Source organism: Elusimicrobiota bacterium, assembly GCA_016218575.1.
Taxonomy (GTDB): Bacteria; Elusimicrobiota; Elusimicrobia; order UBA1565; family UBA9628; genus JACRDN01.
Genome location: JACRDN010000023.1, coordinates 112822 through 164928 on the forward strand (window position 1 = coordinate 112822; position 52107 = coordinate 164928).

Below are 52107 nucleotides of genomic sequence, written 5' to 3' on the forward strand. Positions count from 1 at the left end.
CTTTGAGGCCCCTGCGCCGGTTTATGCTGAGGACGGGGGGGAAACTTCGCTTCACCGAGTCGGAGGTGAAAGTGAACGGCCAGGCCCTGCGCCTCCACACCCCTAACGAGCTCTCCCTATTTCGGGCGGAGACCTACTTCACCAAGGAGCCGGAGACCTTGGAATGGATTGATTCCTTCGAGGGGGAGGGCGTCTTGTTCGACATCGGGGCCAATGTCGGGACCTATTCCCTTTACGCTGCGAAGAAGGGCCTGGAGGTGCTCGCCTTCGAGCCGGAGGCCCAGAACTTCGCGGGGCTCAACCGGAATATCGCCGTGAACGGGCTGGACGATAAGATCACGGCCTTGAACGTGGCGCTTTCCGACCGCACGGCGGTGGACCGCCTGCACTTGTCCGCTCTGTCCTTCGCGGCTGCCAACCATTCTCTGGGAGCTTCCGTGGATTTTAATGGGAACCCGAGGTCGGCGGGTTTCCGGCAAGGCATTCTTTCCTATTCTTTGGATGGATTTCTGGAAGCCTTTCCCGTGCCATTCCCAAATTACATCAAGCTGGACGTGGACGGGCTGGAATCGAAAATCGTGGCCGGGGCCCAAAAGACTCTCGCCGATCCGAGACTGCGCTCACTTCTCATCGAGATCAACGAGGCCCTGCCCAAGGATCTGGCGATAGTGGAGACTTTGCGTGGGCTTGGATTCTTAGCTGAGAAGAAGCCGCGCGCCCCCATGCCTGACAGCCAGATCTACGAAAAATTGTTTAATTATGTCTTCCGGCGTAACCGATAATGCCCAATCCCTCAGGCCCTAGAATCGTGGTGGCCACCACTCCCATCCGCCCTTTGCCCACGGACTACGCCCCGGTGGGAAGCCTCTCGGTCTTGAGCGCCTTGAACCGCGCAGGCTACAAGAATACCCATTTCTACAATATAGACCTCCTGCGCCCCTCGTATGAGCAGGCGGTCCGGGACATTGCAGCACTCAAGCCGGACGTCTTCGCGATCTCCGCGGTGGTCTCGACCGCCTACGAATACACCAAGAAGCTCTCCTTGGACGTCAAGCGCGCCCTGCCGGGGACGACAGTCATCATGGGCGGAAACCTCGGCACTTCCGCGGAGATACTCCTGCGCAAGACCGGAATAGACTTCATCGTCACCGGCGAGGGCGAGCGGGCGGCCGTGGACTTCATGCGCCTGTGGGAGACGGCCCCCAAGAGCCGCGAGGAGTACAGACAGGTCAAAGGGCTGGCCTTTGTCGACGGCAAGGGCGAGCTCGCGGTGACTCCCTACGCCGAGCCCCTGAAGCCCGAGGAGCTCTACGACATAGACTGGGGAATCCTCGAGGACCTCGGCCAGCTCGACTATTTCATAGTGCCCGCCGCCAATTCCGGCAAGCTCGCCGTGACCGACCGCGAGGATCCCAAGATCATCAAGGTCAAGCGCGACGGGAAAACCGTGGCCATGATCAACACCTGCAAGGGGTGCGTGGCCCGCTGCACCTTCTGCCACCGCTGGGACAAGGGCATACGCTACATCCCGGTGCCGGTCCTCATGAGGCGCATGGACGAGATGATGCGTCGGCACAACGTGGGATTTTTCCGCATGGGCGACGAGAACTTCGGCTCGGACAAGCGCTGGCTCTCGGAGTTTCTCGCCGAGATCAAGAAGCGGGACGTGCTCTGGCGCGTGGGCGGCATGCGCGTCAACTCCATCACCCCCGAGTACATAGACCTCATGAAGGCCGCGGGCTGCGTCACCATCTTCTACGGCATGGAAAGCGGCAGCCAGAAGATGATCGACGTCATGGAGAAGAAGACCACGGTTGAGCAGAACAAGAGGGTCATGAAGTGGATGGTGGAAAAAGACGTGAGCACCATCATCCAACTCATCGTGGGCATGCCCGGCGAGGACACCGGGACCGTGGCCGAGACCTGCGATTTTTTGCGCTACTCGGCCACCCTCACTCCGGATTGGGACCCTAACAACGTGAGCGTGAACTTCGCCCAGGCTTTGCCCGGAACTCCCCTCTACGAGGTCGGGCGCCGGCGCGGCCTCATCGGCCAGAGCCTGGACGACGAGGAAGAGTACCTCCTCAAGATATCCGACCGAGACGCCCGAGACGGGGAGACCGCGATCAATTTCACCGAGTTTCCGCGCCTGCTCCTGGAGCGCTGGCATTACGATCTGCAGAGCGCCGGGCGCTTCGCCTTCATCGAGAAATTCGGCATGGAGGCCTACAAGCGGATACTCGCCAAGTCCGCCCTGTTCGAGGAGGAGCCCGACTCCGGCTACTTCGCCTCCCCGGCCCGCGACCGGGTGCTCGAGTCGAGCGCTTCCACCGACAAGCTCCACCAGCAGGCAGACCGCTCCAAGTTCAGCATGAGCCGCTATCCCTCGATTCTCGCCTTGATCCGGATGCGCAAGTTCAACATGCTTCCCATCCTCCATCCGCGGCTTTTCATGAGGCTCGGGTTCATCAGCACCTGGATCGTGTTCATCAACGCGGCGCGCAAGTACGGGGTCGCCCAGATCCCGCACATGGTCGGGGAATATCTCTCCTGGCGGGTCACGGGGCTCTTCGTGCGGCGGCAAGGCTTTCCGCGACTTTCCCTGCGCAAGATGGTGAATGAGAACCACCTGCCCCCTATCCCGGCCGACAGCCCGGCCATGGAGTCCCTGAGGGCGGGGCGCTGACCTCGGACGGCGTGGGGAAAACACTAGCCTTCGTCGAAACCGGCGCGCAGGTCCAGGACGGGATCTCCCTGGCCCGGAAGACGAGCCGGGCCTTGACTTGGATCGCCTTGGCGCCGCGGGCCTCCTGGGAGCTCGAGCGTTTGGGCGAGCCCTTCCACGACTTGGACGAGTTCGCCGATCTTCCGGCCTTGGCCGAGCTCGACACGCTCTCCATCGAGCGCACCGAATCCTTCTGCCGCTTCATTGACGAGCGCCTGGCGGCCTTCGCCCCGGGCCTCCAAAGCGGGCTTTCCTGCTACTACAATTTACGGCATGTCTTCAACGCCCCGGCCTTGTGCGACGCCTATTATCGGCGCATCCGGGCGGCCTTCCCGGAGGCCGGGGAAATTTGGTTCTGGGAGAGCCCGGCGGAGGCTCCGGGCCCGGAGCTGCGACTCAAGCGCGAGTCCATGTGGTCCCGCTACCTGGCCTTGAGGCTCAAGAGGGACAATATCCCCTTCAAGGCTTTTCCTGCAGTTGGGGACGAGCCGGCTCTGGCTCGTCCCAGGCCTAGGGCCTGGTTTAAAGCTTTCCAATGCCTGGTCGAGACCGTCCGCGCGCTTTTTTACCCCCCCGCGCGGCGCCTGGCCGTGCTCGATGAAAGCTATAGCCTGGGGCTCATGCTCGAGCGCAATCGCGCAAGGGGGGACTTCACGGTTTTCAACTTGAGCCGCCTGCTCCAGATCTTAGCACCCCTTTTGCGCCTGCGGCCGGGCCGCGGCCGGGCCGCGCGCGAGGCTTCGCTTTTGTGGAGCAGTCTTTGCCGGGAGCCGGAATTTAAGCGGCGCTTCGTTTGGGACGGCCTTGACGTATTCCCTTTGGTCGAGGGCCAGTTGAGCTATTTTTTTCGGGACCTCGTCCCGGAAATGATGGGGCTCGACGGGCTCGCCTTCCGGATGCTCGCCCTTATGCGCCCCAAGGCCGTTCTAGCCTCGGCCATGGGGCTTTTCCGCGAGAAGATCATAGCTCTGGCCGCGCGGCGCGCGCGAGTCCCCTTCGTCGTTTACCAGCACGGGGAAATCGGCCTTCGGACCATGGGGCCGAGGAGCCCGAACTTCTGGTACTATAACGACGTGTACTTTTCCGACCTCTTCCTGGTCTTCGGCCGCGGCCAGGAGGCTTTCTGCCGGGAAAAATACGGGGACCGGGCCAAAACCGCCTGCGTGGGCTCGGCCGCCCTCGACCGCTTGACCGAGCGGGCGCGAAAGGCGGACCGTAAGCGCGTGAAGGAGTCCCTGGGGTTTTCCCCCGACCGGCCCCTCGTGGCCTATCCCCTGGGCCAATTCGGCATGGGGATCAAGGTCCCGCCCACATATCGCACCGACTGCGCCGCGGTCAAGCTCGAGCGCCGCGTTGTGGATCTTTTCGCCGAGTTTCCAGGGGCGGATCTTGTCGTAATCCCCAAGCTGGGGGAGTTCTGGGCGCAGAACCCCTTGCCTGAATATCTGGCCTCGCGGAAATATCCCAATGTCTTCCTCCATACCACCGGATTTGGGAAATTACTCCAGGCCGCCGACGCCTTCATCATGGACTGGCCGAGCACCGCCTTTCTCGAGGCTCTGACCACGGACCGCCCCATCTTGATCACGGACTGCGGGCTCAACTGGCAGTGGCAGGAGAGCGCCCGCGCGCATTTCGGCAAGCGCGTGCTCTACGCTCGCGAGCTTGAGGATTTCCTGGCTCTGGTCCGGAAAACCTTAAAGGAACGGGACTTCGGGCCCCGGCCCGACCGGGGCTTCATATCGGAGTACGGGACTTTCCTTGATGACGGACGAAGTGCTGAGCGCGCCTTGGAGAGGCTCGCGGCCCTATGAGCAGGCTCGACCTCCTGGTTCTCACCGCGGACCGGCCGCGCCACCGCTATTTCGCGGCGGAGTTGTCGAGGGCCTTTCCCAACTCCCGGTGGCTGTCCGAGGCGTCCGCGGCGCCGAGCCCGGGAGGGGCGGAGGGCCTTTCCCGGCATTTCCAGCGCTTCGAGGAGGCCGAGGCGCGTTTTTTCGAAGAATCCGAGCGCCAAAATCAGGCGCTGCTCTTGGAGCGCCTGGCGCGGCAAATCCCGCGGGGTGGTCTTAATCAAGCCGAGACGGTTGAGTTCATTAAGGGCTTAAATCCTCGCTTCATCGCGGTCCACGGCACTGGAATCATCCGCGAGGACTTGATCCGCGCCTTTCCGGGCCGGCTCGTGAACCTCCACGCGGGGCTCTCGCCTTACTACCGAGGCACCGGGACCAATGTCTGGCCCTTCTACAACCGGGAGCTCGAGTACGTGGGCATGACCGTGCACTACATCGACGCCGGGATAGACTCGGGAGACATCATCCTGCAGGGGCGGCCGGTTTTCAAGGCCGAGGACGACACCCACACCATCGGCTGCAAGAACGTGGTCCTGGGGACCGGGCTCATGGGCCGCGTGATCGAGCGTTGTCTGGCCGGGGGCTCGCCCCCGGCCGTAAGGCAAGACAAAAGTCAGGGGCGTCTTTATTTGAAAAAACAGTTCACCGAAGAGATCGTGGTCGAGATCGAGCGCTTCATCGCCTCGGGCGGGGTCCGCGAGTACGCCAAGGCGCCCCGACAGGCCCGCATCGTTTCTTGGTAAAATGAAAACCAATATGGCTTGGAAAGGGGTCACAGTCGCGGTGACGGGCGCGGGGGGCTTTATCGGAAGTCATTTGACCGAGGCCCTTTTAAAGGAAGGGGCCGAGGTCCGGGCCTTGGTGCGCTACAACTCGAGGGGCACGCGGGGCTTCTTGGACCGCGTCCCTCCGGAGCTTTCCAGGAAGCTCGATGTTTGGGCCGGCGACGTCACGGACTGCGCTTTCGTGGACAAACTGGTCAAAGGCCGCGAGGTCGTCTTCCACCTGGCCGCCCTCATCGCCATTCCCTACTCCTACGAGGCCCCCCGCAGCTTCGTCTCGGTCAACGTCGAGGGGACGTTGAACGTTTTAGAGGCCTGCCTGCGCTCGGGCGTCAAAAAGCTCGTGCAGACTTCCACCTCCGAGGTGTACGGCACCGCGCTTTACGCGCCCATGGACGAGAAGCACCCCCTGCAGGGGCAATCCCCGTACTCGGCCTCCAAGATCGGGGCCGACCAACTCGCCGAGAGCTTCCACCGCTCCTTCGGGCTTCCGGTGGCGATCGTGCGCCCCTTCAACACCTACGGCCCGCGGCAGTCGGCGCGCGCGGTCCTGCCCGCGGCCATTTGCCAGGCTCTCTCCGGGAAATCCCGCGTCGAGCTCGGGAGCCTCTCCCCGGTGCGAGACTTCAATTTCGTGGAGGATACGGTGGCGGGATTCCTGGCGGCGGCGGCGAGCCCGCGCTCGGTGGGCGAGACCATCAATATCGGTTCCGGCCAGGGGGTTTCCATAGGCGAGGCCGCGAGGCTCATCTTGAAGCTTTCCCGAAGCTCGGCGCGACTGTCCCAGGATCAGAAACGCGTCCGCCCGGCCAAGAGCGAGGTGGGGCGGCTTATCTGCGACAACCGCAAGGCCAGGCGCCTGCTCGGCTGGAGGCCTAAGGTTAGTCTTGAGGAAGGCCTGCGCCGGACCATCGCCTACGTCGGCGGGCACGGCTCCGAGTACGATCCGCGGACTTACGCGGTTTAATTCCCGGTGGCCTCTTTCGACGCCGACGCCTGCCCCTTTTGCGGGCCTGGTTCCGCGGGGATTTTCCGCAAGGACAATCCCCGCGATCTTTGGCGCTGCGGCGTTTGCGGCACCATATTCCCCAGGCCGCGCCTGGGGTTTGAGGGCTGCGCTGAGGCCCTTCAGTCTCTGGACCGGCGCCCGCGGCCCTTGGACCCCCCGGTTTCGGCCTCGGATCCCCTGTGCCGGCTTATAGTCCGTCATATCTCTCGCCGGGGCCTCGCCCTGGACGTGGGCTCGGCCACCGGAGGCTTTTGCGCGGCCTTGGACGCCCTCGGCTTCGAGGCCCATGGCTTGGAGCCCCAGGCCTCGGCCCGGCTGTCGGCCGGCCAGCGTGGTACGAGAACTCATCCTGGGTTTTTTCCGGAGCAGATTCCGGAGGCGCTGGCCCAACGGCGCTTCACTCTTATATCCATACTTGAGTCGATCTATTATTTTCACGACCTTCGCCGGGCCCTGCGCATGGCGCAGGCCCTACTAGAGCCCTCTGGATATCTCTTACTTAAGGCCCATCACGCCGAGTCCCCGGTCTACGCGGACGGCCAGCTCTCCCTATTCCGCCGCTTCGGAGACCATGTCCAAGGCATTCCCACGGCGGCCTCTCTCAGGCATTGTCTGGAGGCTTCTGGCTTTGGAATCGTGCACCTGCGGGGGCTCGCGCCCATATCAGGCCTTCTTTCCCGCTTGCGGGCTGGGGTGCTTCCTTGGACCGAGCCTGGGAAAGCTGACCGGCTGGTAATCCTGGCCCGCAGGCCCTAGCGAAACACGAGTGCTGCCAGAAGGGCGTCCCGATTTTCCCCCCAAATGAGGTCTTTGTCGAATGACCGGGGCAGCTCCAAGGTGACCGTCGGGATGCCTCCCTCGATGCCCGCGTAGGTTCCGAACGAGCCCGGGGTGGCGTACCCGATGTTCGGCTCGAGCCTATAGCCGTTGGCGCGGGCCATGGCCGCGGCCAGGACTTTGGCTTTCGGGGGGTCATAGTTCACGCTGCGATAGGGAGAGTGGATTGAAACGATGCGGGCGGGCCGATAGTCCCGAAGCAGCCGGATCACCATCCGCGTTTCAGGTTCCGATTGCGGCTTCGAGCCTCCCCATTCCCGGCCTCCCGGCGGCTTCCTTTCCCAGTTCTTGGCCGGGAAATTCCGGTTGATATCCACCCCCGCCGCGTTCATCCTCCTCTTCATGTGCAAGCCGTCCGGGTTGACTCGCGGGACGATGATCGCGGCGCGGCCCTGCAAGTACCGCGGATTATTCGCCAGGAACGCGCCGAAGCGCTCCAACGCGAACTTTCGCTGTCGCGCGATAGGCCGGGGCTGTTAATTGCAGGCCCCGAGTCAAAAAGATAAAATAGCTGCATGTTGCGCGCTCCCACGGCTCGGGCAAAGCTCGCCCTATTCGGGGGAACGCCCGTCCGCAAGAAGCCCTTTTCCGGTCCCGCCGTGTTCGACGCCTCCGAGCGCAAAAACGTCCTCGAGGTCCTGCAGGACAAGGCCCTCTCGCGCTTCATGGGCAGCCCCTCGGCTGACATCGACAAGCAGCTCGCCATACCGAGTGCTGCGGCCGCGAGGTACAATCCCCAGCACTTCATGTTCATCGGAGGGCGCAAGGTGCGGGCCCTCGAGGCGGAGTTCGCCGCGCGCTTCGGGGCGAAGTACGCCGTCGCCGTCAACTCGGCGACCTCGGGTCTCATGACGGCCTTGGGGGCCTGCCGCCTCGGCCCCGGCGACGAGGTGATCACGACCTGCCTCTCCTTCAACGCGACGGCCGTCAGCATTTTGGCTTTTAACTCCATCCCGGTTTTCGCGGACGTGGACCCCGAGACTTTCTGCATGGACCCGGAGGATGTCCGCCGCAAGATCACGCCTCATACCAAGGCCATTTTGGTGGTGCATTTGTTGGGCCGCGCGGCGAATATGGACGCCATCCTCGGGATTGCGCGAGAGCGCGGGCTTATGGTGATCGAAGATTGTTCTCAATCGCCGGGCACTCTTTACCACGGAAAGCCAGTAGGAACGCTCTCTCCCATAGGAGTGTTCAGTCTACAGGACACGAAAAATATCGTTTCTGGCGAAGGCGGAGTTATCATCACAAGCGATCCGGATCTCGCCCGGCGCTGCCGCCTCATCCGCAACCACGGGGAGTCCATCCCCGGGCCCGAGGCCGGCCCCGAGGAGCTCTGCAATTTGGTGGGCTTCAATTTCCGCATGACCGAGCTGACAGCCGCCGTGGCCTTGGCCCAGGTCAAAAAGCTCAAGGCCAACAACCAGCAGCGCAACGTCAACGCCCGCTACCTGGCACAGAGGCTCGCCAAGCTCCCCTATCTGCGGGTTTGCGAGGGGTTTGCCTCGGACGGCAACGTCTGCCATGTCCTGCCCATGCTCTACGACGCCGAGTCCGCCGGGGCGAGCCGCGACGCGGTGCTGGCGGCCTTGCGCGCCGAGGGGATTCCCACGGGCACGGGGTACCCCCGGCTCATGCCCGAGAATCCGATTTTCACGAAAAAGATCGCCTTCGGCTCCCAGGGCTGGCCTTGGGAGCCCTTCGAGCATGGCCGGGCCCGGGTCTACCGCCGGGAAGATTACCCCGTCGCAGCCTCCCTCATCTACGAGAAATTCATCTGGTTCTACCATGTCAACGCCCCCAACACCCCCAAGGACATGGAGGACGCGGCCAAGGCTTTCCAAAAAGTATTCTCGAACCTCGAGGCCTTGAGGGAGTACACGCCCTCCGGGCCCAAGGTCTACAAGTGGTAAGGCCGAACGTCCTGGCCGTGATCCATGCCCGAGGGGGCTCCAAGCGCATTCCCCTGAAAAATGCCAAGCTGCTCAATGGTAAGCCCTTGGTTGCTTACATGATCAAGGCCGTCTTGGCCGCCAAGAAAGTGACGACCTGCCTGGTGTCAAGCGACCATCCCGAGATCATCCGGATCTCCAAGGAAGCCGGGGCCTACGTCCCCTTCGTGCGCCCGGCCGACATCTCCGAGGACGTGCCCTCCGAGCTCGTGACCCGGCACGCCGTGAAATGGGTCGAGGAGAACACGGCAAAGCGCGTGGACATCGTCATCACCATGCAGCCCACGACTCCCTTCGTTCGCCCCGAGGACGTGAATGCCTGTGTGGCGGCCGTGGAGGAGGGGGCGACCTCCTGCGTGAGCGTTTTTCCGGTGCACGAGCGGCCGGAGTGGATGTTCTATATAGACGGGGAAGGCCTGGCCAAGCCTTTCCTCGGCAAGGAGATCAAGGGCGAGCTCGGGGTTTCCCAGAAGCTTCCCAAGATGTACATGCCCAACGGCGGCATCTACGCCACGCGCCGCGACGTCATGATGGAGCAAGGCTCGATTTACGGTGACCGCATGAAGGTGCATGTCATGCCCCGGGAGCGCTCGGTGGACATAGACGACCCGATAGACTTCGAGTTCGCGGAGTTTCTCGCCAAGACCGCGTTCAAGGATGGCTAAGACCATGAAAGAGTTCAGCATCGCGGGCCGCAAGATAGGCCCCGCTTACCCGCCCTTTATCATCGCGGAGGCCGGGATCAACCACGAGGGCAGCTTCAAGAAGGCTCTCCAGCTCGTGGACGCCGCCGCCGAGGCCAAGGCCGACTGCATCAAGTTCCAGTGCCATATCACCGAGGCCGAGATGATCCCGACCGACATGAGGCCGGGGAAGATCTCCAAGGAAAAGCTTTGGGACATCATCAAACGCTGCGAGCTCAACGAAGAGGAGGAGCGCAAGGTCAAGAGGCATTGCGAGAAAAAGGGCATCCTCTACATGTGCACGCCCTTCTCGCGCGAGGCCGCGGATAGGTTGAACGTGATGGGGGTGAGCTCTTTTAAGATCGGGTCAGGGGAATGCAACAACATTCCGCTCCTCGAGCATATCGCCAAGATGGGCAAGCCCACCATCCTCTCTACGGGGATGAACGATGTCCCATCCATCCGCCGCTCCGCGGCGGTGTTCAGGCGCGCGGGGGTGCCCCTCATGCTCATGCACTGCACCTCCATGTATCCCACGCCCTACGAGAAGGTGCGCCTGGGTGCCATCGCGGACCTGCAAAGACAATTCGATCTTCCGGTGGGGCTTTCGGACCACTCCATCGGAATTTATACTTGCTTGGGCGCGGCGGCTTTGGGCGCGGTCGCCTTCGAGAAGCACTTCACCATCACCCGCAAGTGGCCGGGGCCTGACGTTCCCATCTCGATAGAGCCCCAGGAGTTGGCCGAACTGGTCAAGGGCGCTCGCGCCGTGCATAAAGCCTTGGGCGGAAATAAGAACATACTCCCCGAGGAACGGCCTGTCATAGAATTTGCCTACGCATCGGTCGTCACCATCGCCCCGGTCAGGGCCGGGGAGGCCTTCTCCCGCGACAATGTCTGGGTCAAGCGCCCCGGCACGGGCAAGATCCTGGCCGAGGACTTCAAGCGGGTGCTGGGCAAAAAGGCGGCGCGCGACATCGCCCCGGAGCGCCAGCTCACGCCCCATGACATCCGCGGCTGGTAGCGCCCTAGTCACCGGAGCCGGGGGCCTTATCGGCCGCAGGCTCGCCTCTATCCTCGTAAACGCGGAGCGTCTGGACGCCCGGAATCTTCCCGCCGGCGGGGGCAAGGCCCGCGCGCTTTTCCACATGGCGGGGCTGACCTCGGCTTCGGCCTGCGAGGAGAATCCGGCGGCCGCCTACGAGGCCAACGTCGCGCTATTCCAGAGAACCCTCGAGCACGCGGTGCGGCGCGGGGTTTCCACGATAGTATTCCCCTCAAGCGGACTGGTCTACGGAGAGGCCCTGCTCCGCCCAGCCCTGGAGAGTGACTTGCCCAGGCCCGGCGGCTATTATGCCGCGACAAAACTTGCGGCTGAAGCGCTGCTACTTGGCGCCTGCCGGCGCTGGGGCCTGGCCGGGGTGGCGGCGCGGCTTTCCAACGTCTACGCCGAGGACATGCGTCCCGACACCATGTTCGGCGCGGTTTTCGCCCAACTGCGCGCGGGCAAGGAGCCCCGGGTGCGCGACTTAAGCCCGGTGCGGGATTTCCTTCACGTGGGCGACGCGGCCGAGGGCCTGCGCCGCCTGGCCGCCGTCGCCCGCCCGGGGGAGATGCTCGCCGTGAACCTGTCCACCGGCCGCGGTTTTTCCGTGGGCCAGGCGGTGGAGCTCGCGCGCAGAGCTTTTGGGCTACCGGAAAGGCTCTTGCCCTCTCAAGGCAAGGGCCCCACGTTGGTGCTGGATAATTCCTTGCTCTTCCAGCTCACGGGCTGGCGGCCCCCCGAGTTATCCACCAAACTTCTCCGGGAAATTTGCGTGGATAACTTCGGACCCAAGCCGGCAGGCCCCAAATGAAGCGGCGGGTGATCGCGGTCTACACCGGCAATCGGGCCGAGTACGGCCTGCAGTACCCTATTTTAAGGGCGATCGCGGCGGACAAAAGGCTCGCCTATAAACTTCTAGTATCGGGCGCCCATCTTCAGCAGGCCTTCGGCAGGACCAAGGCCGAGATCGCCAAGGACGGCTTCGATGTCCACGCCGAGGTCAAGATCGCCATGGGCGACGACAGCCTTTTCGGCACGGCCCAGGCCATCGGCTCGGGAATATTGAGCCTCAGCCGGGTTCTCGCCAGGCTTAAGCCGGACATTCTTGTCGTCTACGCCGACCGCTTCGAGGGCTTCTCGGCCGTGATCACCGGCACCCAGATGAATATTCCCACGGCGCACGTGGAGGGGGGCGACATCACCGAGGGCGGGGCCTTGGACGACTCGGTGCGCCACGCCATGACCAAGCTCGCCCATCTTCATTTCACCACCAACGAGGAGGCGGCCGAGCGCGTGCGCAAGTTGGGTGAGGAGCCCTGGCGGGTGCACAATGTGGGGTTTCCGGCAGTAGATCTTGTCAGGGCTGGCCTTTTGGCCAGCCCCGAAGAGCTTTTACAGCGTTTTGGAGTGGACGTTGGCAAGCCCTTGGTGGTATTCACCCAGCATTCCGTGACCACAGAGTATGACGAGGCCGGCGCTCAGGTCCGGCCGGCCTTAAAGGCGATGGAGCGCCTGGCTCGCGAGGGGGTCCAGATCCTGCTGACCTACCCGAATAACGACGCCGGGGGGCGCCGCATCATCGCGGAACTGGAAAAGCTCCGGCGCCGTAATGTCCCCAACCTCCAGGTGCATGCGAGCCTTGGGCGCTACAACTACCACGGGGCCCTAGCCTTGCCCCGGGCCGTGTGCGTCGGGAACTCCTCCTCGGGCATCAAGGAGACCCCGGCCTTGGGCTGCCCCTTCGTCAACGTGGGCTCCCGGCAGAATGGGCGCCTGCGCGGCGGCAACGTCCTGGACGTGGGCTACGACGAGGAAAAGATTTACGAGGCTTGCCGCAAGGCCCTTTTTGATGAGACCTTCCGCCGCCTCTGCCGCGGCGGCGGCAACCCTTACGGCATCGGAGACGCCGGTCCCAAGATCGCCCAAGTTCTCGCCACCGTTCCTCTCGATAAGAGGCTTCTGCAAAAGAAGATGACGTATTGACCGTCTTGAGCCTTGCGCCCGCTTAATAGCTTAGCAGGAAAGCGTTTATGAGCACAGATTGAAAGTCGCTCCCCTCCGGGTGGGAAGTGACCCGGACTGCCGTGATCTTCGGGCCTAGAAATTGAGGCAAATCAATGGTGTTTATCTTCCTAGTGCTTGCGAAGAGTCCTCGTGCCGCAAAAAATATTATTTTAGAGGCATTGTAACCGCTGATCTCCCAGCCCGGGAAGCGGCGGGTCATTATGGAAGCCGGGGATAAGGCTCCGGGGTCTGATTTTCGGTTCCGAGCGGGATCCCCATTATGACGTTGATGGCGTGGAGGACCGGCTCTGTGAAGAGAGTGAAGAATACCTCGCCGCCATTGCCTCCCGCTTGGGTCAGGAGCTTGGGAGAATAATAGCCCTTGACGGACTCTCCCCCATGGAAGCTTTCCTGATGGCGCACTCTAAGGCTGGTGCCGGGAGCGGCTAGCGCGCGTATCCCGTTGAGCCATAAATACGGCATGGCGTTGACTCCCTCTTGGTCGCCAGGATGGACGTAAACGGGGCTGAAATCCACCAGCACCGGGTCTACCGGCCGTCCATGAGGCTGGGAAGCCAAAGAGCCCTGGTAGGCGGACAGCAATAGCCGCTGAAATTGGAAAAAGAACGAGGCGTCCGCTGGAGCCTTCTCCGGGCCGATCAATGTCCGGGGGGACATGTTCTCGAATAAAAGCCGGGCGCTTTTGCCCAGGTCCTCAAAACCTTGAGTTCCAGGATGGGTCAAGCCTCTTGCCTCTGCCATTTTTTTGAAATCGTCCATTAGGGCTTGGTTTCCGGAGAGAAAAGCGGAGACTTGCCGCAGGGCTTGAACCGGACCATCCGCGAGATCGGGCAGGACCTCGTCGGCGTTGGCCATTAAGGCCAGGGCGGCCTTTGTCCCAAGAACGGCGCTTGCCGTATGAGCGTTTTTTAAACCGAGGAGGTCTAGCCTGGCGGTGGTAGCCATCAGCTCCAGGGCTTTTCGGGCCTCCTCGGGAGACAATCTTGTCAGGGCCGGCGCGACTTCCATGACGCGTCCCACCGACTCCTGCAGGGGGGTGTGGGCTTCGATCAGCTTGACCAAGGGATGCCGCGACCGCAAAACGCCGGCCGAGGCCGAGGCGCTCAGGGCCAAAGACAGAGAAAAGCAGATGAATTTAATCATGGTTCTATTGTACCGCGGATGCGCGCACAGCCCTTGGGTCCTTGGGTTCTAGAGGTCTAGGCCGTTGGACCCGGGTCTTAAGGCCTACTTCGAGCCCCGATGGCCTCGGCGAAGGCCCGGGCGTAATTGTCGCGCAGGGCCCCCTCGTGCTCCACCATGGCTTGCCGGGCGCGGGGCTCCATGTAGAGGCCGCCGCCGGCCAGGTCCTGGAGGCGCTTGAGCAAAGATTCCCGATCATGGTAGACCACGCCGGGATATTTAAGGAAAGGGTGCTCGACGAGGCGAATCGTATCGTAGAACAGGACGTCCTTGCCGCAGCAGAGGGCCTCGATCCCGGCCGTGGAGGGCCCGAAGGCGATCACGATCTGGGCGACCTTGAAGGCCTCCTGGGCCGGGAGCCCCGAGTCCATGACGAAGACGTCAGGCCGGCCGGCCAAGCGCTCCCCTAGGTCCCGGAATCCCTCCATCTCGAAGATGCGGCCCACGTTGTAGAGCTTGGACTTGATGACGATGAGGCGCTTGGGGAGCTGTTCCAAAGCCCAGAGCACGTCGTCGTACATGCGCCGCACCTCCCCGCGGGTGATGTGGGCGTCCTCCGAGAACGTGGTGTCGAACACCGCCACGCGGAGGTGGTCCCTAAATTTCTCGATGAGTGCCGCGTGCTCCGGGGCGGGGGGTAGGCGGTAGTAGTCGTTCTTGAACGGCCCCAGGACCTCGAGTTTCTTCACCCCGCGCCAGACGTAGCCGAAGATGTCCAACTGCCGCGGCGACCAGACAAAGAAGCGGTCGAGTTTGATGTAGCAGGTGGCCTCGGTGTGCACGAAGTCGTCGCCGTGGCAGATGTTGAAGCTCGCGATCCCGCGCCGCTCGAGGGCCGCGGCCTTCAGTATGCTGTCGGAGGCGTACTCTGTCGTTTCTCGATACATCTCGCAGGCGGTCCGCGAGAGCTCGTGTTCATGTTCGAGCAGTTTCTGGAAAAGCCGGATCACGGGCTCGGGAAAGCGCAGGAGCCCCGGCGCGCGGCGCATGACCCGCCGGGCCAAGGCCCGGTCCATGCCGCAGGGTTCGCCCTCGGCCAGCCAGCGGTAGCCCCCGCGGTTGAGGCGCCTGCGGTCCTCGGCCGTGAGCTCGCTGGGATTGAAGATGAAGGTGATATTTTCCGGCCGGTAGTCGCCGCTCTCTTCCAGCTGGTTGTAGAAGAGGAAGTGGTGGAAGAGTCTGCCTTCCCGCCATACCGCGGGTCCGGCCCAGCGCAAAGCGTATTTGGAGCGTAGGGGCTCCGACCTGGCTCGGCAGAGGCGCCTCAGCGCATACCAGATTATCGCCCCCGCGCGGGCGAGCCTCGAGCAACCGGGCCAAGGCGCCAAGGCGGGTGCCGCGGCCGAGGCGGGCTCGGCCATGAAGCGCTGGACGGTCTCCGCAGTCACCGGTTCGAGGCAGTAGCGGTCAAAGAGGCGCATCCAGGGGCCGACGTCGGGCCCCCCGTCGCCCAGGACCTCTGCGTCCGGGACGTGGTAGCGCCCGCTTACCTTCTCGATTAGTTGGATGTATAGAAGCTTCTTCAGGTAGAGATCGAATGCTTCCTGATCGCTCCAGCCGAACCATAGTAGGGCCTCGGCGCAGGCTTCTTGGCGCAAGGCCTGGGGGTAGACTTGCGTGAACAGCCTCTCGGCCAGAAACACGGCGAAGCGCTTGATCTTGAACACCGCGGCCGGGTCCTGCCCGAACCGGACCCTTTTCGCCCCCGCGGGGACTTTCGCCACGGGAGTCCGTCGGACGTACCAGACATCGTCGAAGCCCCGGACGCGCAGGAACGAGAAAGCGTCCAGGCGTTCGATAAGGAGACTGCGGCGCGGCAGCGCCGCGGTCCTCGGGCTCATCAGGATATGCGTGGAGCCCGATGGGTAATGCGCTCAGCGAGCTTCACCGGGCGCCCGCCGTCCCGGGCGGAGGCCAGAAGCCCCTTGGCCGCGGCCAGGGCCAGGAGCCCGTCGCGGCCGGAGCAGGCCGGGGCCTTCTTGCGGCCGGCAAGGCAGGCCGCGATGTCGGACACTGCACTTAGGAATCCGGACGGGCCTGGGGGCGGAGGCGGCAGATCCCGCGCGGCCAGCTCCTGGTAGCCCGTGAAATTAGGGCTTTCCGTAAACTTGTAGAGCTCCAGGCGCCGGCAGTTGTCCGTCAGCCTGAGGCGGCCTTTCGAGCCTAGAACGTCGAGCTCGAAGATGAAGTCTTCGCGCTTGCCTGAGCAGGCGATAAAGCCGTGGGCGCCATTCGAGAGAGAGAGTAATCCTGCCGCGGTGGGTTCCTCCGAGCACGTCCCGCGCACCTCACGGCCCCAGACCTCCTCGATCTCTCCCCCGAGATAGGCGATGGCGTCGAGCAAGTGCGTGCCGATGTTGTAGATTTTCTCGGAGTACCAGCCGCCGATGACTTTGATCTCGCCGATATCGCCCGCGGCGATGAGGGCCTTGGCGTGGGCGACCACCCGGTCCCAGCGGCGCAAATGGTTGACCGCCAAGACCACGCCGCGGCGCTCCGCGGCCTCCACGATCTCCCGGGCTTGCCAGACCTCCTCGGCCATGGGCTTTTCCAGAAACAAGGCCGGCACCCCGGCCTCGATCAAGGCCGAGGCCAGCTCGTGGTGCGACGCGACGGGGGTGCAGACGCTCACGATATCGGGCCGGACTTCGGCCAGCATTTGCCGCCAATCCGAGTAGACCGCGTCGAGGCCGCGCGCGCGCCGGAAGGTCTCGCGGCGGCCCGCGTCCAGGTCGGCGCCCGCGGCGAGCTCTATCTCCGGACAGCTTTGGTAAGCCCGAGCGTGGGTCCATATCTCCTTGCGCTTGGGGTCCGAATCGAAGGCGCTGCCGATTTGGCCGAGTCCGATGATCGCGGCCTTATACCGCATCGCCCAGCCTCTCGCGGCGCAGGGACTGCAGGTCGTAGAAGCGGCGGTAGGGCCCTTGGCGGGCGTGGAGCTCCTCGTGGGTGCCGGCCTCGGCCACGCGCCCGCGCTCTAGCACCACGATGCGGTCGGCGTTCTTGATCGTGGAGAAGCGATGGGCGATCACGATCATGGTCCTGTCCTTGGCGAGCTCCGCGATAGCCTCCTGTATGAGGCGCTCGGTCTCCGCGTCCATGGCGGAGGTGGCCTCGTCCAAGATGAGAATCGGCGCGTCGCGCAGGAAGGCCCGGGCGATGGCGATGCGCTGGCGCTGGCCCCCGGAGAGCCGCACCCCGCGCTCGCCTAGCTGGGTCTTCTCGCGCTCGGGGAGGGAGGCCACGAATTCCGAAGCCCGGGCGCGCTTGAGAGCCAGGGCCAAGGCCTCCGGCGGGCAATCCGCGAGGCCGTATTTGACGTTGTTTTCCAAGGTATCGTCGAAGATGAAGGTGTCCTGGGCCACGACGGCGACCAGGCGCGCCCAGTCCTCGCGCGCGAGCTCCGGCAGGGGGATCCCATCCGCGGCGATTCGGCCGGAGCTCGGATCGAAGAGTCTGAGGAGGAGGCGGGCCATAGTGGTTTTTCCCGCTCCCGAGGAGCCCACGATCGCCACCGTCGCGCCCTTGGGGATCTCGAGGGTGACTCCCTCCAGGGCCTCGCCTTCCCCCGCGGGATAACGGAAGGAGACTTTGTCGAGGACGAGGCTTTTGCTGAAGGCTGGCAGGCGCCGGAGGCCCCAGGCCAGGGGCGGGTGGAGGCGTCCGGAGAGGAGGCGCGGCAGATCGCAGACCCGGGATGCGTACTCGGCGACCCGGATGCGGGCGTCGTTCAAGGCGCTGACCTTGGGGATAAGCCGGGTCACCACCACGAGGAAGGTGAGAAGCACCGGGCCGGGGGTGTTGAGGCGGGTCACCGCGAAATAGATGACCAGGCAAAGAAGCCCGTCTCCGAGAAGCCCCTCGGCCAAGGTGTTGGCCGAGGCGGCCAGGGCCGCGCCGTCGGCGTTTTTCTCGATCCGGTGGGCGAGGGTCGAGAAGCGGGCCTTCTCGAAGCGCTCGCTCGCGAAGGCCTTGACCACCTCGATGCCCTGGTGCACGGCGATGACGGAGGACTTGAGGGCGGTCTTCAAGGCCCCGTGCTCGGCCCCCAGGCGCCGCACCCATGTAATAAACAGCCCTGATACGGCGTAGCGGACCGTGCCCAGGAGAGCTATCACCGCGGTCAGCTTCCAGGAGAGGGTCAGCATGAGGAAGCTCAATACCAGGAGGGAGACCGCGTTGGCCAGGATCACGACGGCGAAGTTGAAGGCCTGGCCCGCGTACTCCACCTCGTTTTCGAGCACCTGGGCCAGGGTCCCGCTCGAGGTCGCGTGGAAGTAGAAGAGGTGGGAGTCCACGGCCCGGGCGAAAGCGGCCTGGCGCAAATCCTTCATGAAGGGGTTGTAGACCTTGGCCGAGGCCATGAACGCCGCGAATTTTAGGAGAAGGGTCGCCGCGATGACGCCGAATACCGTGATCATCAAGGTTCCCGGGGTGAGGGGAATGCTCAGCCAGGCGAATGCCCGGCTGAGCCACCCGACTTTCGCGAGGAAGGCTTCCCCCTGTTGTATCCATCCGATCAAGGGCAGAAGGAGGCCTATGCCCGCCCCCTCCGAGAGCGTGGAGCTGACCAGCAGGATTCCGAGGAGGGCGAGCCTCGCCCGGTAGGCCTTGATGAAGGGGGAAAACGCCCGCCAGGCGCTCACTCGAAGACCTGCGGGTACTCCCGGCGCGCGCGCTGGTAGTCGTCCGGCTGGCCGATGTCTATCCAATACTCGCGGACCGGGAAGCACCCGACCGCGCCGCGGCCGCGGGCCTTCTCGAGAATCGAGGTCATGTCGCAGAGCCGCCCCTTGGGGACGAGGCGGAGCACGCCCGGGGACAGGACGTATATTCCGGCGTTGACGAAGAACCGGTGCGTGGGCTTCTCCAGTATCCGCTCCAGGCGCTGGGCCGCGTCCATCTGCACGACCCCGAAGGGAACCTGGAAGTCATACTCCCGCACGCAGACCGTGGCGTCATGCCCCTCTTCCTCGTGGTAGCGCACCAAAGCGGGAAAATCCACCTTGGTGAGAAGATCCCCGTTCATCACGATCAGGGGATGATCGGGCTTGGAGGGCAGAAGGGAGAGGGCCCCGGCCGTGCCCAGGCTTTCGCGCTCGCGCAGATAGCGGATCTCGACGCCGAGGCGGGAGCCGTCGCCGAAATGCCCGACGATTTGCTCGGCCTGGTGGTTGGTCGCCAGGAAGAAGCGCTTGAAGCCCGAGGCCTCGAACTGCTCGATGATGGTCTCAAGGAGCGGCTTGGGGCCGACGGGGAGGAGGGGCTTGGGGCGGTCCTGGGTGAGGGGCAGGAGGCGGCGCCCGGCCCCGCCCACCATGAGCACGACCCAGTTGGGCTTCTCCTCGGCATCGGCAAGGTGCTCAGAGAGGCGCACGAGGTCCACCACGCGTCCCTTCTTGTCCACGATCGGGACGTTGGCCCGCCTCTCCCGGCGCATACAGCGCGAGATTTCTTCGCGGGTGGCCCCGCGCGGCAAGGTGACGGGCTTGGGATTCATGACGGCCGAGAGGGGGGCGTCCAAGCCGTGGCCCTTGAGCATCCCCTTGCGCAGATCCGAGTCCACGACCACGCCCTCCAGCCGCCCCGTTTTGCCCGCGACCAGGACCATGCCCACGGCCGCGGGTCCGGCCATGAGCTCCATGGCCTGGCGCACCGTGGCGGTCCTGGGAAGGGTCAACCGCGCGACGGCGAAGGGCATGGGCCTTAGGAGACTCCGGCCGGCGCGCGGGTCGGGCCCTTGAGGTTGCCGAAGCTGCGCCGGCCCTGCTTGCGGAAATCCGGAATATTCGGCTCGCCGTGGCTCTTGCGCCAAACCTTCTCGTAGTCCTGGACGCGCTTGAGGTCTCCCTGGACCATGAGCTCGCGCAGGCCCAGGAGCTCAACCGCGTTGAAGTTCTCTGAGATGACCGCGGTGATCTTGGTGGCGTCTCCCAGGTCCAGGAGGAAGGCCTCGAGGTCGCCGCCGTACTGCTCGAGGATCTTATCCTTGTAGGTGTAGTACCACTCCGAGCCTGGGTAGGGGGTGGCGAAAAAGGGGTTGGCCTTGATGCCCAAGGTCTGCCAGGCCCGGATGCTGTCCACGATGGAGTCGAAGAACTCGTCCGGAAATCCCATGATCTGGTTGGGGATGGGGCGTATCCCGGCCTCCATCGTGATCTTGACCGCCTTGATGTTGTTCTCGGGCGTGGCCCCCTTGCCGATGTTGCGCAGGACCCGCGCGGAGAAGGACTCGAGTCCATAGTCAAGGTAGGTGCAGCCCGCCTCGTGCATCATCTTGAGGACCCCGGGGCTGCAAAGCCCGGCGTGGCTGGTCCCCGACCAATGCACCCCCCGGCAGGCGTCGGGGTCGTGGGGGGCCCCGCGGCGCACGCAGTCGGGCTGGAGCCCCTCCTCTTTCCAGAGCCGGCAGATCTCGGAGAGCCACTTGCCGCGGGTGGTGGCGTTCATGGTCATGAGGTTTTCGTCGAGGAAGGTCACGAAGTCCACCCCGAAGCGCGTCCTCATGTATTTGACCATGTCCACGATGTAGCGCGGGCTATGCCAGCGGATCTGGCGGTCGTAGGAGAATTCCACATCGCGGCGGCCTTGGGCGTCCTCCACCACCTTCATGTCCCCGGTGAGCCCCAGGTGGAAGCAGAAGCGGCAGATAAGCGAGCAGCCGTAGCTCGTGTTGATGTCGAGGCGCCTCTTGGCCGTCATGGCCTCCTCGGAGAGGAGCAGCCCGCTGTTCTTGAAGTAAATGTCCAAGGGGAACATCTCCCAGGCCGGATAGGGCAGGACGTCCAAATTCGGTATGAGCGGCCGGGAGGCGTTGAGGCGGATTTGGCGGTTCTCGTCGCGGTAGATGAGGCCTAGGCAGCTCGCCCAGTCGGGCTTGCCGCCGTCGAAGCGCTCCAAGAGCTCCGGCCAGGTGACGAAGGCCTCTCCCACCACCCCAAGATCGGCCTCCGGGAGGAAGGTCATGATGTCGAGGGGCATGCTCGTGAGAAATCCCCCGCCCAGGACGATGAGGGATTTGGGGGAGCACTCGCGCGCCAACTTCACCGTCTTCTTGATGTAGCCGTAGGAGGTGGTGATGCCGCCGGTCGCGATGATGTCCCAGGAATCGGCCGACAAGGCCTCGCGCAGGACGTCGTCTCCCGGGCGGTGGCCGTTGGCATCGAAGACCATGACCTGATGGCCGGCCTTGTCGGCCAAAGCCGCGCACAGGGCCAGGCCGTAGGCGACGTGCTTGGGGTTGTCCTCGGCCCGGATTACCGGGTTGACGATGAGGATTTTAGCCACGCAGGAAGGCCTCTAGCGGGCTCCAGCCGATGCGGTTTCCAAAGAGGATGCCTCCCTCGGTGCAGTTCACGGTCTCGACCCCGTCGGGCGCGGCCTGGGCGAGCTGGAGGAAGCAGTTGCGGTACCAGAAATAGGTGGGGTCGGTGTACCAGGTCTTTCCCAGATGGGGGTTGGGCACCTGGATGTAGCCCTCCTCGGGATTGTCCGGGAAGAGGTCCTTGATCACGTCGTAGTACTGGGTCATGCGCAGGGGGGTCTCGGGGGCGTAGGAGAAGTCCATGCCTATGAGGCCGATTTTGGTCCGGCGCAGGATGGCCACCGCGAAGACCCACGAGGAGGAGCCCACGTTCCCGCCGGTGACCAGGCAGGGCAGAGGATTGACCGCGTTGATCTTGCGGGTAAAGCTCTCCGGGGAGTCCGTGTCATCGTAAATCGGGTTCCACCAGTACACGTCCATCCCGGACTCGATGCAGCGCTCGGCTACGTCGGGGGCGACGCTCGTCGAAAGGATGGCCTTCATCTTGGGGCCATGCTTGTTGACGAGCGCAATGAGCTCGCTGTTGTAGCGGCGCTCGTTCTCCCCGACTGTGGGGTCCAGGTCCTGGTTGCGGAAATAGTCGTCGGGGGCGCGCCGGTCGATTTTGGTGTCCCCGAACCAGCGCACGATGCGGTCGGGATGGGGGTCCACGCTCACCACGTACTGGGGGATGATGCCGTTTCTTAAAAGAAAGCCCAAAGCCCCGTCGCAGGCGACTATGGTGAGCCCCCCGTGGCCGACGCGCTTCAAGGTCTCGACGGGCTTGGCCCGGTGCAGGCTCGGGCCCGCGGAAACCACCAAGGCCGGGGCCGCGGGGGTCTCGTCGCGCACTTCCTTGACGCTCTTCTTGACGAAGGGCTTGTTGAGCCGGGCGTGCTTGAGGCCGATCTCGGCGGTTTTTCGGAAGGTGGCCTCGGCAATTTGGCTCAATTGCGCGGGCGAGAGGTCCTTCATCACGGCTAATTCTTGGGCTTGGAGGTGTCTTCCCAGACGAAAGACCCCTTGGGCTTCATCACGAAGGCGATGCTGCCGCCCAGCTTCTCCAGGGCGCGCTTCTCGAACTCGGTCCGGAGCTTATCTTCCTTGCTCTCGTCCGCCTTCGCGTCCTGCGGCTTGATTTCCGGGGCCTTATAGTTGCCTTTCAGGTATTCTGACATGCTCAAATTATAGCCTTTAGGCCCCCTGCCTTCAAGGCCTAAATCTAGGATAACGGCCGACGGCGGCAGTCCCGGATATAGGCTATCTCTATATGCTGCCCCGAGACGCGATAGACCACGCGATAAAACTCCACGATAAAGCCGCGATATCCCGCGAAGGGCCCCGCCATGGAGGCCCCCAGCTCCGGGTACTCCTTGAGGGCCGAGATCTGCCGGATGAGCCGGGAAAACAGGGGCTCGAGGACGCGGTCCAGGTCTTCCTGGGCTTGGGGCAGGAGGACGATCTTCAAGGCTGGGCTTTTCTTTTTTTAAGGTAGGATTCCAGGGCCGCGCCAGCGCCGTCCCGGGACTCCTTCTCGGCCCTTTGCAGCCTCTGGCTCCAGTCCGCAAACCCCATCTCGCCTTGGGTGGCGAGCATGCCCTCATAGGACTCATAGCTCACCAAAACCGCCGCGGCCCGTCCTCTTTGGGTCACGATCACGGGCTGGTCCGTCTTCTTGACCTGCTCCACGTATTTCTTGGCCTTTGACTGGAGGTCGCTGATAGGTATAATCTTATTCATGACTCTAATTATATATCTAAACATAGTGATAAGCAAGGTAAATGGAAACAGCACTTTTCCGTAGGACACAACTCCAGAAGTCGTGATATACTGGTCAAGATGATTGTGAGTTAGAGCGACAAAGGAGAAAGAGCACTATTCGACTATTTGTGATTTGGAGAGAAAATGAAAAAGGCGATTCACCCGCAAGATGCCAGCCACTTGGAACAAATTCCCAATGTTGGGCCCTCGATCGCAGATGATTTAAGAAGAATTGGCATCAAAATTCCAGCGGATCTGCGGAGAAAAGATCCGTTATCTCTATATAAACAGGTGAACCATGCCACGCAGCAAGTGAATGACCCCTGCCTTCTTGATGTTTTCATGGCTGCCGTCAACTTCATGAATGGCAAAGGGAATGCGCCTTGGTATGCCTTCACAGAACGCAGAAAAAATCTGATTTTAAAGACAAAAGGACGGAAACAGTGAAGCTCGGTTATATCCTCCTATACGTTGAAAGTCCCCTTAAAACGGTTGAGTTTTATGAGAGGGCTTTTGGATTGAATCGTGGTTTTGTTGATGAATCAAACACCTATGCTGAAATGGAGACGGGGGCAACACGACTGGGATTCGTCGCCATTAGTCTGGCTGAGTCCAATAAGGTTGAGTTTCGCGCGGTAAAACCGAAGGTCCCCCCTCCGGGCATCGAGGTAGGATTTGTGACCGAGAACGTAGAGGAGGCCTTTCGTAAGGCACTTGAGGCGGGCGCGGCGGAGGTTCTCAAGCCGACTCAAAAGCCTTGGGGTCAGCTGGTCGCGTATGTGAGAGATCACGACGGGTTTTTAGTTGAAATCTGTTCGCCTGTTAGTTAATTCCACACTAAGGGCAGCCTGCTAGCTCCGTACGCCATACTCGCCACTCTTTCCCTTTGCCCCCGGCCCCAGGGAACCAGCCCCCGTCGGTCCCCCTCCGGCCTTTAGGGTAGGACTTTTGGCCCTCGGCGATGGGCCAAAAGACCAGGTCTTGGGGAGCCTTTAGCCCAACAGATTTTTATAAATTCGTACTACAATCTTACCAGTGTATGGCACATAGGCACTACTGTTTTATGGCGCTTCTCACAGCCATCCTTCTATGGACGCCTGCATTCAGCTTCGCGAAATCTCGTCGCTTGGAGGCAGTCAGCCATTTTTTCCGATCGCCGGGTGTGCCGGATATCACGGCGTTGAGCGCAGAATCCAAGGTCTGGCGAAGCGAAAACGATCGGGAAGAGCGCGAGTTGCGCGAGCAGGTGCGCGCAGAGGCCGCGCGCCTCGGCTTCATCGAGCATATTAATCTAGCGGTCTCGGCTGAACTGGACGGCCCTCCGGCCAAAGACGGTTCGTCCTCGCTCCGGATCAAGGCGATGGTGCTGGCGAACGTATTCGCACGCTTCTTTGACAAAGAGAAAGAAATTCCCACGATCGAGGCTCGGATCAAAGAGCCCGACCTGCAAAGCGTATCCAAGCTGATTTTGGAGCAGGCGCTGGAGACAGCTCGGGCGCTGCGGACAATGGCAGGGGCGGGCTCCGAGATAAGAGCGCCGAGCTCTGAATTTGAACCCACGCTCTCTTACCGCCTGAAATCCTTCCGAGGCCGCGAGGCCTCTTACAATCCGGACGCGATCCACTTCCATGTGGGCGTTACCCCCACTGCGGAGGAGCGCCTCAAATACGCGAAGGCAGGCATTTTGGACAGCCTCGTCAACAAGCACGAATACGACATCGGCCGGCTCATTCTGTTCCATGTCCGGCAATTGGCGCATGAAACGGGGATAGGCGATCATGAAGTGGACGTCTACATGATTGCCGACCAAACCCCCGGGTTGAGCGCGACGGAACGTTAATTCGACCGGATCAACGCATCCCTGGAGAAAGAAGGGATCAAGTTCATCCCGCTCGAGCGGCCGGACCCGCGCGGCAAGATCATCCATGACGATTTACGGCCGGTGCTTGAGCGACGCCAGGACTCATTGGAAAGATTGATCCTCCAGACTCGCGCAGAGGTCTTGGGACGGCCGAGCCTGGGCGAAGACGGGGGTATTGAGTATCCGGACAACGCGCAAAGCGGCATGCATTTAAGGTCCGTGGATTTTACCGCCATTCTCAAGCGGATCAAGTCCGAAAACGCGCGGGGTTGGTGGTCGGATGCTCCCCACCGCGTCCTGCTCAACGATCCAGGCCGACCGGGCGTAGTAAATCTAGCTCAAATGACGGCGGCAGAAAGCAACTGGACGGAGGTGCTCGGCACGGTCGCACACCAGCTAGAAAGAGTGATCGAAGGGCTGTCTCGTTTGCAAATGGAGCCATTGGGGCCGACGACCTCTCAATCGCTCGACTACAAAAATGGCATCGCCAAGGCGCACGCCGACTTGGACGCGCGCGCTCTCGGCATTTCGGCGACGGCCAAAGACGATTCCAGTCTGGACCAGAGGGTCGCGGCGCAGCAGAGGCGCGATCAGGCTTTGGCCGCCGCGGTCGCCCACTGGATAGGCGTGTTCCAATTCGCGCCCCATACCTTGCGACAGTTCATTCAGCTAAATCCGACCATGCTGCTACCGTTGTACTCCTTCGGGCTCCTGGCCACCCTCGATCAAGTCGCGAATTTTTCGAGCGATAGCTGGCAATTCATGGGCAGCGACACGGTTGAGCGCGCGCTGATCTTCGTTTTATGGGACTATCTTGGGCAGAAGTTCCAGATGGATAGTGTCACCTTAACTTTCCTAGTCGCGATCTCGAGATTGGACTTGCTACACCCGCTGCTCCGTTTGACCGCTTTCGCGATTATTGAAAGCCATCTCGGCTTTGATCCGGCGCTGGAACGGGCCGGTTTGAGCGTTGAGACATGGGAAACGCTCTATGCGCAGAGCGCCAAGAGGGTCATGCTGAGCCCTACCGCGCTCGGCGTCCATCTGGTGGCGCATTTTGACTACTTTAAAAATCTTAAATTGAATGTGGACCCTTTCGTCCGCGCGGTACAGAGATCGGCGCGCGTAAACCTTGGATTGCCTCCGTTGGATCTTCGCGAGCGCCGGGAAGTGGAGGATGACACCCTTCCCAGCACAAATGATCTGCCCAGCGAGCGGCTCTTGCGTCGGATCCGCGTCATGCGAACCGGCGAAAAGGGGTAGGGCTCCGGCGGCCTACGCCATCTAGTGTAGTGATTCCGGGAAAAAAGCAAATCGCCCAAGCCCATGCCCGCAGCGAGTTGGGCGCCAAGCTCTTGAATTTTGCGGAGACTCGGGCACGTAGTCTTCGGTAGGCGGACATGACATGACGACAAACGATGCGATGACAGCCTATGGAGAATGCCCATCCTTTTCTTGAGATATGTGACTTTCCTGGAGCGCCGCCACGATAAGGCTGTGGGCCCCAACAATCGCTTCAGCCGCCGCCGCCCTGATGGGGCTACCTGATCTTTCGCAGGAAGCGGTCTTTGACGTTGGCGTCGATGAATGTGCCCAGGCCCTTACCGGCGAGCGCCAGCGACTTCATCTCTTTGATGTTCTCGGGGCCGGCGCTCTGGTTGGTGTAGCGATAGGCCGAGGAGTCCGTGAACTTGATGTTGATGGCGTCCTTCTCGATCTCATACTTCGCAATCGTGGATTTGCCGCTAAGATTCTTGTAGCGTCTAAACAGTCTCATTTTCTTTGGAATATTCATATCTGTGTATTATGCCTCATTGAGGACGAAACGGGAAGCCGACGAATGAAAAATCTCAATAGCCGCATAGAAAAGTATGATATACGAATGAGACTTCCCAAGTGGCTCGTGGTCGCGGTTGTTTGTATGTTCGCCCTGGGCCGCGGTCCCGCTTATGCCGGCAAGCTAGATCTTGATATCTACGCGAATACAAGACGGCCTCAGGCTCAAAATGCCGGAGATCGGGGAATTGATTCTTGAGCTTGCGGCATCTGAGGACGGAGATATTGTCAGAAAACAAGAAAACGAATGAAAGCCGCCGTCATCGGCCGCTACGGGCCGCCCGAGGTTTTTAAGATATGCGAGGTCCTGCGCCCTGCGCTCAAGCCCCGCGAGATGCTGGTGGAAATCCGCGCATCGAGCGTTAATCCGATAGATTGGAAGATCCGGCGCGGAGACTTGAAGCTGCTGTTTGGGCGGTCCTTTCCCATGATCTTAGGATACGACCTTTCCGGCCGCGTCGTGGAGACCGGAACCGAGGCGAGACGTTTTAAGATCGGCGATGAGGTTTACGCCTGCTCCAACCGGAAGGCCGGTCAAGCTTATGCCGAGTTCGCCGCCATTGACGAAAGCGCCGCCGCTCACAAACCAAAGAGGATGTCCCACCAGGAAGCGGCCGCGGTCCCGCTGGCCGCCTTGACCGCCCTTCAGGCTTTCAGGGATCTTGGGAGAATCCAGCCAGGCAACCGCGTGCTTGTCATCGGCAGCTCCGGGGGCGTGGGCTCCTATGGCGTGCAGCTCGCCAAGGCGATGCAAGCGCATGTCACGGCCGTCTGCGGAACGGCCAACGTCGCGTTGACCGAGGAATTAGGCGCCGATGAGATCATCGACTACAAGAAGGAAGGCTTCGGCGGCCGGCGGGGAGCCTACGATATCGTCCTGGATGCCGTAGGCGCCCACACCTTCTCCGAGATGCGGCCGTTGTTGACGCAAAACGGGACCTACGTCTCCACGTTGCCCAGTCTCGGCCTCTTTTTCCACTTGGCGTGGACTTCCGTATTCCCCGAAAAAAAAGCGCGCTTCGTGCTGATGAAGCCGTTGGGCGAAGATCTGCGGCATATGGCCGGCTTGGCCGATTCTGGAAAGCTGAAATCGGTCATTGACGGCGTTTTTCAACTCGAGCAAATCGCCCAAGCCCACGCCCGCAGCGAGACCGGCCGCGCCCGCGGCAAGATCGTTGTTGAAGTGAAGCGGCAATAGGCCCCAGCCAAACGCCTCGGCCGACGCGTGCCGGGTCTTTATGCCTGATTTTGGATAATGATAGTATCTTCAAGATGGCGTCGATACAGGTCGGCTCGCGGGCGATCGGGGACGGGCATAGGGTTTTCGTCATCGCCGAGGCTGGGGTCAACCATAACGGGGACATGGCCTTGGCCAAGCGGCTGATCGACGCGGCCGTCGAGGCCGGGGCGGACTCGGTCAAGTTCCAGACCTTCAAGGCCGAGGAGTCGGTGACCGCCGAGGCGCCTCTGGCGGCCTACCAGAAAAAGAACGACAAGACCGCGAAGTCCTTCCTGGGAATGCTCCAAAAGCTCGAGCTGGCCCCCGAGAATTTCAAGGAATTGGCCGACTACGCTCGGGAAAAAGGCATTCTTTTCTTCTCTAAGCCGGCCTATCCCGGGGCGGTGGAAATACTAGAGGCGGCCGGGGTTCCCCTGTACAAGATAGGCTCGGGGGACATCAATTTCTTCACGCTCTTGCGCCAGGTGGCCGCCACGGGCAAGCCCGTCATCATTTCCACCGGAATGAGTACTTTGGATGAGATACGAGAAGCCTTGGAGGCCTTGAAGGAGGGGGGTTGCTCCCAGGCCGCGGTGCTTCACTGCGTTACCGCCTATCCCGTGGAGTTTCGCTTCGCCAATCTCAAGGCCATCGAGACCTTGCGCCGTCATTTCAGCGTTCCCATCGGCTATTCCGACCATACGGTGGGGGTCGAGGCGGCGGTCGCGGCCGTTGCGATGGGCGCCTGTATCATAGAAAAACATCTCACTCTCGACCGGGCCCTTCCGGGCCCGGATCACTTGGCCTCCTTGGAGCCCGGGGAGTTCAAAACCATGGTGGAGCAGATCCGCCACGTGGAGGAAAGCCTGGGTACCGGGGAGAAGGGGATCGCGGAGTGCGAGAGGGAGAACGCCCGGCTCGTGCGCAAGAGCCTGGTCGCGGCTCGGCCCATCCGCAAGGGGGACGTGATCCTCGAGGCGATGATCGCCTATAAAAGGCCCGGGACCGGGCTCTCGGACAAGCACCGCTCTCACTTTGTCGGCAAGCCCGCCCTGAGGGAAATCCGCCAGGACGAGCCGCTTCAACTCGATATGGTATAATCGCCTTCATGCCCGAGCTAAAGGTATTAGGCGGTCAGCCGATTTTCAAGGAGATGGTTCCCGTCTCCTCCCCGACCATGCCCGAGTTCTCGCGGTTCGAGAGCCGGCTGCGTGAGCTTTACTCCTCCGGGATGATCACCACGGCCAAGTTCGTGGCCGAGCTCGAGCAAAAGGTCTCGGCCTACCTGGGCGTCAAGAACGTGGTAGCGGTCTCGAGCAACAGCGCCGGCCAGATGCTTTCCCTCAAATGCCTGGGCCTCAAGGGCGAGGTGATTTTGCCGAGCTTCTCCTTTTGCGCGACCAGCCACGGCCTCACCTGGAACAACCTCAAGCCCGTTTTCGTGGACGTGGACCCCAGCACCGGCGGCGTGGACCCCGACCGAGTGGAGGAGGCCGTCACTCCCGACACCTGCGCCATCCTGGGCGTGCATATTTGGGGCAACCCCTGCGCGGCCGACAAGCTTGAGCGCATCGCCAAAAAGCGCGGGCTCAAGCTCATCATGGACGCGGCCCAGGCCATGGGCAGCGCCTTGAACGGCCGCCGGGTGGGCGGCTTCGGGGACGCGGAGGTTTTTAGCTGCAGCCCGACCAAGCTTTTGACCTCCGGCGAGGGGGGGCTTGTCGCCACCAATGACGACCGCCTGGCCGGACTCCTGCGCAAGGGGCGCATCTACGGCATGGATCCTAAGACTTATGATTGCGAATTCAATGGGCTTAATGCGCGCATGACCGAGTTCAACGCGGCCTTCGGGCTGTGCTCCTTCGAGGACTTGGACAGGAACATGGAGAGGCGCAAGAAGTCCTTCGCCTACTACAAAAAGCTCCTGTCGGGAATCCCCGGCGTGAGCTTCGCGGAGCCCACCCCCGGGGCCGAGCCCAACGGCATTTACTTCACAATATTCATCGACGAGAAGGCCTTCGGCCTCTCCCGCGATGAGGTCTACGACGCCATGCTCATGGAAAAGATCCTGGTCAAGAAGTACTTCGACCCGCCGCTCCACCGCCTTACGGTCAACCGCGGGGCTGCCTGCCGCGACCTTTCCGTCACCAACGAGCTTTGTTCCAAGGTCCTGACCTTCCCGCTCTACTCCCATATCAGCGCCGAGCTCCAGGAAAATATCGTCGATGTGTTTAGGCGCATCCACGCTAAGGCGGACGCGGTGCGCGAGGTTTTGGGCCGGACCGTCGCGTCTTGATGGGCTTGAAGAGTCCCAAGGAACTGGAAGAGCGCTTCTCGCGGGTTCTGGCCCCCTACCTCCTCGACCCTCTCGGCGCGGACTCCTTCGACCGGCCCTTGAGGGATTTGGGCGTGGACTCGGTCCAGCTGGTGGCTTTGGTGGCCGCGCTCGAGGAGGGCCTGGGCATCCGCTTCGAGGACGAGGAGATCAGCCGGGAGAACTTCAGGACCCCCCGTTCCCTGTTCCAGCTGGTCGCGAAAAAAATCCCCGCATGAGTTCCCCAAGCCTCTCCATGGTCCTGGCTGAGGCCGCGCAAAGCCGGCCGGGAAAGCCCGCGTTGATTTTTCATGACAGGGTCTTGAGCTACCAGGAACTTTGGGACTTGGTCCGAGGCGCGCAAGGCCTTCTGCAACAAAAGGGGCTCTCCCAAGGGGAGCGGGTGGGGCTTCTCTACAATAACGGAATTGCTTCGGTGGCGGCCTTTTTCGGGGCCTGGGCCGCGGGTTTGAGCGTGGTTCCCTTGAACCCCGGCCTAAAGGCCGCCGAGCTTGGCGAGCTCCTGCGCCACTGCGGGGCGCGGGCGATTTTGACGGATGTGGAAGGGGTGGAATTTGCCCATTGCCAGCGCGTTATATTAACGGAAAAAGAGGAAGAAGGCTCACAATCCGGCTCGGCTGTGGCCGAGCCGGACTACCTTAAGCCGGACCACGAAGCCATGGTCCTCTACACCTCGGGCACCACGGGCCGGCCCAAGGGCGTGGTGCACGCGCATTCAGGCCTCCTCGCCAACGCCCGGGGCGCGGCCGCCTCCTTGAGCCTCTCGGAGAAAGACGTAACGGCGCTTTTCCTTCCCCTGCATTTTTCCTACGGCCTCTCCCAGATGCTGACCACGTTCCTGGCTCAGGGTACTGTGGTCCTCTTGGACGGCTTCTTCCATCCCGCCTTCCTGGTCAAGGCTTTGCGGGAGCGCTCCGCCACCGGCTTCGGGGGGGTGCCCTCCCATCACCGGCTCCTCATCGAGCGCTATCGCGGGAAACCCTTGGACTTGCCGAGCCTGCGCTACGTCATGAACGCGGGAGGGGCCATTACCAAGGAGGAATTGACGGAGCTCTCGGCCTTGTTTCCCAAGGCCGAGATCGTGAACGCCTACGGCTGCACCGAGATCGGCCCGCGGGCGACCTGCCTGCCCTTCAAGCACTTCGCGCGCAAGGCCGGCTCCATCGGCCTGCCTATCCCCTGCGTGTCGCTCCGGGTGCTCGACGAGAAGGGCGAGGAGGTCCCGCCGGGAGTCCAGGGTGAGATCGTCCTTGGTGGGCCGAGCCTTATGAAGGGGTATCTGGACGAGAAGGGGCTCACGGTCGTCCCTCCCGGCCCGGGAGGATTTCGCACCGGAGACCTGGCCGTTCGCGATGAGGAAGGATTTCTATACCATCAGGGGCGGAAAGATGATCTCTTCAAGAGCGGCGGGGAGAAAATAAACGCCCGTTTGATCGAGGAGGTGCTCTTGGGCCACGAGGGGGTGATCGAGGTCCTGGTCGTGGGGGTGCCGGACGCCCGGCTCGGCATGGTGCCCAAGGCCGTGGTGGTGGGGCGTCAAGGGGCGCCCTTGAGCCCGGAGGCCTTGATCGCCTATGCCCATGAGAGGCTGCCCTTGAGCCATGTCCCGCGGCGAGTCGAGCTCGTCCAAAGCATCCAAAAGACCGCGACGGGGAAGATTCAAAAATTCCGCTATCAGAGCGAGCCATGAAAAAATTCACCTTGAACTACACCGAGGATTTCACGAGGGCGCGGGAGGAGTTCCTCCTGCCCGCGGGCTGGAAGGCGAGTGTTTTCAACATGATGGGCGCGCCCAAGATGGCCCCCGCCGCGGTCGGCCGAGCGCTGACCCAGGGCCTGCGCCAGCGCCTCTCCAAGGCCCCGGAGAACGCCCGCAAGACGGTCGCGGTGGCGGTCGAGGACATCCGCAGGCCCTTGAAGCTTGCCCCCGCCCTTGAGCCGATCGCGGCCGAGCTCTTGAGCCTGGGGTTTGCGCGCGAAAACATTCGTTTCGTGATCGCTCTGGGCTGCCACGCCCCCATGATGCGCCTGGAGCAGATCAAGAAGTACGGCCGGCGCATGGCCGAGGGCTTCCGCTTCGAGAACCACAACCCGTTCCAGAACTGCGCCAAGGTCTCGGGCCGGATGTTCGAGGTGGACGTGGCCTTGAACCGGACCATGGTCGAGGCCGACGTCAGGATTTTGGTGGGGTCGGTGATGCCCCACGGCTACATGGGTTTTAGCGGCGGGGCCAAGCTCGTCGTTCCCGGCCTCTCCCACATAGACACCTTGGAGTCCCAGCACCTCTACGCCGTGCACAAGGGCAAGATCAATCAGATCGAGGGCAACGAGGCCCGCTCCAACGCCGAGGCCATCGCCGAGGGTCTGGGGGTGGCCTTCGCCGTCTCCTTGGTGGCCAACGAGAACGGGGAAATCGCGGGCTGTTTCTCGGGAGACCTCCTCGGGTCCCACCGGCAGGCCATGGAGTTCGCCCGCCGAATCTATCGCACCGAGGCTCCCCAAGGCCTCTACGACGTCGCGGTCTTGAACGCCTATCCCAAGGACACCGAGATGATCCAGGCCGGCAACGCCTTCAACGCCTTGAAAAGCGAGGCGAGTTTCCTCGCGCCGGGGGCGAGCGTGGTCGTGGCCTGTGCCTCCTGCCAGGGCACGGGTTTCCACGCTTTGCACCAGCCCGGCGGGCGGGTGTACCGGACCCCGGTGCCCAAGAAGGGCCTGGTCGGCGAGCGCGAAATCCTCGTGTATTCGCGCTACGCCAATGAGTTCGACTTTTCCATTTCCTTTTGGGAAGGGTACAAGCTCTTCAAGAGCTGGCCCGTGCTCAAGGCCTACCTCCTCAAGAAGCACGGGGCCAAGGCCTCGCTCGCGGTGTTTCCTTGCGCTTCCTGCCAAATCCTCGAGAGGCCGCAAAGGGAACTGGAAACCACGGCCCTCCAGGAGGGGGCGATCGCATGAGAAGCAAGGCCCGGCGCAAGGCGGTGGTGGTCGGGGCGGGGGACAACGGCCGCAGCCTCCTCAACATCCTACGCCTCACCGGGGCCGAGGTCCTGGGATTCCTGGACGACGCGCGGCGCGGGGAGGTCGAGGGCCTGCCCATCCTGGGGCCCATGGAGTGGCTCTCCGGCAAGGGGGAAATCGAATGCGCCGTGGGCATCGCCTCCTCGGCCGCCCGCAAGGCCGTGGTCGGGCGCCTGCGGCTCTTAGGCGCTTCGTTTTTGACCGTGATCCATCCCGCGGCGATTCTTTCCCCGGGGGTTAAGCTGGGCCAGGGCGTCTTTGTGAATGCCGGGGCCATCGTGGTCCACAACGCGAGCTTGGGGGACTTCTCCAATGTGAATCTCGCGTGCACGGTGGGGCATGACTGCGTACTCGAGAGCTACGTCACCTTGAGCCCGGGGGTCAACATCGGGGGGAGGGCCGTCCTCCGGGAAGGGGTTTTCGCGGGGCTCAACGCCGCCATCAACCAGGACGTGGAGATCGGGGCCTGGACCAAGGTCGCGCTCGGCGCGGCGGTGATGAAGTCCGTGGGACCCGGGAAAATCGTCGCCGGAAACCCCGCCCGGGTCATGGGGTTTGTCGAGTGAAACGATCCATCGGCGTGGTCACGGGCTCCCGGGCTGAGTACGGCATTCTGAGGCCTCTCTTGGAGGCGATCCGGAATAGTCGGGACCTGGCCTTGCGGCTCTATGTTACGGGAGCTCATCTCTCCCCGCGTTTCGGGTCTACCGTGCGGGAGATAGAGAAAGACGGCTTTCCCATATCGGAGAAAGTCCCGATCTTGAGCGCGGGGGCGCTTTCTCCGAGTGCTGTGGCCGCGGCTTTTTCCCGGGCCGTGTCCGGGTTCTCCAAGGTTTTTGAAAAGAAAAGTCCCGATCTCCTGCTTCTGCTGGGCGACCGCTACGAGATGCTGGCGGCCGGAGTCGCGGCCATGCTCCATCAAGTCGTGATCGCGCATGTCTCGGGAGGCAAGACCACCCAGGGGAGCATGGACGAGTCCATCCGCCACTCCTTGACCAAGCTCAGCCATTACCATTTCACCCACGCCGAGGAATACCGCCGGCGTATCATCCGAATGGGGGAGGCTCCCTCCCGGGTTTTTGCCTACGGCTCGCCCTTGGTGGACGGGATCGCGGATTTAAATCCCATGAGCCTCGAGGAGCTACGCCGGCAGAAGGGCCTCGAGACGCTTGAGGCCGGGGCTCTGGTGGTGCTGTATCATCCCGAAACCTTGGAGACATCCTCCCCCGAGGCGCAAATCGCCGAAGTCTTGGAGGGCCTTGCGGGCGTCGAGCGCCAGAAAGTATTCTTCTATCCCAACGCGGATGTGGGGAGTGCGGCGGTGATCGCAGCACTTGAGCGCTGGGCCCGGGGCCGGGGCGACGCCCTCCTCGTCAAGAATCTTTCCCGCCGCGCTTTCTTGAGCGTCCTCAAGCTCTCCGGCGCTTTGGTCGGAAACTCTTCCTGCGGTGTTACCGACACCCCCACCCTCGGGGTGCCGGCGGTCAATGTCGGGGACCGCCAGAAGGGAATGGTGAAGGCCCGCAATATCCTCGACTGTCCTTGCCGGGCCGCGGCCATCCGGGCCGCGCTCAAGAGGGCGTTGAGCCGGGCTTTCAGAAGGTCTTGCGCCGGGCTCAAAAATCCCTACGGCGACGGCCGTTCCGTGGCCCGTATCGCGCGCAAGCTGGGAGAGCTTCCCTTGGATGGGGCCGTCTTAAAGAAAGTTTTTCATGATTAAGTGCCGGGATCTGGGGTTCGCCAAGATAGACCATGACCGGGTCCGGCGCCGGGGATTCCCCGAGGCCGTGTTCGGCCCGGGAAAGACCCCCGAGGAGATCCGCGCCGTCGCGCGCGAGATCGCCCGCCGCGGCGACCCCGTGATCGTGACAAAGACTACTATGAGGGCATTTCTTTACGTTAAAAAGAAATGCCCGACCGCGGTCTGGCATGAAAAGCCAAAGCTTATTGCCATACCGGCCGCAAAGGCCGCCGCGGCCCCCGCGGGGGCCGCGGCGGTGCTGACGGCCGGGACCTCGGACATCGCCGTCGCCGAGGAGGCCGCGGTCACTTTGGAAACCTTCGGCTTCCGGGCTTTGCGCCTCTACGACGTGGGAGTGGCCGGCCTGCACAGGCTCCTCGACCGGCGGCACGTCCTCGACGAGGCCGGGGTCGTGGTGGTGGCGGCGGGCATGGACGGGGCCTTGCCGAGCGTTACGGCCGGGCTATGCCGCCAGCCGGTGATCTCGGTGCCCACGAGTGTCGGCTACGGGGCCTCCTTTAAAGGAATGACGGCGCTTCTTTCCATGATGAATTCCTGCTCTCCCGGGGTGGCCGTGGTCAACATAGACAACGGCTTCGGGGCGGGATATTTGGCGGCCTCGATTTTGAGCGTCGGCCGGCGATGAGGCTCGCCTACTTCGACTGCCTGGAGGGAGCCAGCGGCTCGCTTTTCCTATCGAGCCTGGTGGACGCCGGGGCCGAGATCAAGGCCGTCGAGAGGGGCCTCCAGGGCACGGCTCTGGGCGCGGTCAGACTCAAGGCCGCGCCCAGGAAGGCCGGCAGTCTTCGCGCTCTGGAGGTTTTGGTCCAGGCGAGATCAGGCCCAAGCCGGCGTTCCTTGAAGGAAGTGCTGAGCATCGTGGACGAGGCTCGTCTGCCCGGGCCTGTTAGGACCCGGGCTCTGGCGGTCTACGGGCTTCTGGGAAAGGCCGAGGCCCGCGCGCACGGCGCTTGCTTGGATGAGGTCCACTTCCACGAGTTGGGCCGGGCCCGGTCCATCGCCGGGGTTCTTGGAACCTTACTGGCCCTACACCAGTTGAAGGTGGGTCGAGTCTTCTTATCGCGCCTGGCTTTGGGGGAAGGTCGGATCAAAACCGCCCATGGCGAGATCCCCTCCCCGGCCCCCGCGGCCCTGGAGCTCATGAAGGGCCTGCCGCTCAAAGGAGGGGCGCGGGCCGCCGAGCCCGTCACTCCCACGGGAGCGGCCTTGATCCGGGCCCTCGCCTCGCGCTGGGGGCCTCCGCCGCGGATGACTTTTGAGGCCTCCGGCTATGGGGGGGACTCCTCGGGAGAGCGCTTCGTCCGGGTGCTGGTGGGAAGGATGGGATGAATCTCGAGGAGAAGCTGGAGCATCTCAAGGCCATCCTGCGCCCCTTGGAAAGAGTCCTGGTCGCGTTTTCCGGCGGTGTGGACTCGACCTTCCTGGCGAGCGAGGCCTTCGAGGTCCTCGGCGGCGGGGCCGCGGCCGCCACGGCGGATTCCCCGTCTCTCCCCCGTTCCCAGATGGAGGCGGCGCGCAAGGCCGCTCTATTTATCGGCATCCGGCATATCGTGATTGAAACCAGGGAGCTTCAAAACCCAAAATACGCCGCCAATCCCGCCAACCGCTGTTATTTCTGCAAATCCGAGCTTTACGAGAAGCTCTCCCCGCTGGCGCGGGAGCTGGGCGCAAAGCATATACTCTACGGCGCCATCGCCGACGACCGCGCGGATTTCCGGCCCGGCCAAGCCGCGGCCAAGGAGCGCGGTGTTCTCGCCCCGTTGGATCTGGCGGATTTGACCAAGGCCGAGATACGGGAGCTGTCCCGGGAACGTGGCCTGCCCACCTGGGACCAGCCGGCCTCACCCTGCCTGTCCTCGCGCTTTCCCCACGGCAGCGCCATCACTCCCGAGGGCCTGGCCAAGGTGGAGGCGGCCGAGGAATACCTCCGAAAACTGGGCTTCCGGGAGTTCCGCGTGCGCCATTTCGGCCAGAAGGCCCGCCTCGAGGTCTCACCGGGCGAGATGCGGCGCCTGGCCGACCGGGGCCTGCGCGAGCGCATCGCCGACGGCGTTCTGGCCGCGGGCTATTCCGAGGTGACCTTGGATTTGGCGGGCTTTAAGAGCGGCGGCTTGAACCGGTCATAGCGCGCTCCATAACTGCCGCAGCCAGCCCAAGACGATTGGATCTTTGGCGATCAGGCGCACGGTCTGTCGGCAGTAATAGGGGCAGCCGGATATCTTGAGGGGGATCAATCCCGCGCTGGCGACCAAATAGCCAGGCAAATATCCCAGGGCAAGGCCCTCGCGGATCAAATTTTCCATGAGTCTGAGGCTGGATGCCTTGTACTTGATGCGCCTGGGGAATTTGTCGTCGCGCCAGCCGTCGGCTGAAGAGGATTTTGAAATCCTGCCGAGGATCGCCGAGTCCGATGACACGAATGGATGCTTGAGCACTTCTTGTATTGGAATTGTTCCGCGGACGCCGAAGCGCTTCACCAGCGGATGTCTGGGTGAGGCGCAGGTTTGGAATGTCACTGTTTCCAGCGTCTTGCTGAGCGCGCCGGCTGGCGGCTCGGCGGCGATCAGCGCCAATTGCGCCTCGCCGTCTAGGACCTGTTCCGCCGCCTTGCTCTCCGAGCGAATCCAGTACTGAATGCGGGCTTCTGGAAATAACGCCGAGATATTTTTTGCCAGCGCGATCCCATAGAAGGCTTGCAGGATTTCCTCGGAGCTGATGTGGATGTTAACGGCGCCGACGCTCTTTCCGGCGAGTTCGAAGCGCACGTCCTCCTCCAGTTGAAGAAGTTCGGTCGCCCGTTGCTTGAGGATGAGACCTTCAGGAGTGAGCTTGATGCCCCGGCCCACCTTGAAGAACAATGGGGTCTTAAGTTCCCGCTCCAGTCGGGAGATCGCCTTGCTGAGGGATCCAGGGGAGACATGGACCGCCTCGGCGGCCCGCCGGAGATTCTCATGCTGGGCCGCTGCTGTGAAGTACCTCAGTTCAAACGTTTCCATAAAAGAAATATATGATGAATTATATTTTCTTTTAAGGGAACAGTCTAATGGGGCATGATATCAGCCATGAACCAAGAAATCTTGAATCGTTTCTCGCCTTACCGCTTCACCGGAGGCAAGACCGCCAAGAATCGAGTGGTCGTGCCGCCGATGTGCTCGCAGACGGCTGATGCGCGCGGCAACGCCACCCCCGCCACGATCGAGCATTATGCCAAGCTGGCTCAATCCGGAGCGGGGATCGTCTTCGTCGAGTATTCATTCGTCCATTCATCGGGCAAGGGCGAGGATGCCCAGTTGGCCGCCGATTCCGACGCTAATATAGATGGGCTCTCGGAAATCGCCGCCGCTATCCGCCGGAGCGGAGCCTTGGCTGGCCTCCAGCTGGTGCATGTGGGAGGCAAGACGCTAAAGGCCTTGACCGGGCGCGAGCCAATGTCGCCTAGCGGCGTCCGAGTCCCCGTGAAGGGCTGGGAGCCGGACGGTTCCGTTGAGATGACTCTCGCGGACATTGGGTTGTGGATTAGGTGGTTTACCAACGCGGCGCTTAGGGCCCGGGCGGCGGGCTTCGATATCGTGGAGTTGCACGCGGCGCATGGCTATGGCCTCAATCAGTGGCTTTCCCCCTTAACCAACATGAGAACTGATGGGTACGGTGGAAGTATGGCAGGCAGGGGGCGCATGCTGTTTGAAATTATCGAGTCCATCAAGGCGGCGGCCCCGGAATCGTTATTGGCGGTCCGCCTTCCGGGCCAGGACCACATGGAAGGCGGGCTGACGACGGCGGATATGGGCTGGCTCGTGCGCCGGCTCGAGAGCCTCGGCCTGGACTTGATAGACGTGTCCTCCGGCATCGGAGGCTGGCGACGCCCTGAGGGGCGGCTGGGGGAGGGCTACCTGGTCAACGATGCGGCGGCTCTTAAGGCCTTCACGACCTTGCCCGTCGTTGGGGTGGGCGGAATCGAATCGGGCGGGTTCATTGACCAGATCATCGCCGAGGGCCGCGTTGATTTCGCCGCGGTGGGGCGGGCGATCCTTCGCGATCCGTATGCCTGGGGGCAAGATCATTTGAGTGGAGTCAAAGTGACTGCTATCATGGAGGGAGCTTATGTTTGATATTTGGCATTTAGGACTGCCGGTGCGAAGTCTCGAGGAATCCATTCGCTTCTACGTGAATGGCCTTGGATTCCAGCTGCTTGGCTATTATGACGCCGACCGCTATCGCATCGCATTCGCCCGCGTCCCCGGAGGAACTTTCACTTTGGAGTTCCTTGAATTTCGCAACGTCACGGAGGGAGAGCCCGCCAAGCGGCCGGATCACCTGGCCTTCGAGGTCGCCGACCTGGAGGATTTCCGCGAGAGGCTGACCCAAAACGGCCTTTTCAAGGACGTGCCCGCGATCGCCATCTCGAATGATGGATTGCGCAAATTCGCGGTCACGGACCCGGACGGTGTGCCGGTACAATTCTACCAGGGGCGTTCCAACTTCGATCGTTTGATCGCGCCCACGGCGATTCCGGCGGCCCCTGTCAGATGAGCGTCCGGGTGGAATTGAGATCCACGCTCGCCTTCGCGCTCGTCTATTTCTTTTGGGGGTCCACTTACCTCGGCATACGCATAGCGGTCGAGCACATTCCGCCGGGGCTCATGTGCGCGGTCCGCTTCCTGATCGCTGGCCTGTCCATGCTGGGTTGGTGCGCCGCCTCGGGCAAGAGGCTCCGCTACGGCGGGGAACAGCTCCTCCGCCTGGCCGTTATCGGCCTGCTTTTGCTCATGGGGGGAAACCTGACTTTGTCCTACGCCGAGAGAGTGGTGCCGTCTGGCTACGCGTCCCTCATCGTGGCCAGCACCCCGCTTTGGTTCGTGGTTCTGGATTCCCTGCTACTCGGCCACCGCGTGACGGGGCGCGCCCTTCTCGGCTTGGGATCGGGAATCGCCGGCATCGCGGTGCTCCTCTGGCCCAAGCTCGCGGCGGCCGATGTCCTGGAAGCCAGGCAGCTATGGTGGTCGCTGGGGCTCTTGGGAGGCTCGTTTAGCTGGGCGCTGGGCTCGATCCTGTCCAAGCGCTGGCAAGCCGCGCGGGGGGACCTCCTCGGGGCCGCGGCCTGGCAGGTGTTCTTCGCGGGGCTCGGCAACCTGGCCTTCGCCCTGCTGTTCGAGGACGTGGGGCGCGCCGTGTGGACGGCGCGCGGCGCGGGTGCCGTGCTTTACCTGGTGGCGGGCGGGTCCTGGATCGGCTACACGGCCTATATTTGGCTTCTCAAGCACGTGCCGAGCTCCAAGGTCTCCACGTACGCCTTCGTCAACCCCGTCGTGGCGGTCTTTCTCGGCTGGCTCTTCGCCCACGAGCGCGTGGACGGCTATATTCTCGCGGGAAGCGCCATCGTGGTCGGCTCCGTGATATTGGTGACTACCGCGGAGGAGCCCCCGAGCGTCCTAGAGCCCTAAGCGCCTCTTGGCCTCATCCCAATCCTCCTGGGTGTCTATGTCCAACGACTCCTCCGGAGCAATCAAGAGGGCCTTGGGCTTGAGGCTTCGGAAGGAGCGGCGGCTCTTGAGGGTCTCGACCGTGGCCAGATAGATCGAGCCGTCAAGGACGTAGGCTGGCTCGAGCGCCTGGCGCGGGGCCGGGGGGCGGGGAGGAAGGAAGGGAGAAAGGACGCCGTCTTTGACCTTGTAGCACCACTGCGGATGGTCTTGAGCGGGCACGACCGAGAGCACGCTTTCCCCTCCGGATTTTCGAAAAAGCTCCACCGCTTTTTTGATGGTCCGCGGCAGACGCAGGGGCGAGGTCGGTTGAAGCAATAGTACCGCCTGGGGAGAGTAGCCTTTTTTTTCCAGGCGTTCCAAGGCGTCGAGCACCGCGTCCACGACAGCCGCTCGGTCCGTGGAGAGCTTCGCGGGACGCAGCCACGGCGCCTCGGCCCCGTGGTCCTTGGCGATTCGGGCGATTGCGGGCGAGTCCGTGCTCACCAGGAGCCGGTCAAGGCATTTCGAGGTCAGCCCCGCGCGTATCGTATGCGCGACCAAGGGCATCCCGCCCAACAGCCGAGCGTTCTTGCCCGGCAAGCCCTTCGACCCCTTCCGCGCCGGAATGAATCCCAGTATGGTGCCAGTCATTTACATTCTTAACTAACTTAACTTGAAGTTTAGCAAGTTAAGAATGTAAATGACTGGCACCCTAGCGGGCACCGATCATGAGCTCGTAGTGGTTGCTGGTCGAGCGGTAGAAGCCGCCGGCTTCGAGGAGGCGCCGGCGGCGGTCGAGCTCGGCGAGCTCGGCCTGGGCCAAGCTATTCCTCCCGAGGCGGGCCAGGGCCTCGGCGCGCATGAACCTGGCGCGCAGGTAATTGGGCTCGAGGCGGAGGGCCTCCTCGGCCAGGGCCAGGACTTCGGCCCAGCGCCTGTAGCCGCGCAGGATTTCGGCGTGCATGCCCAGGCACAGGGCGTTGGTGGGGTTGAGCTGCGAGGCCGTTTCCAATTCCTTCAATGCCTCGTCCGGGCGCGGCGGATTCAGGGACATCCACTCCCGGGCCATGGTCTCGCGCAGGTACGAATCGGCCGGAAACAGATGGACGGATTTTTGAGCGAGCTCCAGGCGCTTGGCGGCGTCCGTCTCCCGCTCGAGGCCCTGGGCATATCTCCTCCCGAGGGAGCTCGGAATCCAGGCGAGGGCCGAAAGGGCCAGCCCCGCGCAGGAAAAAATCATCCAGGAGGCCCGCGGCCAAACCGGGAGGGCGCTCTTTGCCTCGGGTCCGGTCGCGCAGGCCAAAGCTGAGAAAAAGAGAAGCCCCAAGGTGGGAACATGCAGCATGTTGTCTATCATAAGATGCAGTCCCATGGCGGCCAAGGCCGCCATGGCGGTTTCTTGGGGGAGGCTTGTCTTTCCAGGCGCGGGAAGGCGGCGCAGAGTTCCGGCCAAGGCCAGGAGGAGGAGTGCCAGACCGACCCAGCCCGTTTCCGCCGCGGCCTGCAGCCATTCGCCGTGGGCATAGGCCGAGGTGAATTGGTAATTGGCCTGGCCGTAGTTGGACGGGAAGTTGTGGCGGAGAAACCCTGCTTCGAAATTCCCAGGCCCCTCGCCGAAAATCGGATGGTCTTGCGTGATTTGCAGGGCGGCCCTCCAGATATGCGGCCTGCGGAAGGCCTTGTCGAGCTTCAGGAAATAGGCGGGCGAGGCCCCGCGCAGGAGCAGAATCCCCGCGGCCAAGATTCCCGCCCCCAGGGCGAGGCTTCCCAAGAGCCAGGCCCGGCCTTCGGCGCGGGGATGCCTGAGAGCGACGAGGAGGCTCGAGGCGCAGACAACCAGGATTCCGCCCCGCGCCCGGGCGAGTATGAGGCAGGACAGGAGCAGTGCAAGCAGTCCTAGCATGAGCCAGCGCAGATACTTCCCGGGCCTTTCGCGATGGATCAAGGCGGCGAAAACCGCGGCGAAGGCCGCGGCCTCGGCGAAGACGGTATAGTTGTAATAGGGAGGGAGGAGCCCGACCATGGTCTCTGAGAATATCCCATTGATCCTGCCCGTCCAGAGCGCGGCCAAGGCGAGGACCGCTCCGGAAAGGGACAAACCCCAAAACCAGATGCGGCGTTCTCTTTCGCCCCAAGCGGCGGCGAGGCTGAAGAAGGCGACGAAAGTCGCCCAACGGGAGAGAGGCTCGAGTCCCTTGAGGGGCTGGCTTGAGGCGGCCAAGGAGAGGGCGATCCAGGCGAGCCAGAGAAGCCACGATCCGGACACCACCCAGGATTTTCGCCAAGCCCGGCGCAGAGCCACGGTCCATATGAGGAGGGAGGCGATGGTCCAGCTCAAATTAGGGCCTGGTTTTTGGAGCCGGCTGGGGCTTGAGCTGGGGCTCTCGCGCGGATGAGACGTTGGCGACCCCGTTCTTCTGGAGCCAGAGCTCGAGGGCGGGAACCTGCCATTGGAAGTCTATGGGACCGGGGCTCCAGCGCTTGAGGGGGAATACCCGCTTGCCTAGCCACGGCCAGGTTCTCGTGTAGGGCGGGGGGCCCAGCTGTTCCAAATTGCGCGATCTCAGGATTTGCGCGCCCCAATCCGGGTAGTAGATGTCTCCGCTGGGGACGAGGCCCTCGGGAATGAAGGGGTCCAAAAGTCCCTCGGAATTCTCCTTGCGGGCAAGGAAGGGATTGAAGCGGTTGCGGGGAGAGACGCTCGCCGCGGAGTCAAGCTCCGGGCGATCGTGCAGAACGTCGAGGCCCTGTTCAAGAATTTTCCCGGTTAAAGCGGGCGCGTTGGAGAAGAAGAGGAGGAGAAGCTCCAAGGCCTCGTCCTCGCGCTTGAGGTCGGCCTGCAGGGCTTGGAGGCCGTGCCAAAGCTGCTCCTCGGCCGGGATCTCGTGGAGGGAGCGCCCCGGCGGCGGATCGATGATGATGCCTCCGTACTGCAGAGCCACGGCCTTGACCGGCGGCGAGTCCGTGAGGACGAAATTGCGGTGGATTTGCGCGCAAGACCGGGCCGCCATGAAGGGATAGGCGGCCAGGGGCCGGCCCAGGGCCGTTCCGGTGTTTCCGGGGAAATCACTGGAGTCGTCCAAGTCCAGCATGAGCGAGCAAATCATTCCAGGCTCTCCAAGCCCGAGAAAACGGCGTTCACCGTGCTGTTCCAGGAGTGAAGCTCGACGGTGCGGACCGCTTGGGAAATCAATTGCAGGGCCAGGCCCTGCACCGAGGAAAGGGTGACGACGGCTTCCGCCAGGGCCTGGGCCTCTCCCCCGGAGAAGAGCAGGCCGTTCTTGTGGTCCTCCACGAGCTCCAAGACGGGTCCCGTGCGCGCAGCGATCACCGGACAGCCCTCGGCCATGGCGTAGAGGGCCATGGTGGGAAATCCATCCAAGCCGTAGGGATCCACGTAGGCCTTGGCCGCTCGGAAATACTCCATGGTCTTGTCGTGGGGCATGCGCCCGAGGAAGGTGATTCTATCCTCGATGAGAAGCTGCTTGGCCTTGGCCTTGAGCCCGGGCAAGGCCGGGCCGGCGCCGATCAGATTCAAGTGCCAGTCCAGGCGCAGCCGGGCCATGGCGAGGAAGAAAGTTTCGAGGCTCGACCGGGTGGCCTCGTTGAGGGGCTGGCAGGCCGCCAGGGGAAAACCGTCTGGGCGCGCGGCCCGCGCCGTCACCACCGCGATCTGCTGGGCCCGGATCTGGTCGTAGGCATAGGGCACCACCCGCACGGAGGCGTTGACGCCCCAGCCCTTGACCACCGCCAGGAGATACTGCGTGGGGACGAGGATGAGGTCGGCCATGAGGGCCAGGCGCTGAACCTCGGCCAAGGCTTGGGGTGAGGCAGAGGCGTAGGAGTCGATGAGGCGGACCGCGACCCGCCTGCCGGAGGTGCAGGCCGCCATAAGAGCGGCGGGCTGGAGGCTGTTGACGAGGACGAAGTCGGCGCCTGCGGAAAAGTCCGTGGCAGCCAGGAAGTCCAGGGTCGCTTCCAAAGGCCCGTTGGGAACCGCCTGGGTCTCGCAATGGTGGCCTTTCGCGGCGGCCCGCTTGGCCACCTCGCGGCAGAAAGCGTCCTCGCTATTGGGTGAGGTCGGGTCTGGGACCAGAAGGAGTCTCACCTTCCAATTTTAACAGGCAATGGCGAGGGGGTCAATGGATGAAATATGGGCCTTGCGCGCTGCGGCCGGCGGCAGTATCCTTCCGGCATGTTCGGCTTGGCCGCGCTTTGTCTCTACGTTTCGTCCGTTCAGGCGGGCCCCGTGGGCAAGAAGATCGTAGCCGAGCCCGAGAGGTGCCTCCTGGTCGAGTCCCGGCTTAAACGCTCGGACCGGCCCATCCTGTTGTGGACCTTCAGTCCCCTGCGCGGTCTGGGCGCGGATCTATCCTTGGAGCCCTTCGAGAAGGAGAGCTTCGATCGTTCCTCGTACGAAGGCACGGCCCTTTTCGCGCGCTGCGACACGCCGGGGGAACTGGCGCAGACGCTCGATGATCTTTACGCCAAGAATTACCGCGTGGGCACCTTGTTGTTAGGCGGCCACGGCAATTGCGGAGAGATGCACGCCATGGCAGACTGGTCGATTTGGCAATTTGAAGGCAAGAGCAGGGTCTTCGCCCCGGGAGCGGTGATTCAATTCGAGGGCTGCGGCATTTGCGAGGGCGAGGCCGGGCCGGTCTTCCTGCGCGAGGTCGCCAAAACTTTGCTTGCGAAGGGTGGATACGTCTACGCTCCGCGGGGAGACCTCTATCCGATCTATCAGGACCCCCGCGTCCGCAAGCGCCCCTACCTGGACGCGCCCGCCGGCTACTGCAAGCTCAAGGTCGAGGCCGGCGGGCTCATGCGCTTGTATTATCCCGAGCCTCTCGAGAAGCGGGGGAGCGATCTTCTGTCGGAGTGCCGGCGGGTCCGGGAGGACCTGCGGCGCTACAAGCCGCTTTTAAGCGATCCCAAGCCCGAGCACGCTGAGGCGCAGAGGTGGGCCGCCCGCCTGTTCCAACTGCTACGCCGAGTTGAAAGCGAAGCCTTGGATTCCTCCAAGCTGCTGACTTCCGATCGCGTCGCTTCCGCAGAGTCCCTCATGGCGGAGGCCCGAGAGGCCGATAAAGCTTTTAAAGCGGCTGCCAAATAGGCCTAAGGCCCTGTCAAGTAATAATATGATCAATTTGGAGGCCCGAGCTTGGCCGAGTTCTTCGTTGCTCCTTGGTCACATAGCTGCCGCTATGCTCCCTCGTCGCGCCTCGAACTCGTCTCAAGCTCGGGCCTCCCCGTCCCTTTCCAAAATATTGGAAGGGACGGCCCCTTCCAGTATTCTTGGAGAGGGGCCGAAGGGGCCGAGCGCTTTTGGGCTGCGATCGCGTCGCTCGTCGCTCACATACCGCTGCGGGTATGCTCGCTCCTTGCTCCTTGTCTCGCTCCAAAATCGCTTGGCCAAATTGATCATATTATTACTTGACAGGGCCTAAAGCCTCGCCGCTCGATTTCAGCGGGCAATCCCCGCAAGAACCTCAACCACCTCAACCCCCATCTGGACGGAAGAAATATCCTTGGAGCCCGAATTGATTCCCGCGATGAAGGTCTGCAGCGCGCAGAGCAGAGGGGAAGCGGAGGCGTAAGGCAGGGGCTCTCCCGGACCGAGGCGACCGTTTTCGAGGCCGTGGCGCGTCAGTTTTTGCGCTGTGGTATCGTCCATGACCAAGGCTTTTCCCTCGAAGTAAACCTCGAAGCGGCGCTCCTTGCGGTCAAAGGCGTTGCCGGCCCGGATATGGGCCTCGAGCCCTCCGGAAAACCGGAGATCGATGTCCCAATTCTCCCCGGGGCCGGCGCCTGGCTCCTTGCGGCCCGCGACGTCGGAGGGCTTGCGCCCGGCGAAGTCAAGGCATAGGGCCAGGTCATGCGGGGCGTAATCCCACAAGGGGGGAAGCCCCGGCCGGTAAGGCCCGCGGTTGCCTCCGGCGGATTGAATGAGGCGCGCCGGGCCCAAGGAGGAAGCCGCGGCTTTCAAGGCGGCGTAGGCCGGATGGAAGAGATGAATGTGATTGACCAGGACAAAGGCTCCGCCTTGGCGGGTCTTGGTGAGAAGGTCTTGGGCTTGGCGCGGATCCAGAGCCAAGGGTTTCTCGACGAGTACGGGGAGCTTGGCCTCCAGAGCGGCCGAGGCGATCTCGAAGTGCAGCTTCGGCGGCACTGCGAGGATGAGTCCGTCCAGATCCCCGGCCTCGATCAACTCCCGCCAGTTCGCGTTTGCCGCGCAGGACGGCGGGACGAGCTTGGGGGTTTCGGGGTTGCGGCTCGCCACTCGAGCCAAGACTGCGCCCCCCATCTGGGCGAGGGTCCGGATGTAGTTCCGGCCCCAGGGCCCGGCCCCGACCAGGCCCAAGCGCAGCGGGCTCACGCCGATTTTTCGCCGGTGTAGGCGGAGTCGGCCCACTTCAGAAACCGGCGCAGACCCTCCTCCAGCGGAACCTTGGGCGCGTAGCCGAGTTGGAGGCACGCCTTGGTGATGTCGGGACAGCGGCGGTTGGGCTCATCGGCCGGGTAGCTGTCGGGGTAGGAGACGATCCGGTGCTTGATCGGGCGCCCCAGGACGGCCTCGACCTTTCTCACCAACTCCATCATGGAAATCTCGGGTTTCGGGTTGCCGATGTTGTAGGCCTCGCCAGGCGTGCCGCTCAGAAGAATGCGCAGGAAGCCCACGATGGCGTCCGAGACATAGCAGAAGGTGCGGGTCTGCTTGCCCGTCCCATAGATATTGAGCGGCCTGTCCGCCTTGATGCAGCTCGCGAAATTGGGCAGGACCCGGTAGTCGCTCTCCTGCATGCCGGGGCCGTAGACGTTGAAGGGCCGGACCATATTGGCCGAGACCCCGAATTTCTGGTGATAGATGTAGCAGAGGGTCTCGCCCAGGCGCTTGCTCTCGTCGTAACAGGCGCGCGGGCCCTGGCAGGAGACGTTGCCGCGGTAGCTCTCCTGGGTCGGAACGTATTTGGGATCCGGGTCTCCGTAGATCTCGCTCGAGCTGAAGAAAAGTATTCGCGCCCCGCGCTTGCGGGCCAGGTCAAGCATGTTTTTCGTGCCCTGTGTCGCGACCTCCAAGGTCTCGAGGGGATAGGCACGGTAGTAGTAGGGGCTCGCGATCCCGGCGGCCTGGAGTATGTAGTCTACCCGCGGCCTGAAATCCATGGGCTCGATGATGTTGTGCAGGACGATGCGGATGTTGGGTTCTGGCTTAACCTTGGCCCCGGCCTTTCCGGCCGTGATGAGATTGTCTAGGACCACCAACTTGCAGGGCTTCTTGAGCCTGTTTTGGTTGAGCCAGCGGAAGGTTTCGATGAAATAGCGTCCTAGGAATCCCTGGCCGCCGCAGAGAAGTATGGTTTTTCCGGAGAGCTCGCGGGCCTGCGCTCCCAGATTCTCTCCAATTTCCTGGATATCGCTTTTGAGGAGGAAAGCGGACATTACTTCACCTCCACCTTGGGCAAGGGCACGATGAAGTGCCCCCCGCCCTCATGGAAGGCCTTTTGCTTGGCCATGATGGACTCGGCGAAATTCCAGGCGAGGATCAGGAGATAGTCGGGCTTTCTCTCGGCTATGGCCGAGGAGGGGAGGATGGGAATGTGGTACCCGGGGGAGAAGAGCCCCTGCTTTAGGAGGCTGTCGTCTACGATGAAGTCGATGAACTCGGGGCCGAGCCCGAAATGATGCATGAGGGTCGTAGCCTTGGCCGGGGCGCCGAATCCCGCCACCTTTTTTCCCTCGGTCTTTAGGCGCGTGAGAAGAGAGAGGAGCTCGGTTTTGCGGGCGGAGATGTCCCGGGCGAAGCGCCTGTAGGTCTCGGGCTTGTCCAAGCCGATATCGGTCTCTAGGGCGACGAGTTCGGCGACCGAGGCGCCGGGGCGGCGCGGTTCCCCCGCCAATTGCGAGATGCCGCGCAGGGAGCCTCCGTGGGACTCCACACGCAGGGCCTCGATCAATTCGAGGCCGTTGGTCTTGAGGAAGCTCCGCAGGGGCCGGACCGCGTGGTAGGCCACGTGCTCGTGGTAGATGGTGTCAAAGAGGGTCTTGGTGTAGACGTCGGCTAGATATGACACCTCGAAGGCGAAGATGCCGTCGGGCGTCATGAGCTCCTTGACCCCCGCCAGGATTGCCTTTAAGTCATCGGCGTGGGCGAACACGTTATTGGCCGTGACCACTCGCGCCGGGCCGTGGCTTTCCCGGATTTGGCGCGCGAGCTCCGGGGTGAAGAAGGCGGCCCGGGTTTCTATTCCCTTGCGCGCGGCCGTCGCCGCGATGTCCTTGGCGGGGTCCACGCCGAGGACGCGCAGGCCCGCTTCCTTGAAAAAGCCCAGCAAGGTCCCGTCGTTGGAGCCGATATCGAGGGCGAAGTCCCCCGACCGCAGGCCGTAGCGCTTGATCAAGTCCGCGGCGTAATTCTTGAAATGGTTGACGAAGACCGGGGAGGTCCCCGAGACGTAGACGTAGTTCTCGAAAAGGTAGGATGGGTCCACCACGTCCAGGAGCTGGAGGTGCGAGCAGTTCCGGCAAAAGAAGAGGTCGAGCGGGAACGAGGGTTGGGAAACGTCCTTTCGCGAGGCCGGGACGAAGGCGTTGGCCGGGGGCGTAGGGGTGAGCGAGAACACGAGCTCGAGGTCCTTGCTCGCGCAGAGCCGGCAGTCCTTCCTGCGGCGGCAGAGTTCGATAACTGTCACCGAATTCAAATGAGGGGGATGCGGACGATGTCCGCCTCGTAGGCTTTCTGGTCGCGCGCGTTGCGGGACAAAGTGAGCCAGGCCGTGTCCTGGCGGAATCTCATGGCGTGCTCCACTTGGGGCGGGGTGAAAATCATTTGGCCGGCCTTCACCACCAGGATTTTTGGCGCCTCTTGGCTGCCCACCGGGCGGTGGTGGTACTCCATCTCTCCCGAGAGCATATAGCAGTAATGCCAGTCCGTGAGGTGGTAGTGGTTGCCGCGCACGGCACCCTTGACCGAGTTGATGAGCATGGCGCTTTTCATGGCCCGCTCGACCAGGGGCTGTATGGCTCCGCGCGTGTCAATAATGGGCTGTTCGAGCGAAACCAAGGATTCTTCCATGGAATTCGGGAATTCGGTGACAGTATACTTAATTCGAGACGGATTTTAAGTAGATGAAAAACTCCACGTTGCCCTTGGGGCCGTGGACCGGGCACTCCAGGAGGCCGAGCTCCGCCACGCCGAGGTCGGGCAGGACGGCGCGCACGCGCTCTATGGCCATTTGGCGGCTTTCCGGGCTCTTGACCACGCCCTTGGGGACCAATTTCGGCTCCAGCTCGAATTGCGGCTTGATGAGGGCCAAGGCCTCGAAGGGATATCTGAGGCATTTCGTTGCCGGGGAGAGTACCTTGGTCAAGGATATGAAGGAGACGTCGACCGTCAAAAGATCCGGTCGGGGATCGAAGAGCTCCGGCCGCAAGTCCCGGGCGTGGGTCTCTTCCAGGCTCGCGACCCGAGGGTCCCTGCGCAGCTTGTCGTGGAGCTGGGCTCGGCCCACGTCTATGGCGTAGACCTTGGCCGCTCCGTTCTGCAGGAGGCAATCCGTAAATCCTCCGGTCGAGGCGCCGAGGTCGAGGCAGACTCGGCCCCGGACCTGGAGGGGGAAATGCCGGAGTGCGGCCTCGAGCTTGAGGCCGCCGCGGGAGACGTATGGGCAGGGGGACAGGACCTCGAGGCGGGCCTCGGCGGGTGTGGGGGTTCCGGGCTTGGTCTGGGGGCGCCCATCCACGAGGACTTGCCCCGCCATCACCGCGGCCTGGGCCTTGGTCCGGGTCGCGAAAAAGCCGCGCTCCACCAAAAGCATGTCCAGACGGGGGCGATTTCGTTTCACATTCAGTATGATATATATTAAAGAAATGCCTGCTATCCTCGATTGCCGGAGCGCGGCCCAGGAATTCCTCGATTGGGTCTCCCGGGAGCTGGCCACGTTGAACTTCACACCCTGCCTTTCCACGGTCCTGGTCAAGTCCCATGTGAACGCGGGCTCCCTTCAGTACCGGGACCTGATCGCCAAGGACGCGGAAAAGCTGGGGATCAAGCTGCAGAGCCTGGAGGTCGCGGACCAGCGAGAGCTCCTGAAGCTGATCCCTCGCCTCAACGGAGACAAGAAGGTCACGGGCATCATGGTCTTCTACCCCATCGGCGGCGCGGTCGCCGAGGAGGACGTCATGGATTTGGTGTCTCCCTTCAAGGACGTCGAGGGCCTGCACTCCATCAATTTGGGCTATCTCATCAAGTTCAAGCGCTTCCTCGACCAGACCCGCGGGGTCAAATGCGTGGTCCCGGCCACGGCCAAGGCCGTGGTGAAGATGCTGCAGCGCTGTGAGATTTCCCTCGATGGGGCCTTCGCGGCCGTCGTGAACAACTCCATGCGGGTGGGAAAACCTCTCGGGCTCATGCTCGAGAACCTGGGCGCCACGGCCGTCAAATGCTGCGACAAGACCCGCCCCGAGGACCTCGAGGCTTGCGTGCGCCGTGCCGACATCGTGGTGACCGCGGTGCCCGATCCGGGCTTCTCCTTGGATTCCTCCTGGATCAAGCCCGGGGCCGCGGTGGTGGACATCTCCTACCAGGGCAATTTCGACGCCCTGTCCCCCAAGCTCAAGGCCGCGCACGCGACTTTTCCGGACAACCGCATCGGCCAGGTGACGCGGGCCATGATCTTGGTGAACCTGGTCTATTGCGCGCAAAACCCTTGCCTCCACTCCTCGACGAAGTAGGACTTTTCTACTGCGCGGCCGTCTGGGGGTCGACCTTCTACCTGGTCAAGGGGACGCTCTCGTCCGTGTCATGGGACGTCCTGGTGGCCTACCGCTTCTTGCTTTCCGCGGCGCTGCTTCTTCCCTGGGTCCTGCGCCGCTCCCGGGAGGCGGAGTGGATGAAAGAGGCCTTTTTTTTAGCTCTTCTTCTCGCCGTTCTTTACTTGTCCCAGACCGCGGGCCTCAAATATACGAGTGCCGCCAACTCGGGCTTCATCACCGGGCTCTTCGTGGTATTCGTGCCGGCCTTCATGCTGCTCTTTCACCGCAAGCGGCCGAGCTCCCGCCAGTGGGCCTGCTCGGCTTTGGCTTTCGCCGGGCTGTGGCTGTTGACCGGCGGAATCCGTGGGTTCAACAGGGGCGACGCCCTCACCTTGCTCGCGGCCATGACCTATGCCGGGCACCTTCTGGCCACGGATCGCTTCGTCAAGGCCGAGGCCGATCCGGTTTTGCTCGCCTTCCACCAATTCTGGATGACCGGAGTCCTGGCCCTGGCCTTGGCCGGGGCCAGCGGCTCGCCGCTTCAAGTCGTGACGCGGCAGGCGGCCGCGTCCCGTTTGATGGAGAAAAAGCAAAAAGCGTAACCTTTGGTTGAGGAAATCAAAAGAGGCCAGCTTGAACTGGCCCACCAAGGAGGTTACGCTCAAATGAAGAATAGCAAAGAGGTGGTCACCCAGGGAAATG

At 62.8% G+C, this 52107-nt stretch carries 52 protein-coding genes and 2 pseudogenes (1 of these 54 only partly in view); 32 read left to right on the top strand and 22 right to left on the bottom strand.

Translation table 11 applies throughout. From position 1 onward, the window contains the following. The 6 genes in view from HY921_13070 to HY921_13095 are tightly spaced (at most 13 nt apart) and all read left to right on the top strand, a layout consistent with a single transcriptional unit that may run on beyond the window. Positions 1-782: the 3' portion of an FkbM family methyltransferase gene (locus HY921_13070; GenBank protein ID MBI5631803.1), read on the top strand. 70 nt of this gene lie to the left of the window's left edge; the window shows 782 of its 852 coding nt (coding positions 71-852); the start codon falls outside the window, past its left edge; it ends in the stop codon at positions 780-782. Beyond that, on the top strand, positions 782-2686 hold the full coding sequence (locus tag HY921_13075) for a cobalamin B12-binding domain-containing protein (protein MBI5631804.1): 1905 nt from the start codon (positions 782-784) through the stop codon (positions 2684-2686). The genes HY921_13070 and HY921_13075 overlap by 1 nt, the downstream gene beginning before the upstream one ends. 11 nt (positions 2687-2697) lie before the next feature. After that, positions 2698-4539: a hypothetical protein gene (locus HY921_13080; GenBank protein ID MBI5631805.1), complete on the top strand. Its 1842-nt coding sequence runs from the start codon at positions 2698-2700 to the stop codon at positions 4537-4539. Further along, a complete protein-coding gene (locus HY921_13085; protein MBI5631806.1) occupies positions 4536-5321 on the top strand; it encodes a hypothetical protein in 786 nt (261 codons plus the stop codon). Before HY921_13080 ends, HY921_13085 begins: the two co-directional genes overlap by 4 nt. A gap of 13 nt (positions 5322-5334) precedes the next feature. Continuing rightward, positions 5335-6327 carry an SDR family NAD(P)-dependent oxidoreductase gene (locus HY921_13090; GenBank protein ID MBI5631807.1) on the top strand — a complete coding sequence of 331 codons (993 nt, stop codon included), beginning with the start codon at positions 5335-5337 and terminating at the stop codon, positions 6325-6327. Between the two features lie 6 nt (positions 6328-6333). Next, a complete protein-coding gene (locus tag HY921_13095; protein ID MBI5631808.1) occupies positions 6334-7125 on the top strand; it encodes a class I SAM-dependent methyltransferase in 792 nt (263 codons plus the stop codon). Here the strand turns inward: HY921_13095 and HY921_13100 are convergent. Continuing rightward, complete coding sequence (locus tag HY921_13100; protein MBI5631809.1) at positions 7122-7604, bottom strand: DUF2817 domain-containing protein; 483 nt, start codon at positions 7602-7604, stop codon at positions 7122-7124. The genes HY921_13095 and HY921_13100 overlap by 4 nt on opposite strands. Before the next feature lie 117 nt (positions 7605-7721). Between HY921_13100 and HY921_13105 the strand changes: the two genes are divergently transcribed. From HY921_13105 to neuC (HY921_13125), 5 genes are read left to right on the top strand one after another with little or no spacing between them, the layout of a single operon-like run. After that, complete coding sequence (locus tag HY921_13105) at positions 7722-9119, top strand: DegT/DnrJ/EryC1/StrS family aminotransferase (GenBank protein MBI5631810.1); 1398 nt, start codon at positions 7722-7724, stop codon at positions 9117-9119. Then, the gene (locus HY921_13110) at positions 9113-9823 is read left to right on the top strand and encodes an acylneuraminate cytidylyltransferase family protein (GenBank protein MBI5631811.1); all 711 of its coding nucleotides are present in this window, start codon (positions 9113-9115) and stop codon (positions 9821-9823) included. Before HY921_13105 ends, HY921_13110 begins: the two co-directional genes overlap by 7 nt. Before the next feature lie 4 nt (positions 9824-9827). Then, positions 9828-10865 (top strand): N-acetylneuraminate synthase family protein, encoded by a 1038-nt coding sequence (locus tag HY921_13115; protein ID MBI5631812.1) that lies wholly within the window; start codon positions 9828-9830, stop codon positions 10863-10865. Further along, on the top strand, positions 10846-11697 hold the full coding sequence (locus HY921_13120) for an NAD-dependent epimerase/dehydratase family protein (GenBank protein MBI5631813.1): 852 nt from the start codon (positions 10846-10848) through the stop codon (positions 11695-11697). The genes HY921_13115 and HY921_13120 overlap by 20 nt, the downstream gene beginning before the upstream one ends. Then, positions 11694-12869 carry a UDP-N-acetylglucosamine 2-epimerase (hydrolyzing) gene (gene neuC, locus HY921_13125; GenBank protein MBI5631814.1) on the top strand — a complete coding sequence of 392 codons (1176 nt, stop codon included), beginning with the start codon at positions 11694-11696 and terminating at the stop codon, positions 12867-12869. Before HY921_13120 ends, neuC (HY921_13125) begins: the two co-directional genes overlap by 4 nt. A 240-nt stretch (positions 12870-13109) precedes the next feature. Here the strand turns inward: neuC (HY921_13125) and HY921_13130 are convergent, their stop codons facing one another. The 10 genes from HY921_13130 to HY921_13175 all read right to left on the bottom strand — a co-directional run bounded on the left by HY921_13130 (position 13110) and on the right by HY921_13175 (position 23136). After that, positions 13110-14054, bottom strand: a complete 945-nt coding sequence (locus HY921_13130; protein MBI5631815.1) for a hypothetical protein — start codon at positions 14052-14054, stop codon at positions 13110-13112. Positions 14055-14131: 77 nt separating this feature from the next. Continuing rightward, complete coding sequence (locus HY921_13135; protein MBI5631816.1) at positions 14132-15934, bottom strand: hypothetical protein; 1803 nt, start codon at positions 15932-15934, stop codon at positions 14132-14134. Next, on the bottom strand, positions 15934-16962 hold the full coding sequence (locus HY921_13140) for a Gfo/Idh/MocA family oxidoreductase (GenBank protein ID MBI5631817.1): 1029 nt from the start codon (positions 16960-16962) through the stop codon (positions 15934-15936). The genes HY921_13135 and HY921_13140 overlap by 1 nt, the downstream gene beginning before the upstream one ends. Beyond that, entirely contained in the window at positions 16952-18739 is a 1788-nt protein-coding gene (locus tag HY921_13145; protein ID MBI5631818.1) for an ABC transporter ATP-binding protein, read from the bottom strand. The genes HY921_13140 and HY921_13145 overlap by 11 nt, the downstream gene beginning before the upstream one ends. Beyond that, complete coding sequence (locus HY921_13150; protein MBI5631819.1) at positions 18736-19794, bottom strand: nucleotidyltransferase family protein; 1059 nt, start codon at positions 19792-19794, stop codon at positions 18736-18738. Before HY921_13150 ends, HY921_13145 begins: the two co-directional genes overlap by 4 nt. 5 nt (positions 19795-19799) lie before the next feature. Beyond that, positions 19800-21380, bottom strand: a complete 1581-nt coding sequence (locus HY921_13155) for a B12-binding domain-containing radical SAM protein (GenBank protein MBI5631820.1) — start codon at positions 21378-21380, stop codon at positions 19800-19802. Further along, on the bottom strand, positions 21373-22374 hold the full coding sequence (locus tag HY921_13160; GenBank protein MBI5631821.1) for a DUF115 domain-containing protein: 1002 nt from the start codon (positions 22372-22374) through the stop codon (positions 21373-21375). Before HY921_13160 ends, HY921_13155 begins: the two co-directional genes overlap by 8 nt. 2 nt (positions 22375-22376) lie before the next feature. After that, entirely contained in the window at positions 22377-22574 is a 198-nt protein-coding gene (locus HY921_13165; GenBank protein MBI5631822.1) for a hypothetical protein, read from the bottom strand. A gap of 44 nt (positions 22575-22618) precedes the next feature. Next, positions 22619-22864 (bottom strand): type II toxin-antitoxin system RelE/ParE family toxin, encoded by a 246-nt coding sequence (locus tag HY921_13170; GenBank protein MBI5631823.1) that lies wholly within the window; start codon positions 22862-22864, stop codon positions 22619-22621. Continuing rightward, complete coding sequence (locus HY921_13175) at positions 22861-23136, bottom strand: type II toxin-antitoxin system Phd/YefM family antitoxin (GenBank protein MBI5631824.1); 276 nt, start codon at positions 23134-23136, stop codon at positions 22861-22863. The genes HY921_13170 and HY921_13175 overlap by 4 nt, the downstream gene beginning before the upstream one ends. A 165-nt stretch (positions 23137-23301) precedes the next feature. Here HY921_13175 and HY921_13180 point away from each other — a divergent pair, with 165 nt between their 5' ends. The 4 genes from HY921_13180 (at position 23302) to HY921_13195 (ending at position 26281) form a co-directional block, all read left to right on the top strand. Then, positions 23302-23604, top strand: a complete 303-nt coding sequence (locus HY921_13180; GenBank protein MBI5631825.1) for a TfoX/Sxy family DNA transformation protein — start codon at positions 23302-23304, stop codon at positions 23602-23604. Then, positions 23601-23987, top strand: a complete 387-nt coding sequence (locus HY921_13185; GenBank protein MBI5631826.1) for a VOC family protein — start codon at positions 23601-23603, stop codon at positions 23985-23987. The genes HY921_13180 and HY921_13185 overlap by 4 nt, the downstream gene beginning before the upstream one ends. A 209-nt stretch (positions 23988-24196) precedes the next feature. After that, positions 24197-24997, top strand: a complete 801-nt coding sequence (locus HY921_13190; protein ID MBI5631827.1) for a hypothetical protein — start codon at positions 24197-24199, stop codon at positions 24995-24997. Positions 24998-25159: 162 nt separating this feature from the next. Next, on the top strand, positions 25160-26281 hold the full coding sequence (locus tag HY921_13195; GenBank protein ID MBI5631828.1) for a hypothetical protein: 1122 nt from the start codon (positions 25160-25162) through the stop codon (positions 26279-26281). Between the two features lie 277 nt (positions 26282-26558). Here HY921_13195 and HY921_13200 read toward each other — a convergent pair whose 3' ends face one another. Further along, positions 26559-26795, bottom strand: coding sequence for a hypothetical protein (locus HY921_13200; GenBank protein ID MBI5631829.1), 237 nt, complete (start codon positions 26793-26795; stop codon positions 26559-26561). Positions 26796-27101: 306 nt separating this feature from the next. Between HY921_13200 and HY921_13205 the strand changes: the two genes are divergently transcribed. From HY921_13205 to larE, 11 genes and pseudogenes are all read left to right on the top strand, one after another. Next, a complete protein-coding gene (locus tag HY921_13205; protein MBI5631830.1) occupies positions 27102-28052 on the top strand; it encodes an NAD(P)-dependent alcohol dehydrogenase in 951 nt (316 codons plus the stop codon). A gap of 74 nt (positions 28053-28126) precedes the next feature. After that, positions 28127-29173, top strand: coding sequence for an N-acetylneuraminate synthase (gene neuB, locus HY921_13210; GenBank protein ID MBI5631831.1), 1047 nt, complete (start codon positions 28127-28129; stop codon positions 29171-29173). Between the two features lie 8 nt (positions 29174-29181). Further along, positions 29182-30369 carry a DegT/DnrJ/EryC1/StrS family aminotransferase gene (locus HY921_13215; GenBank protein MBI5631832.1) on the top strand — a complete coding sequence of 396 codons (1188 nt, stop codon included), beginning with the start codon at positions 29182-29184 and terminating at the stop codon, positions 30367-30369. Further along, positions 30366-30626: an acyl carrier protein gene (locus HY921_13220; protein ID MBI5631833.1), complete on the top strand. Its 261-nt coding sequence runs from the start codon at positions 30366-30368 to the stop codon at positions 30624-30626. The genes HY921_13215 and HY921_13220 overlap by 4 nt, the downstream gene beginning before the upstream one ends. Next, positions 30623-32098, top strand: coding sequence for an acyl--CoA ligase (locus HY921_13225; GenBank protein MBI5631834.1), 1476 nt, complete (start codon positions 30623-30625; stop codon positions 32096-32098). The genes HY921_13220 and HY921_13225 overlap by 4 nt, the downstream gene beginning before the upstream one ends. Continuing rightward, entirely contained in the window at positions 32095-33363 is a 1269-nt protein-coding gene (locus tag HY921_13230; protein MBI5631835.1) for a DUF2088 domain-containing protein, read from the top strand. Before HY921_13225 ends, HY921_13230 begins: the two co-directional genes overlap by 4 nt. Continuing rightward, positions 33360-33992, top strand: coding sequence for an acetyltransferase (locus HY921_13235; protein MBI5631836.1), 633 nt, complete (start codon positions 33360-33362; stop codon positions 33990-33992). The genes HY921_13230 and HY921_13235 overlap by 4 nt, the downstream gene beginning before the upstream one ends. Next, positions 33893-35095: pseudogene (gene neuC, locus HY921_13240) on the top strand (UDP-N-acetylglucosamine 2-epimerase (hydrolyzing)). Before HY921_13235 ends, neuC (HY921_13240) begins: the two are co-directional and overlap by 100 nt. Then, positions 35072-35813: pseudogene (gene larB, locus HY921_13245) on the top strand (nickel pincer cofactor biosynthesis protein LarB). Before neuC (HY921_13240) ends, larB begins: the two co-directional pseudogenes overlap by 24 nt. Continuing rightward, entirely contained in the window at positions 35810-36517 is a 708-nt protein-coding gene (locus HY921_13250; protein MBI5631837.1) for a LarC family nickel insertion protein, read from the top strand. Before larB ends, HY921_13250 begins: the two are co-directional and overlap by 4 nt. After that, positions 36514-37314: an ATP-dependent sacrificial sulfur transferase LarE gene (gene larE, locus HY921_13255; protein ID MBI5631838.1), complete on the top strand. Its 801-nt coding sequence runs from the start codon at positions 36514-36516 to the stop codon at positions 37312-37314. The genes HY921_13250 and larE overlap by 4 nt, the downstream gene beginning before the upstream one ends. Here the strand turns inward: larE and HY921_13260 are convergent. Continuing rightward, positions 37309-38184, bottom strand: coding sequence for a LysR family transcriptional regulator (locus HY921_13260; GenBank protein MBI5631839.1), 876 nt, complete (start codon positions 38182-38184; stop codon positions 37309-37311). The genes larE and HY921_13260 overlap by 6 nt on opposite strands. 66 nt (positions 38185-38250) lie before the next feature. Here HY921_13260 and HY921_13265 point away from each other — a divergent pair, with 66 nt between their 5' ends. From HY921_13265 to HY921_13275, 3 genes are read left to right on the top strand one after another with little or no spacing between them, the layout of a single operon-like run. Next, positions 38251-39297: an NADH:flavin oxidoreductase gene (locus HY921_13265; protein ID MBI5631840.1), complete on the top strand. Its 1047-nt coding sequence runs from the start codon at positions 38251-38253 to the stop codon at positions 39295-39297. Then, positions 39290-39718 (top strand): VOC family protein, encoded by a 429-nt coding sequence (locus HY921_13270; GenBank protein MBI5631841.1) that lies wholly within the window; start codon positions 39290-39292, stop codon positions 39716-39718. Before HY921_13265 ends, HY921_13270 begins: the two co-directional genes overlap by 8 nt. After that, on the top strand, positions 39715-40629 hold the full coding sequence (locus HY921_13275) for an EamA family transporter (protein MBI5631842.1): 915 nt from the start codon (positions 39715-39717) through the stop codon (positions 40627-40629). The genes HY921_13270 and HY921_13275 overlap by 4 nt, the downstream gene beginning before the upstream one ends. Here HY921_13275 and HY921_13280 read toward each other — a convergent pair. The 4 genes from HY921_13280 to HY921_13295 all read right to left on the bottom strand — a co-directional run bounded on the left by HY921_13280 (position 40618) and on the right by HY921_13295 (position 44758). Continuing rightward, entirely contained in the window at positions 40618-41301 is a 684-nt protein-coding gene (locus HY921_13280; protein MBI5631843.1) for an acylneuraminate cytidylyltransferase family protein, read from the bottom strand. The two genes, HY921_13275 and HY921_13280, sit on opposite strands and share 12 nt — an antisense overlap. Before the next feature lie 61 nt (positions 41302-41362). Next, on the bottom strand, positions 41363-42988 hold the full coding sequence (locus HY921_13285; GenBank protein ID MBI5631844.1) for an O-antigen ligase family protein: 1626 nt from the start codon (positions 42986-42988) through the stop codon (positions 41363-41365). Between the two features lies 1 nt (position 42989). Next, positions 42990-43757 carry a hypothetical protein gene (locus HY921_13290; GenBank protein ID MBI5631845.1) on the bottom strand — a complete coding sequence of 256 codons (768 nt, stop codon included), beginning with the start codon at positions 43755-43757 and terminating at the stop codon, positions 42990-42992. Beyond that, entirely contained in the window at positions 43754-44758 is a 1005-nt protein-coding gene (locus HY921_13295; GenBank protein MBI5631846.1) for a glycosyltransferase, read from the bottom strand. The genes HY921_13290 and HY921_13295 overlap by 4 nt, the downstream gene beginning before the upstream one ends. Before the next feature lie 87 nt (positions 44759-44845). On the opposite strand from HY921_13295, the gene HY921_13300 reads away from it, so the two are divergent. Then, entirely contained in the window at positions 44846-45766 is a 921-nt protein-coding gene (locus HY921_13300; protein ID MBI5631847.1) for a hypothetical protein, read from the top strand. Between the two features lie 351 nt (positions 45767-46117). Here the strand turns inward: HY921_13300 and HY921_13305 are convergent, their stop codons facing one another. From HY921_13305 to HY921_13325, 5 genes are read right to left on the bottom strand one after another with little or no spacing between them, the layout of a single operon-like run. Then, positions 46118-47029 (bottom strand): Gfo/Idh/MocA family oxidoreductase, encoded by a 912-nt coding sequence (locus HY921_13305; GenBank protein MBI5631848.1) that lies wholly within the window; start codon positions 47027-47029, stop codon positions 46118-46120. Continuing rightward, the gene (locus HY921_13310) at positions 47026-48093 is read right to left on the bottom strand and encodes an NAD-dependent epimerase/dehydratase family protein (GenBank protein MBI5631849.1); all 1068 of its coding nucleotides are present in this window, start codon (positions 48091-48093) and stop codon (positions 47026-47028) included. The genes HY921_13305 and HY921_13310 overlap by 4 nt, the downstream gene beginning before the upstream one ends. Further along, complete coding sequence (locus HY921_13315) at positions 48093-49334, bottom strand: class I SAM-dependent methyltransferase (protein ID MBI5631850.1); 1242 nt, start codon at positions 49332-49334, stop codon at positions 48093-48095. The genes HY921_13310 and HY921_13315 overlap by 1 nt, the downstream gene beginning before the upstream one ends. A gap of 14 nt (positions 49335-49348) precedes the next feature. Continuing rightward, complete coding sequence (locus HY921_13320; GenBank protein ID MBI5631851.1) at positions 49349-49726, bottom strand: hypothetical protein; 378 nt, start codon at positions 49724-49726, stop codon at positions 49349-49351. A gap of 28 nt (positions 49727-49754) precedes the next feature. Beyond that, on the bottom strand, positions 49755-50495 hold the full coding sequence (locus HY921_13325; protein MBI5631852.1) for a TlyA family RNA methyltransferase: 741 nt from the start codon (positions 50493-50495) through the stop codon (positions 49755-49757). 25 nt (positions 50496-50520) lie between these two features. Here HY921_13325 and HY921_13330 point away from each other — a divergent pair, with 25 nt between their 5' ends. Next, positions 50521-51384, top strand: a complete 864-nt coding sequence (locus HY921_13330) for a bifunctional 5,10-methylenetetrahydrofolate dehydrogenase/5,10-methenyltetrahydrofolate cyclohydrolase (GenBank protein MBI5631853.1) — start codon at positions 50521-50523, stop codon at positions 51382-51384. Beyond that, complete coding sequence (locus HY921_13335; GenBank protein ID MBI5631854.1) at positions 51360-52007, top strand: DMT family transporter; 648 nt, start codon at positions 51360-51362, stop codon at positions 52005-52007. Before HY921_13330 ends, HY921_13335 begins: the two co-directional genes overlap by 25 nt. The last annotated feature ends 100 nt before the right edge of the window (positions 52008-52107 follow it).

Excerpts from the sequence above, each read along its gene's own strand:
- HY921_13135 (MBI5631816.1), bottom strand. The coding sequence starts at position 15,934 with ATGAGCCCGAGGACCGCGGCGCTGCCGCGCCGCAGTCTCCTTATCGAA.
- HY921_13150 (MBI5631819.1), bottom strand. The coding sequence starts at position 19,794 with ATGCCCTTCGCCGTCGCGCGGTTGACCCTTCCCAGGACCGCCACGGTG.
- HY921_13175 (MBI5631824.1), bottom strand. The coding sequence starts at position 23,136 with ATGAATAAGATTATACCTATCAGCGACCTCCAGTCAAAGGCCAAGAAA.
- HY921_13085 (MBI5631806.1), top strand. The coding sequence starts at position 4,536 with ATGAGCAGGCTCGACCTCCTGGTTCTCACCGCGGACCGGCCGCGCCAC.
- neuC (MBI5631814.1), top strand. The coding sequence starts at position 11,694 with ATGAAGCGGCGGGTGATCGCGGTCTACACCGGCAATCGGGCCGAGTAC.
- HY921_13140 (MBI5631817.1), bottom strand. The coding sequence starts at position 16,962 with ATGCGGTATAAGGCCGCGATCATCGGACTCGGCCAAATCGGCAGCGCC.
- HY921_13090 (MBI5631807.1), top strand. The coding sequence starts at position 5,335 with ATGGCTTGGAAAGGGGTCACAGTCGCGGTGACGGGCGCGGGGGGCTTT.
- HY921_13275 (MBI5631842.1), top strand. The coding sequence starts at position 39,715 with ATGAGCGTCCGGGTGGAATTGAGATCCACGCTCGCCTTCGCGCTCGTC.
- HY921_13310 (MBI5631849.1), bottom strand. The coding sequence starts at position 48,093 with ATGTCCGCTTTCCTCCTCAAAAGCGATATCCAGGAAATTGGAGAGAAT.
- HY921_13105 (MBI5631810.1), top strand. The coding sequence starts at position 7,722 with ATGTTGCGCGCTCCCACGGCTCGGGCAAAGCTCGCCCTATTCGGGGGA.
- larE (MBI5631838.1), top strand. The coding sequence starts at position 36,514 with ATGAATCTCGAGGAGAAGCTGGAGCATCTCAAGGCCATCCTGCGCCCC.
- HY921_13320 (MBI5631851.1), bottom strand. The coding sequence starts at position 49,726 with ATGGAAGAATCCTTGGTTTCGCTCGAACAGCCCATTATTGACACGCGC.
- HY921_13330 (MBI5631853.1), top strand. The coding sequence starts at position 50,521 with ATGCCTGCTATCCTCGATTGCCGGAGCGCGGCCCAGGAATTCCTCGAT.
- HY921_13205 (MBI5631830.1), top strand. The coding sequence starts at position 27,102 with ATGAAAGCCGCCGTCATCGGCCGCTACGGGCCGCCCGAGGTTTTTAAG.
- HY921_13230 (MBI5631835.1), top strand. The coding sequence starts at position 32,095 with ATGAAAAAATTCACCTTGAACTACACCGAGGATTTCACGAGGGCGCGG.
- HY921_13180 (MBI5631825.1), top strand. The coding sequence starts at position 23,302 with ATGAAAAAGGCGATTCACCCGCAAGATGCCAGCCACTTGGAACAAATT.
- neuB (MBI5631831.1), top strand. The coding sequence starts at position 28,127 with ATGGCGTCGATACAGGTCGGCTCGCGGGCGATCGGGGACGGGCATAGG.
- HY921_13200 (MBI5631829.1), bottom strand. The coding sequence starts at position 26,795 with ATGAGACTGTTTAGACGCTACAAGAATCTTAGCGGCAAATCCACGATT.
- HY921_13290 (MBI5631845.1), bottom strand. The coding sequence starts at position 43,757 with ATGATTTGCTCGCTCATGCTGGACTTGGACGACTCCAGTGATTTCCCC.
- HY921_13130 (MBI5631815.1), bottom strand. The coding sequence starts at position 14,054 with ATGATTAAATTCATCTGCTTTTCTCTGTCTTTGGCCCTGAGCGCCTCG.
- HY921_13280 (MBI5631843.1), bottom strand. The coding sequence starts at position 41,301 with ATGACTGGCACCATACTGGGATTCATTCCGGCGCGGAAGGGGTCGAAG.
- HY921_13075 (MBI5631804.1), top strand. The coding sequence starts at position 782 with ATGCCCAATCCCTCAGGCCCTAGAATCGTGGTGGCCACCACTCCCATC.
- HY921_13265 (MBI5631840.1), top strand. The coding sequence starts at position 38,251 with ATGAACCAAGAAATCTTGAATCGTTTCTCGCCTTACCGCTTCACCGGA.
- HY921_13235 (MBI5631836.1), top strand. The coding sequence starts at position 33,360 with ATGAGAAGCAAGGCCCGGCGCAAGGCGGTGGTGGTCGGGGCGGGGGAC.
- HY921_13300 (MBI5631847.1), top strand. The coding sequence starts at position 44,846 with ATGTTCGGCTTGGCCGCGCTTTGTCTCTACGTTTCGTCCGTTCAGGCG.
- HY921_13190 (MBI5631827.1), top strand. The coding sequence starts at position 24,197 with ATGGCACATAGGCACTACTGTTTTATGGCGCTTCTCACAGCCATCCTT.
- HY921_13225 (MBI5631834.1), top strand. The coding sequence starts at position 30,623 with ATGAGTTCCCCAAGCCTCTCCATGGTCCTGGCTGAGGCCGCGCAAAGC.
- HY921_13165 (MBI5631822.1), bottom strand. The coding sequence starts at position 22,574 with ATGTCAGAATACCTGAAAGGCAACTATAAGGCCCCGGAAATCAAGCCG.
- HY921_13260 (MBI5631839.1), bottom strand. The coding sequence starts at position 38,184 with ATGGAAACGTTTGAACTGAGGTACTTCACAGCAGCGGCCCAGCATGAG.
- HY921_13250 (MBI5631837.1), top strand. The coding sequence starts at position 35,810 with ATGAGGCTCGCCTACTTCGACTGCCTGGAGGGAGCCAGCGGCTCGCTT.
- HY921_13215 (MBI5631832.1), top strand. The coding sequence starts at position 29,182 with ATGCCCGAGCTAAAGGTATTAGGCGGTCAGCCGATTTTCAAGGAGATG.
- HY921_13270 (MBI5631841.1), top strand. The coding sequence starts at position 39,290 with ATGTTTGATATTTGGCATTTAGGACTGCCGGTGCGAAGTCTCGAGGAA.
- HY921_13120 (MBI5631813.1), top strand. The coding sequence starts at position 10,846 with ATGACATCCGCGGCTGGTAGCGCCCTAGTCACCGGAGCCGGGGGCCTT.
- HY921_13115 (MBI5631812.1), top strand. The coding sequence starts at position 9,828 with ATGAAAGAGTTCAGCATCGCGGGCCGCAAGATAGGCCCCGCTTACCCG.